At 65.5% G+C, this 57,671-nt stretch carries 55 protein-coding genes and 4 tRNA genes (2 of these 59 only partly in view); 53 read left to right on the plus strand and 6 right to left on the minus strand.

Translation table 11 applies throughout. From position 1 onward, the window contains the following. Positions 1-659 carry the 3' portion of a tellurite resistance/C4-dicarboxylate transporter family protein gene (locus ASC63_RS12730; protein WP_055813962.1) on the plus strand. The gene continues 415 nt to the left of window position 1, outside the view, so the window shows 659 of its 1,074 coding nt (coding positions 416-1,074); the start codon falls outside the window, past its left edge; the stop codon is at positions 657-659. Positions 660-689: 30 nt separating this feature from the next. Then, entirely contained in the window at positions 690-1,202 is a 513-nt protein-coding gene (locus ASC63_RS12735; RefSeq protein WP_082487589.1) for a type II toxin-antitoxin system PemK/MazF family toxin, read from the plus strand. Positions 1,203-1,221: 19 nt separating this feature from the next. On the opposite strand, the gene ASC63_RS12740 is transcribed toward ASC63_RS12735, so the two are convergent. Beyond that, a tRNA-Val gene (locus tag ASC63_RS12740) sits at positions 1,222-1,297 on the minus strand. A 182-nt stretch (positions 1,298-1,479) separates the two neighbouring features. Between ASC63_RS12740 and ASC63_RS12745 the strand changes: the two genes are divergently transcribed. The 3 genes from ASC63_RS12745 (at position 1,480) to ASC63_RS12755 (ending at position 1,779) form a co-directional block, all read left to right on the plus strand. Further along, a tRNA-Gly gene (locus ASC63_RS12745) sits at positions 1,480-1,551 on the plus strand. Positions 1,552-1,608: 57 nt separating this feature from the next. Continuing rightward, positions 1,609-1,682: transfer RNA gene (locus tag ASC63_RS12750), tRNA-Cys, on the plus strand. 25 nt (positions 1,683-1,707) lie between these two features. Beyond that, positions 1,708-1,779: transfer RNA gene (locus tag ASC63_RS12755), tRNA-Val, on the plus strand. 56 nt (positions 1,780-1,835) lie between these two features. Here ASC63_RS12755 and ASC63_RS12760 read toward each other — a convergent pair. After that, positions 1,836-4,223: an ATP-binding cassette domain-containing protein gene (locus tag ASC63_RS12760; RefSeq protein WP_055813965.1), complete on the minus strand. Its 2,388-nt coding sequence runs from the start codon at positions 4,221-4,223 to the stop codon at positions 1,836-1,838. A 78-nt stretch (positions 4,224-4,301) separates the two neighbouring features. On the opposite strand from ASC63_RS12760, the gene ASC63_RS12765 reads away from it, so the two are divergent. From ASC63_RS12765 to ASC63_RS12825, 13 genes are all read left to right on the plus strand, one after another. Next, positions 4,302-4,853 (plus strand): HEAT repeat domain-containing protein, encoded by a 552-nt coding sequence (locus ASC63_RS12765; protein ID WP_055813968.1) that lies wholly within the window; start codon positions 4,302-4,304, stop codon positions 4,851-4,853. 37 nt (positions 4,854-4,890) lie between these two features. Then, on the plus strand, positions 4,891-6,873 hold the full coding sequence (gene thrS, locus ASC63_RS12770; RefSeq protein WP_082487591.1) for a threonine--tRNA ligase: 1,983 nt from the start codon (positions 4,891-4,893) through the stop codon (positions 6,871-6,873). Continuing rightward, the gene (locus ASC63_RS12775) at positions 6,861-7,406 is read left to right on the plus strand and encodes an HIT family protein (protein WP_055813971.1); all 546 of its coding nucleotides are present in this window, start codon (positions 6,861-6,863) and stop codon (positions 7,404-7,406) included. Before thrS ends, ASC63_RS12775 begins: the two co-directional genes overlap by 13 nt. Positions 7,407-7,473: 67 nt before the next feature. After that, a complete protein-coding gene (pdxS, locus tag ASC63_RS12780; protein ID WP_082487593.1) occupies positions 7,474-8,403 on the plus strand; it encodes a pyridoxal 5'-phosphate synthase lyase subunit PdxS in 930 nt (309 codons plus the stop codon). A gap of 34 nt (positions 8,404-8,437) precedes the next feature. Beyond that, positions 8,438-9,043 (plus strand): pyridoxal 5'-phosphate synthase glutaminase subunit PdxT, encoded by a 606-nt coding sequence (pdxT, locus tag ASC63_RS12785; RefSeq protein ID WP_055813974.1) that lies wholly within the window; start codon positions 8,438-8,440, stop codon positions 9,041-9,043. A gap of 68 nt (positions 9,044-9,111) precedes the next feature. Continuing rightward, positions 9,112-9,876, plus strand: a complete 765-nt coding sequence (locus ASC63_RS12790; protein ID WP_055813977.1) for a YebC/PmpR family DNA-binding transcriptional regulator — start codon at positions 9,112-9,114, stop codon at positions 9,874-9,876. An 18-nt stretch (positions 9,877-9,894) separates the two neighbouring features. Next, positions 9,895-10,497, plus strand: coding sequence for a crossover junction endodeoxyribonuclease RuvC (gene ruvC / locus ASC63_RS12795; RefSeq protein ID WP_200936932.1), 603 nt, complete (start codon positions 9,895-9,897; stop codon positions 10,495-10,497). Beyond that, positions 10,494-11,120 (plus strand): Holliday junction branch migration protein RuvA, encoded by a 627-nt coding sequence (ruvA, locus tag ASC63_RS12800; RefSeq protein WP_055813982.1) that lies wholly within the window; start codon positions 10,494-10,496, stop codon positions 11,118-11,120. Before ruvC ends, ruvA begins: the two co-directional genes overlap by 4 nt. 44 nt (positions 11,121-11,164) lie before the next feature. Continuing rightward, positions 11,165-12,187: a Holliday junction branch migration DNA helicase RuvB gene (ruvB, locus tag ASC63_RS12805; protein WP_235492328.1), complete on the plus strand. Its 1,023-nt coding sequence runs from the start codon at positions 11,165-11,167 to the stop codon at positions 12,185-12,187. Between the two features lie 66 nt (positions 12,188-12,253). After that, positions 12,254-12,649, plus strand: coding sequence for a preprotein translocase subunit YajC (gene yajC / locus ASC63_RS12810; RefSeq protein ID WP_055815511.1), 396 nt, complete (start codon positions 12,254-12,256; stop codon positions 12,647-12,649). A gap of 68 nt (positions 12,650-12,717) precedes the next feature. After that, on the plus strand, positions 12,718-14,487 hold the full coding sequence (gene secD, locus ASC63_RS12815) for a protein translocase subunit SecD (RefSeq protein WP_055813987.1): 1,770 nt from the start codon (positions 12,718-12,720) through the stop codon (positions 14,485-14,487). Further along, positions 14,487-15,497 carry a protein translocase subunit SecF gene (gene secF / locus ASC63_RS12820; protein ID WP_055813990.1) on the plus strand — a complete coding sequence of 337 codons (1,011 nt, stop codon included), beginning with the start codon at positions 14,487-14,489 and terminating at the stop codon, positions 15,495-15,497. The genes secD and secF overlap by 1 nt, the downstream gene beginning before the upstream one ends. 52 nt (positions 15,498-15,549) lie before the next feature. Then, positions 15,550-17,808, plus strand: a complete 2,259-nt coding sequence (locus tag ASC63_RS12825) for a RelA/SpoT family protein (protein WP_055813993.1) — start codon at positions 15,550-15,552, stop codon at positions 17,806-17,808. A 9-nt stretch (positions 17,809-17,817) separates the two neighbouring features. Here ASC63_RS12825 and ASC63_RS12830 read toward each other — a convergent pair whose 3' ends face one another. The 3 genes from ASC63_RS12830 to ASC63_RS12840 all read right to left on the minus strand — a co-directional run bounded on the left by ASC63_RS12830 (position 17,818) and on the right by ASC63_RS12840 (position 20,587). Next, complete coding sequence (locus ASC63_RS12830; protein WP_157487673.1) at positions 17,818-18,360, minus strand: hypothetical protein; 543 nt, start codon at positions 18,358-18,360, stop codon at positions 17,818-17,820. Between the two features lie 100 nt (positions 18,361-18,460). After that, complete coding sequence (locus ASC63_RS12835) at positions 18,461-19,690, minus strand: DUF349 domain-containing protein (protein WP_055815514.1); 1,230 nt, start codon at positions 19,688-19,690, stop codon at positions 18,461-18,463. A gap of 87 nt (positions 19,691-19,777) precedes the next feature. Further along, a complete protein-coding gene (locus ASC63_RS12840; RefSeq protein WP_055813999.1) occupies positions 19,778-20,587 on the minus strand; it encodes a peptidylprolyl isomerase in 810 nt (269 codons plus the stop codon). A 165-nt stretch (positions 20,588-20,752) separates the two neighbouring features. Here ASC63_RS12840 and ASC63_RS12845 point away from each other — a divergent pair, with 165 nt between their 5' ends. From ASC63_RS12845 to ASC63_RS13005, 33 genes are all read left to right on the plus strand, one after another. Further along, positions 20,753-22,096, plus strand: coding sequence for a replication-associated recombination protein A (locus tag ASC63_RS12845; protein ID WP_082487597.1), 1,344 nt, complete (start codon positions 20,753-20,755; stop codon positions 22,094-22,096). A gap of 216 nt (positions 22,097-22,312) precedes the next feature. Continuing rightward, positions 22,313-22,942 (plus strand): 30S ribosomal protein S4, encoded by a 630-nt coding sequence (gene rpsD, locus ASC63_RS12850; RefSeq protein WP_055814002.1) that lies wholly within the window; start codon positions 22,313-22,315, stop codon positions 22,940-22,942. Between the two features lie 231 nt (positions 22,943-23,173). Beyond that, a complete protein-coding gene (locus ASC63_RS12855; RefSeq protein WP_327063357.1) occupies positions 23,174-24,025 on the plus strand; it encodes a methylenetetrahydrofolate reductase in 852 nt (283 codons plus the stop codon). Between the two features lie 44 nt (positions 24,026-24,069). After that, a complete protein-coding gene (purU, locus tag ASC63_RS12860; protein ID WP_055815520.1) occupies positions 24,070-24,975 on the plus strand; it encodes a formyltetrahydrofolate deformylase in 906 nt (301 codons plus the stop codon). Between the two features lie 75 nt (positions 24,976-25,050). After that, positions 25,051-26,463, plus strand: a complete 1,413-nt coding sequence (ligM, locus tag ASC63_RS12865; RefSeq protein ID WP_055814008.1) for a vanillate/3-O-methylgallate O-demethylase — start codon at positions 25,051-25,053, stop codon at positions 26,461-26,463. Between the two features lie 136 nt (positions 26,464-26,599). Next, entirely contained in the window at positions 26,600-27,181 is a 582-nt protein-coding gene (locus ASC63_RS12870) for a PadR family transcriptional regulator (RefSeq protein ID WP_055814012.1), read from the plus strand. Positions 27,182-27,195: 14 nt separating this feature from the next. Further along, positions 27,196-27,594: a DUF948 domain-containing protein gene (locus ASC63_RS12875; protein ID WP_055814015.1), complete on the plus strand. Its 399-nt coding sequence runs from the start codon at positions 27,196-27,198 to the stop codon at positions 27,592-27,594. A gap of 58 nt (positions 27,595-27,652) precedes the next feature. Next, positions 27,653-27,871, plus strand: a complete 219-nt coding sequence (locus tag ASC63_RS12880; protein WP_055814018.1) for a YtxH domain-containing protein — start codon at positions 27,653-27,655, stop codon at positions 27,869-27,871. Between the two features lie 75 nt (positions 27,872-27,946). Beyond that, on the plus strand, positions 27,947-30,604 hold the full coding sequence (gene alaS / locus ASC63_RS12885) for an alanine--tRNA ligase (protein WP_055814021.1): 2,658 nt from the start codon (positions 27,947-27,949) through the stop codon (positions 30,602-30,604). 11 nt (positions 30,605-30,615) lie between these two features. Next, complete coding sequence (gene ruvX, locus ASC63_RS12890; protein ID WP_082487599.1) at positions 30,616-31,089, plus strand: Holliday junction resolvase RuvX; 474 nt, start codon at positions 30,616-30,618, stop codon at positions 31,087-31,089. After that, on the plus strand, positions 31,086-32,399 hold the full coding sequence (gene mltG, locus ASC63_RS12895) for an endolytic transglycosylase MltG (protein ID WP_157487674.1): 1,314 nt from the start codon (positions 31,086-31,088) through the stop codon (positions 32,397-32,399). Before ruvX ends, mltG begins: the two co-directional genes overlap by 4 nt. Continuing rightward, a complete protein-coding gene (locus ASC63_RS12900; protein ID WP_055814024.1) occupies positions 32,383-33,273 on the plus strand; it encodes a shikimate dehydrogenase family protein in 891 nt (296 codons plus the stop codon). Before mltG ends, ASC63_RS12900 begins: the two co-directional genes overlap by 17 nt. A 30-nt stretch (positions 33,274-33,303) precedes the next feature. Continuing rightward, positions 33,304-34,533 (plus strand): chorismate synthase, encoded by a 1,230-nt coding sequence (aroC, locus tag ASC63_RS12905; protein ID WP_055814027.1) that lies wholly within the window; start codon positions 33,304-33,306, stop codon positions 34,531-34,533. After that, positions 34,530-35,018: a shikimate kinase gene (locus tag ASC63_RS12910; RefSeq protein ID WP_055814030.1), complete on the plus strand. Its 489-nt coding sequence runs from the start codon at positions 34,530-34,532 to the stop codon at positions 35,016-35,018. The genes aroC and ASC63_RS12910 overlap by 4 nt, the downstream gene beginning before the upstream one ends. After that, positions 35,015-36,088 (plus strand): 3-dehydroquinate synthase, encoded by a 1,074-nt coding sequence (gene aroB / locus ASC63_RS12915; RefSeq protein ID WP_055814034.1) that lies wholly within the window; start codon positions 35,015-35,017, stop codon positions 36,086-36,088. Before ASC63_RS12910 ends, aroB begins: the two co-directional genes overlap by 4 nt. Positions 36,089-36,130: 42 nt before the next feature. Next, positions 36,131-36,694, plus strand: a complete 564-nt coding sequence (efp, locus tag ASC63_RS12920; protein ID WP_055814037.1) for an elongation factor P — start codon at positions 36,131-36,133, stop codon at positions 36,692-36,694. Positions 36,695-36,714: 20 nt separating this feature from the next. Then, complete coding sequence (gene nusB / locus ASC63_RS12925) at positions 36,715-37,134, plus strand: transcription antitermination factor NusB (RefSeq protein WP_055814040.1); 420 nt, start codon at positions 36,715-36,717, stop codon at positions 37,132-37,134. Then, a complete protein-coding gene (locus ASC63_RS12930; RefSeq protein ID WP_055814043.1) occupies positions 37,131-37,826 on the plus strand; it encodes a DsbA family protein in 696 nt (231 codons plus the stop codon). Before nusB ends, ASC63_RS12930 begins: the two co-directional genes overlap by 4 nt. An 80-nt stretch (positions 37,827-37,906) precedes the next feature. After that, positions 37,907-38,473, plus strand: a complete 567-nt coding sequence (gene pyrR, locus ASC63_RS12935; RefSeq protein ID WP_055814046.1) for a bifunctional pyr operon transcriptional regulator/uracil phosphoribosyltransferase PyrR — start codon at positions 37,907-37,909, stop codon at positions 38,471-38,473. Further along, positions 38,470-39,423, plus strand: a complete 954-nt coding sequence (locus tag ASC63_RS12940; RefSeq protein ID WP_055814049.1) for an aspartate carbamoyltransferase catalytic subunit — start codon at positions 38,470-38,472, stop codon at positions 39,421-39,423. The genes pyrR and ASC63_RS12940 overlap by 4 nt, the downstream gene beginning before the upstream one ends. Continuing rightward, complete coding sequence (locus ASC63_RS12945) at positions 39,424-40,770, plus strand: dihydroorotase (protein WP_055814052.1); 1,347 nt, start codon at positions 39,424-39,426, stop codon at positions 40,768-40,770. Beyond that, a complete protein-coding gene (locus ASC63_RS12950) occupies positions 40,763-41,302 on the plus strand; it encodes a PH-like domain-containing protein (RefSeq protein ID WP_055814055.1) in 540 nt (179 codons plus the stop codon). The genes ASC63_RS12945 and ASC63_RS12950 overlap by 8 nt, the downstream gene beginning before the upstream one ends. An 11-nt stretch (positions 41,303-41,313) precedes the next feature. Then, positions 41,314-42,474 carry a glutamine-hydrolyzing carbamoyl-phosphate synthase small subunit gene (gene carA / locus ASC63_RS12955; RefSeq protein WP_055815529.1) on the plus strand — a complete coding sequence of 387 codons (1,161 nt, stop codon included), beginning with the start codon at positions 41,314-41,316 and terminating at the stop codon, positions 42,472-42,474. Continuing rightward, complete coding sequence (gene carB, locus ASC63_RS12960; protein ID WP_055814058.1) at positions 42,474-45,773, plus strand: carbamoyl-phosphate synthase large subunit; 3,300 nt, start codon at positions 42,474-42,476, stop codon at positions 45,771-45,773. Before carA ends, carB begins: the two co-directional genes overlap by 1 nt. Continuing rightward, positions 45,770-46,648: an orotidine-5'-phosphate decarboxylase gene (gene pyrF, locus ASC63_RS12965; RefSeq protein WP_055814061.1), complete on the plus strand. Its 879-nt coding sequence runs from the start codon at positions 45,770-45,772 to the stop codon at positions 46,646-46,648. Before carB ends, pyrF begins: the two co-directional genes overlap by 4 nt. Further along, positions 46,641-47,564: a guanylate kinase gene (gene gmk / locus ASC63_RS12970; protein ID WP_055814064.1), complete on the plus strand. Its 924-nt coding sequence runs from the start codon at positions 46,641-46,643 to the stop codon at positions 47,562-47,564. The genes pyrF and gmk overlap by 8 nt, the downstream gene beginning before the upstream one ends. Before the next feature lie 73 nt (positions 47,565-47,637). Beyond that, positions 47,638-47,895, plus strand: coding sequence for a DNA-directed RNA polymerase subunit omega (gene rpoZ, locus ASC63_RS12975; RefSeq protein WP_055814067.1), 258 nt, complete (start codon positions 47,638-47,640; stop codon positions 47,893-47,895). A 55-nt stretch (positions 47,896-47,950) separates the two neighbouring features. Then, positions 47,951-49,186, plus strand: a complete 1,236-nt coding sequence (gene coaBC, locus ASC63_RS12980; RefSeq protein WP_055815530.1) for a bifunctional phosphopantothenoylcysteine decarboxylase/phosphopantothenate--cysteine ligase CoaBC — start codon at positions 47,951-47,953, stop codon at positions 49,184-49,186. 84 nt (positions 49,187-49,270) lie between these two features. Further along, positions 49,271-50,464, plus strand: coding sequence for a methionine adenosyltransferase (metK, locus tag ASC63_RS12985; RefSeq protein ID WP_055814070.1), 1,194 nt, complete (start codon positions 49,271-49,273; stop codon positions 50,462-50,464). 16 nt (positions 50,465-50,480) lie between these two features. Next, positions 50,481-52,448 carry a hypothetical protein gene (locus ASC63_RS12990; RefSeq protein ID WP_055814073.1) on the plus strand — a complete coding sequence of 656 codons (1,968 nt, stop codon included), beginning with the start codon at positions 50,481-50,483 and terminating at the stop codon, positions 52,446-52,448. A 43-nt stretch (positions 52,449-52,491) separates the two neighbouring features. Next, entirely contained in the window at positions 52,492-53,412 is a 921-nt protein-coding gene (fmt, locus tag ASC63_RS12995; RefSeq protein WP_055814075.1) for a methionyl-tRNA formyltransferase, read from the plus strand. Beyond that, a complete protein-coding gene (locus tag ASC63_RS13000) occupies positions 53,409-54,827 on the plus strand; it encodes an RsmB/NOP family class I SAM-dependent RNA methyltransferase (RefSeq protein WP_055814079.1) in 1,419 nt (472 codons plus the stop codon). The genes fmt and ASC63_RS13000 overlap by 4 nt, the downstream gene beginning before the upstream one ends. 105 nt (positions 54,828-54,932) lie before the next feature. Next, positions 54,933-55,499, plus strand: a complete 567-nt coding sequence (locus ASC63_RS13005; protein ID WP_157487675.1) for a hypothetical protein — start codon at positions 54,933-54,935, stop codon at positions 55,497-55,499. 3 nt (positions 55,500-55,502) lie between these two features. Here ASC63_RS13005 and ASC63_RS13010 read toward each other — a convergent pair whose 3' ends face one another. Then, positions 55,503-56,738 carry an HNH endonuclease signature motif containing protein gene (locus ASC63_RS13010; RefSeq protein ID WP_055814085.1) on the minus strand — a complete coding sequence of 412 codons (1,236 nt, stop codon included), beginning with the start codon at positions 56,736-56,738 and terminating at the stop codon, positions 55,503-55,505. A gap of 155 nt (positions 56,739-56,893) precedes the next feature. On the opposite strand from ASC63_RS13010, the gene ASC63_RS13015 reads away from it, so the two are divergent. Continuing rightward, positions 56,894-57,325: an NUDIX domain-containing protein gene (locus ASC63_RS13015; RefSeq protein WP_162242899.1), complete on the plus strand. Its 432-nt coding sequence runs from the start codon at positions 56,894-56,896 to the stop codon at positions 57,323-57,325. A 9-nt stretch (positions 57,326-57,334) separates the two neighbouring features. Further along, positions 57,335-57,671: the 5' portion of a ribulose-phosphate 3-epimerase gene (gene rpe / locus ASC63_RS13020; RefSeq protein WP_055814091.1), read on the plus strand. It continues 326 nt past the right edge of the window; only the first 337 of its 663 coding nucleotides appear in the window; its start codon is at positions 57,335-57,337; its stop codon lies off the right edge, out of view.

Raw genomic sequence — 57,671 nt, forward strand, 5'->3', positions numbered from 1 at the left:
ACGAGACCCCCGCCATCACCAGCGCGGACGGCAGCTGGTTTCTGTGGGTAGTGGCCACGCAGTCGCTGGCGACGGCCGCCGCGATCATCGCTTCGGGGAACGGCTCCGAGGCCCTGGCCGCGATATCCGTTGCACTGTGGGGAATCGGCGTGATGCTCTACCTGATGCTCGCCACGCTCGTGACCCTGAAGCTGCTGTCTGCCGTCAACAATCCGCGCACCATCAGCCCGTCGTACTGGATCTACACGGGTGCAACGGCCATCACGGTGCTTGCCGGCTCACGCATCCTCGTTTTACCGATCACCCTGCCGATAGTGCACGTGACGACCACAGTTGTGGCCGGCCTCACGTTCGTGTTGTGGGCATTCGGCCTCTGGTGGATACCGCTGCTGCTGATCTTCGGCGTGTGGCGCCACGCGCGCGGGAGAACACCCCTGCGCTACGAGTCGGGGCTGTGGAGCATCGTGTTCCCCCTGGGCATGTTCTCGGTGGCCAGTATGCACTTCGGTCGCGCCGAGCATCTGTCGATCGTGACGGGAATCGGTGAGATCGGCGCGATAGTGGCGTCTCTGGTCTGGCTGGCGACGTTCGCTGCGATGGTCGTGGCCGTGCCGCGCGGGCTGCGGCTCGTGCGTGCACAACAGGCGGCAAGCCGGTGAGCGCAGCTCTGGTCCGCTACGCTGCGATTCATGGCACCGAGACCCACGTTCCTGCAGGCCATTGCGCGACTCTTCGCGCCGACAAAGCGCGCACCCAGCCGCAAACCGCCCCTCGGTGAGTCGCCGGGACGCAGTGGTACGTCGGCGACAACAGAGGTTGATCCGCGTCGGCTCGGACGCGTTGGCATGTCATATTCGCCCGTGACGAACGGAGATGCAGACCCCGGCGAGGTCGTATGGACGTGGGTGCCGTACGAGGAGAACGATGGACGAGGCAAGGATCGGCCCGTGCTCGTGGTGGCCACCGAGCCGACGGGCACCGTTCTTGCCGTGGAGCTGACCAGCAAGGAGCATGCGGGACGCAGAGAGTATCTCGCACTCGGTTCCGGTGCCTGGGACAGTAGGGGCAGACCCAGTTGGGTGAAGATCGACCGAGTCTTCCGGGTGCACCAACAGGGAATGCGCAGGGAGGCTACCGCCCTGGATCGCAGGCGTTTCGAACCGGTGCGCTCGGCGCTGATGGCACGGTATGGCTGGCGATAGCCGCAGACGAATGTTGTTGTGGTGGGCGATACCGGACTCGAACCGATGACCTCTTCCGTGTGAAGGAAGCGCGCTACCAACTGCGCCAATCGCCCATCTGATGCGGCCCAAACGATGTCGACCGCGAGACTCGATACTAGTCGAGGATCGCGGTCGTGCGCACATCGACGCGGCCGGTCAGGCATCCGCAGAGTGATTGTTGAAACACGGCCGTGTCAGTTTGAATATCGATCAAGCTTTCGACTAGAGTCTCAAAGCACGCAGAAATGCGTGTAACGCGGATGTGGCGCAGTGGTAGCGCATCACCTTGCCAAGGTGAGGGTCGCGAGTTCGAATCTCGTCATCCGCTCGAATGGAATCGCACCTTCGGGTGCGGTTCTCTTCATTTGGTGGTGAACCCATGCACGGTGGATTGGCCGAGAGGCGAGGCAGCGGCCTGCAAAGCCGTATACACGGGTTCGAATCCCGTATCCACCTCCAGCCTGTCAGCATCACCGGCAGGATTGGGCGATTGGCGCAGCGGTAGCGCGCTTCCCTGACACGGAAGAGGTCACTGGTTCGATCCCAGTATCGCCCACAGATGGCGCAAAAGAGTCCCTCGCCGGGAATTTTTTTGTGTTTTGAATGCTGGTTTTAGGCTCCCACGTAAGCCGCGAGGTGTTCGCCGGTGAGGGTGGAACGGGCTGCGATCAAATCGGCGGGGGAGCCCTCGAAGACGATCCGGCCACCGTCGTGGCCGGCGCCCGGGCCGAGATCGATGATCCAGTCGGCGTGCGCCATGACCGCTTGGTGGTGCTCGATGACTATCACTGACTTGCCGGAGTCGACGAGCCTGTCGAGCAGCGCCAGCAGTTGCTCGACGTCCGCGAGGTGCAGGCCGGTGGTCGGCTCATCCAGAACGTAGACGTTGCCCTTCTCGGCCATACGTGCGGCGAGCTTGAGCCGCTGGCGCTCACCGCCGGAGAGCGTCGTGAGCGGCTGTCCGAGCGAGATGTAACCGAGCCCGACGTCAGCGAGTCGCTGCAGGATCGCGTGCGCGGCCGGAAGACGCGCCTCGCCGGCGCCGAAGAACTCCTCCGCCTCGGTCACCGACATCGCGAGCACCTCGCTGATGTCGCGGCCCCCGAGGTGATACTCAAGCACCGCGGCCTGGAACCGCTTGCCCTCACACACCTCACACACCGTCGAGACGCCCGCCATCACGGCCAGATCGGTGTAGATGACGCCTGCACCGTTGCAGTTAGGGCAGGCGCCCTCGGAGTTGGCGCTGAATAGGGCGGGCTTCACGCCGTTCGCCTTTGCGAACGCCTTGCGAATCGGCTCGAGCAAGCCGGTGTAGGTCGCGGGGTTGCTTCGTCGTGAGCCGCGGATCGCTCCCTGGTCGATTGAAACGACGCCTTCCCGCGGAGAAACTGAGCTCCGAATCAGCGAACTCTTGCCAGAGCCGGCCACACCGGTGATCACGGTCAGCACGCCGAGTGGGATGTCGACATCCACCCCGCGCAGATTGTTCTCCGTGGCTCCACGCACCTCAAGGGCGCCGGCGGATGCCCGCAATTCCCTCTTGAGAGTCGCTCGATCGTCGAGATGGCGACCCGTGAGAGTGTCGCTGGCCCGCAGATCCTCGACGCTGCCCTCGAAACAGACGGTGCCACCGGCCGTGCCCGCGCCGGGGCCGAGGTCGACGACGTGGTCGGCGATGACGATCGTCTCCGGCTTGTGCTCCACGACGAGCACCGTGTTGCCCTTATCTCGCAGCCGCCGCAACAACTCATTCATGCGCTGGATGTCATGGGGGTGCAGGCCGATGGTCGGCTCATCGAACACATAGGTGACGTCGGTCAGCGCGGAACCGAGGTGGCGAATCAGCTTGGTGCGCTGCGCCTCACCTCCCGACAACGTGCCCGACGAGCGATCGAGCGAGAGGTATCCCAGCCCGATCTCCACAAATGAGTCGAGAATGTGCCGCAGGGTTGCCAGCAACGGCGCCACCGACGGTTCGTCGAGGCCGCGCACCCACGCGGCGAGGTCGCTGATCTGCATCGCGCACGCATCCGCAATGTTGATCGTGCCGATCTTCGACGAGCGAGCGCCCTCATTGAGCCGAGTACCGCCGCATTCGGGGCAACTCGTGAAGATGACAGCGCGGTCCACGAACGCACGCACGTGGGGCTGCATCGCCTCCCTGTCCTTCGACAGGAACGACTTCTGGATCCTGGGGATCAGCCCCTCATAGGTGAGGTTGACGCCCTCGACCTTGATCTTGGTCGGCTCCTTGTAGAGCAGGTCCTGAAGCTCCTTCTTCGTGAAGGCGGCGATCGGCTTGTCCATGTCGAAGCCGAAGCCTGCGAAGATGCGGCCGTACCAGCCATCCATGCTGTAACCGGGGATCGTGAGCGCGCCATCACTGAGTGACTTACTGTCGTCGTAAAGCTGGGACAGGTCGAAGTCGGAAACCTTGCCCATGCCCTCGCAGCGCGGGCACATGCCGCCGGTGATGGCGAAATCACGCCGCTCCTTCACCTTCTCTCCGCCGCGCTCGAAGGTGACGGCACCGGCCCCGCTGATGGATGCCACGTTGAACGAAAACGCCTGAGGCGACCCGATGTGCGGCTGCCCGAGTCGGCTGAACAGGATGCGCAGCATCGCGTATGCGTCGGTGACGGTACCGACCGTTGAACGGGGGTTGGCACCCAGTCGTTCCTGATCGACGATGATCGCCGTCGTCAGCCCCTCCAACAGATGCACCTCGGGGCGCGCGAGCGTCGGCATGAAGCCCTGCACGAAAGCGCTGTATGTCTCGTTGATCATCCGCTGCGACTCCGCGGCGATGGTGCCGAACACCAGCGAGCTCTTGCCGGAGCCGGAAACGCCCGTGAACACCGTCAGGCGGCGCTTCGGGATCTCGACACTGACATCCTTGAGGTTGTTCACGCGCGCACCCTGCACGCGAATCAGATCGTGGCTGTCTGGGCCGTGCGCCGCGGGCGAGTGTGTGTCCGTTTTTTTGGGCGTGCTCATGCCTTTGATTCTCCTTGCTGGCCGCCATGGTGGCAAAGCGTGCGCCGCTCAGGCCCGGGCGGTAGCGTAGGTGCCGTCATGCATACCGAATCCTCGAGTCCATCATCCGTTCCCGTCGACCTGCCCGTCGCGCAGCGGCTCGCCGCGGCCGTCAAACACTACGGCGAGACGGATGTCGTCGACCGCGCCGTCGCGCTGCTCGGCGGCGCCAACGTCGGGGAGGAATTCCTGCTCTACGTCGGCGGCGAACACGCTCAGGGACTGCTCGACGGTGCCCCGGCACTGTATTGGCCCGAGCTCTGGGGCGCCCGGGCGCTGCTTCATGTCTGGCGGCCGAATGCGCAGTCAGCGGTGCAGCACGGGCTCGGCAACCAGGCCTGGCGGGTGCGGGAGATGTGTGCGCGCGTGACGCTCGAGCGCGCGCTCGAGCTGGCCGATGACATCCGGAATCTGCTCATCGACGAGGTGCCGCGTGTGCGCATTGCTGCACTGCGCGCGCTTGCCGAAATCGGTGCGGCCACGGATACCGAAGCGATGGTTGCACGGCTGCAAGATCCCGATCGGGAGGTGCGACGCGCGGCCCAGCAGTCACGCGATGCGCTGGCCGAGCGCCTCGCTGCCGCGCACTAAAGTTGAAGGGTCCGATTCGAACAAGGAGTAGAACCAGGTGGCTGACGGCTTCGAGCTATTTACCGACCGTTCCGTTGTCGCGATGCGCGTCAACGGTGAGCTGAAAGATCTCGCCACCCAGGTCACGACCGACGACACGGTCGAGGCCGTATCCATTGATTCACCCGACGGGCTGAACATCCTCCGCCACTCCGCGGCGCATGTTCTCGCGCAGGCCGTTCAGTCGATCAACCCCGACGCGAAGCTCGGTATCGGCCCGCCCATCACAGACGGTTTCTACTACGACTTCGATGTAGCCGAGACGTTCACCCCTGAAGACCTCAAGGCGCTCGACAAGGCGATGGATCGCATCATCCGGCAGGGCCAGCGCTTCGTACGTCGCGTCGTCACCGACGAGGAGGCCCGCGCCGAACTCGCGAACGAGCCGTACAAGCTCGAGCTCATCGGGCTCAAGGGCGGTGCAACGGACGGCGACAGCGTCGAGGGTGAAGACAACGAGTCGGTCGAGGTCGGCGGTGCCGAGCTGACCATCTACGACAACGTCGACCCGAAGACAGGCGAGACGCTTTGGAAGGATCTCTGTCGCGGTCCGCATCTGCCGAACACCCGCATGATCGGCAACGGGGCGGCGCTCACCCGTGTGGCCGCCGCATACTGGCGCGGATCCGAGAAGAACACACAGCTGCAGCGCATCTATGGCACGGCCTGGCCCACCAAAGACGAGCTGCGCGCTTACCAGACCCGCATGGAGGAGGCCGCCAAGCGCGATCACCGCAAGCTCGGTGCGGAGATGGACCTGTTCTCCTTCCCCGACGAGATCGGTTCGGGTCTGGCCGTCTTCCATCCGCGTGGCGGCATCATCCGCTCGGAGATCGAGAACTACCTGCGCGGCCAGCTTCTCGAGAACGGCTACGAACTCGTCAACACGCCCCACATCACCAAGGGCCACCTGTTCGAGATCAGCCAGCACCTCAACTGGTATCGCGAGGGCATGTTCCCGCCGATGCACCTCGACGAGGTGACGGATGCCGATGGCCACGTCACCAGGCAGGGCGCGGACTACTACCTCAAGCCGATGAATTGCCCTATGCACAACCTCATCTTTCGTGCTCGCGGCCGCAGCTATCGCGAGTTGCCCCTGCGCCTGGCCGAATTCGGCACCGTATACCGCTACGAGAAGAGCGGAACCCTCTCGGGCCTCACCCGCGTGCGCGGCCTCACCCAGGACGACGCTCACGTCTACGTGACGCCTGAGCAGGTGAAGGACGAGGTCGCGAGCCAGCTGCGCTTCGTGCTGGAGACCCTGCGTGGTTATGGCCTCGACGACTTCTATCTCGAACTCTCCACCAAAGACCCCGAGAAGTACGTCGGCAGCGACGAGGTCTGGGAGGAAGCAACCGAGACCCTGCGCCAGGTCGGCCTCGAGTCTGGCCTCGAGCTCGTGCCCGATCCGGGCGGCGCGGCCTTCTACGGCCCCAAGATCTCGGTGCAGGCGCGCGACGCGATTGGTCGCACCTGGCAGCTCTCCACCGTGCAGCTCGACTTCAACCAGCCCGAACTCTTCGAGTTGCGCTACACGGCGGCCGATGGCTCACGCCAGCAGCCGGTCATGATCCACCGTGCACTGCTCGGCTCTGTCGAGCGCTTCTTCGCCATCTTGCTCGAGCACTACGCTGGTGCGTTCCCGGTGTGGCTCGCCCCGATGCAGGTCGTCGGCATCCCTGTCGCCGAGCAGTACGACGACTACCTGCAGGATGTCGTGGCCCGGCTGCGTAAGCGCGGCGTGCGCGCGGAGGTCGACGCATCCGACGATCGCATGCAGAAGAAGATTCGCAACGCCACCAAGGCCAAGGTGCCATTCCAACTCATCGTCGGCGAGGAGGATCGCGCCGCGGGCACGGTCAGCTTCCGTTTTCGCGACGGCACGCAGCTCAATGGAATCGAGGTCGAGGCGGCCATCGAGCGCATCACCGCGTCCATCGCCTCCCACGAGCAGGTACTCACCGCATGGACGGCGTGAGCCTCGACGATCCCGGCCATCTGGCGGGCGTTCCCGACGAATTCCAGCGTCTGTGGACGCCGCACCGCATGGTGTACATCCAGAACGGGCCACAGCCGCACAGGGATAGCTGCCCCTTCTGTGCAGCCCCCGATCTCAGCGATGAGGAGGCGCTCATCGTCGCCCGTGGCGAGCACGCCTACGTTCTGCTCAACCTGTTTCCCTACAACAGCGGCCACCTGCTTGTGTGCCCGTACCGGCACATTGCCCTCTACGACGAGGCGACGGATGCCGAGACGGCCGAGATCGCGAGCCTCACGCAGACGGCGATGCGGGTCATCCGCAGCGTCTCGAAGAATGACGGCTTCAACATCGGCATGAACCAGGGAGAGGTGGCCGGGGCTGGCATCGCCGCACACCTTCACCAGCACATTGTTCCGCGCTGGGCGAATGATGCGAACTTCCTGCCGATCATCGCCAAGACGAAGGCACTGCCGCAGTTGCTGGGTGAGGTGCGAGCCTCGCTTGCCGAGGCCTGGCCCGCATCCGATTGATCACGCCGCAGACGATAGAATTGACGATGCGCCGCGTGTCGATGACGGCGCCCACGAGAGGATCACAGTGACTGACAGCACCGCACCCGCCCCGAACGGCACAGCACAGGCCGACGAGCAGTTCGGCTCGAGCCGTGTTAAGCGCGGACTCGCCGAGATGCTCAAGGGCGGCGTGATCATGGACGTCGTCACGCGCGAGCAGGCGCGCATCGCCGAAGACGCGGGGGCTGTCGCGGTGATGGCTCTTGAGCGCGTTCCGGCCGACATCCGCTCGCAGGGTGGCGTTGCCCGCATGAGCGATCCCGACCTGATCGAAGGCATCATCGACGAGGTCTCCATCCCCGTCATGGCCAAGGCTCGCATCGGCCACTTCGTCGAGGCGCAGGTGCTGCAGGCACTCGACGTCGACTACATCGACGAATCCGAGGTGCTGAGTCCCGCCGACTACGTCAACCACATCGACAAGTGGAAGTTCACCGTGCCGTTCGTGTGCGGAGCCACCAACCTGGGCGAGGCGCTGCGACGCATCAATGAGGGTGCCGCGATGATCCGCTCCAAGGGTGAGGCCGGCACCGGTGACGTCTCGGAGGCCACCAAGCACATCCGCAAGATCCGCTCGGAGATCGCCGCACTCACCGCGATGAGCAAGGATGAGCTCTATGTGGCGGCCAAGGAGCTGCAGGCACCGTATGCGCTCGTCGAGGAGATCGCCTCGACCGGCAAGCTTCCCGTCGTGCTGTTCACCGCGGGCGGGGTCGCCACTCCGGCCGACGCCGCGATGATGATGCAGCTCGGCGCCGACGGCGTGTTCGTCGGCTCGGGCATCTTCAAGTCGGGCGACCCGGCCAAACGCGCCGCGGCAGTTGTGAAGGCCACGACCTTCTTCGACGACCCTTCGGTCATCGCCGAGGTTTCGCGCGGCCTGGGTGAGGCGATGGTGGGTATCAACGTCTCCGACCTGGCCGCACCGCACCGCCTCTCCGAACGTGGCTGGTAGCCCCGGGTCTTCCGGCCCAGCGCCTGCCAGCACAGTGCCTGCCAGCACAGTGCGCGTCGGTGTACTCGCGCTGCAGGGTGACTTTCGTGAGCACATCGCCGTTCTGCGATTCCTGGGGGCGGATGCCGTCGCTGTGCGCCGCCCGCAGGAACTGAACGAGATCGGCGGCCTGGTCATCCCGGGTGGCGAGTCGAGCGTGATGGACAAGCTCGCGCGAACCTTTGGGCTCGCCGAGCCGCTGCGTGCAGCCATTGCCGACGGCCTGCCGGTCTACGGCACCTGCGCCGGCCTGATCATGCTCGCCGACACCGTGCTCGACGGCATAGCCGGCCAGCAGAGCCTCGGCGGACTCGACGTTGCGGTGCGACGCAACGCCTTCGGCTCGCAACTCGACTCCTTCGAAACAGATCTCGATGTGCCGGTGCTGGACGGGCCCCCCATGCACGCCGTGTTCATTCGCGCCCCCATCGTCGAGTCGCTCGGGGCAGCCGCGCATCCGCTCGCCTCGCTCGATGACGGCCGCGTCGTCGCCGTGGAGCAGGGCAACCTGATCGGCACCTCCTTCCACCCCGAGATGACGAACGACTACCGCTTTCACGAATACTTTCTGGGCAAGGTCACCGCCAGGGCCGCTCGCTGAGGGCATTGTTCTAGACTGGCTAGGCACCTCAGCCTGTAACAATACGGCTGTAACGAAACGGGAGATACATGTCCGGGCATTCCAAGTGGGCGACGACCAAGCACAAGAAGGCGGTCATCGACCAGCGACGTGCCAAGTCGTTCGCGAAGCTCATCAAGAACATCGAGGTCGCGGCCAAGATCGGCGGCGCCGACATGTCGGGCAATCCGACCCTCGTCGACGCGGTGCAGAAGGCCAAGAAGACCTCGGTTCCCATCGACAACATCAACCGCGCGGTCAAGCGCGGCGCGGGCCTCACCGGTGAGAGCGTCGACTACACGACGATCATCTACGAGGGATATGCACCCAGCGGTGTCGCGCTGCTCGTCGAGTGCCTCACGGACAACAAGAACCGAGCCGCGGCCGATGTGCGTACCGCCATGACCCGCAACGGCGGCACCATGGGTGACCCCGGCAGCGTTGCATACAACTTTCACCGCAAGGGCGTCATTGTTGTCGCCAAGACCGACGGGCTGAGCGAAGACGACGTTCTCGTGGCCGTACTCGATGCAGGGGCTGAGGAAGTGACAGACCGCGGCGAGAGCTTCGAGGTGGTCACCGACGCATCCGCTCTCGTCAGCACCCGCACGGCGCTCCAGGAGGCGGGGATCGACTACGACTCGGCCGACGTGGAGTTCGTCGCCAGTTTGCAGGTCGAGGGTGACGCCGAGACGGCACGCAAGGTCTTTCGCCTCATCGATGCCCTCGAAGACTCGGACGATGTGCAGAACGTGTACACCAACCTCGATCTCTCGGCCGAGGTTCAGGCCGAGCTCGAGAACGACACGGAATAGGCGAGCTCGATCATGTCGGTGCGGGTATTCGGCATCGACCCCGGCCTGACGCGCTGTGGCGTCGGCATCGTGGATGTAGCGGCAAACCGTACCGCGAAGCTGGTACATGTCAGCGTCATCCGCACCGCGCCAGAGCTGCCGCTCGAGCAGCGCCTGCTCGCCATCGGAACCGGCATCGAGGAGTTGCTCGATGAATACGAGCCTGCCGCCTTCGCCATCGAGCGGGTCTTCGCGCAGCACAATCTGCGCACGGTGATGGGCACCGCCCAGATCAGCGGAGTGGCCATGCACGCGGCGGCCAAACGCCGCCTGGCGGTCGGCCTGCACACCCCCAGCGAGGTCAAGGCCGCGATCACCGGATACGGCGCCGCCGAGAAGAAGCAGGTGCAGGTGATGGTGGCGCGCATCCTGGGCCTCGCCGATCTGCCCAAACCGGCGGATGCGGCAGACGCCCTCGCCATTGCCATCTGCCATGCCTGGCGCACGCCCGTCGGCCCTGAAGGCAGCGGGGGAGAGGCAACGGATGCGCCCTCCTCACGCCTCACTCCCGCCCAGCAGGCGTGGCACGCCGCGGAGCGCTCCACCCGGGCGTCGGTGGCGCCCCGTAGGCTGACGAAGTGATCTCTTCCCTGCGTGGCACCGTTCTCTCTCTCTCGGGCGGCAGCGCCGTCATAGAGGTCGGCGGCGTCGGCTTCGCCGTGCAGCTCACCCCCGATCACGCCCTCTCGCTGCGGCTCGGAGACACCGCGTTCGTGATGACGAGCCTCATCGTGCGCGAAGACGCTCTCTCGCTGTTCGGCTTCGCCGACACGGAACAGCTCGCGGTGTTCGAACTGCTTCTGGGGGTCACCGGGGTCGGTCCCAAATCGGCCATGGGCGTGCTGGCAGCGCTGACACCGGATGCCATCGCTGCGGCGGTTCAGGCAGACGACGACGCGGTCTTCCGCAAGGTCTCAGGCATCGGCCCGAAGACGGCGAAACTCATCGTGGTGTCGCTCGCCGGCAAGCTCGTGGTAACGCATACGCAGAGGTCCGCGTCGAGCACCCGGCCGGGGTCCTCCCTGGGGGACAGCGTGCTCGTCGCTCTCGTGGGCCTTGGTTGGCCGGAACGGGTGGCATCCGAGGTCATAGCCGAGGTCGTGGCGGAACACGCAGAACCAGAGCGCGGGAGTGTTTCGGCACTGCTCAGGCTTGCCCTGGCCCGGCTCGGCCCCGGCCAGACGCCGGTGAGGAGCGGATCGTGAGCGAGGCGAACGAAGATCTCACGCCCGAAGATCTCACGAGCCCGGTGCTGGAGTCCGAGAACGAGCTGGCCTTTGAGGGCGCACTACGCCCTCGCACGCTCGCCGAGTTCGTCGGCCAGAGCAAGGTGCGCGGCCAGCTTCAGCTGCTGCTGACCGCTGCGAGCATGCAGGACCGCACGGCCGATCACATCCTCCTGGCCGGCCCTCCCGGGCTTGGCAAGACCACGCTGGCGATGATCGTCGCGCACGAGAGCGGGCGGCCCCTGCGGCTCTCCAGCGGCCCGGCCATTCAGCACGCCGGCGATCTGGCTGCGCTGCTTTCCTCGCTCACCCCCGGCGAGGTGCTCTTCATCGACGAGATCCACCGCATGGCTCGCTCCGCTGAAGAGATGCTGTACCTGGCGATGGAGGACTTTCGCATCGACATTATGGTCGGCAAGGGCGCGGGGGCGACCTCTATTCCTCTGGACCTCGCGCCGTTCACCCTCGTCGGGGCGACCACGCGTTCGGGGCTGCTGCCCAATCCGCTGCGTGATCGCTTCGGCTTCACGGCGCACCTTGAGTTCTACGATGCCGCAGAACTCGAGCAGGTGCTCGCACGAGCGGCCGTGATGCTCAATGTGCAGATTGATCGCGAGGCGCTTGCCGAAATCGCCGGGCGCTGCCGTGGCACGCCCCGTATCGCGAACAGGCTGCTGCGTCGCGTGCGCGACTACGCACTCGTGCATGGCAGCGATGCGGATGTCGACACCGTGCGTGCCGCGCTCGAACTGTACGATGTCGATCCGCTGGGCCTCGATCGGCTCGACCGCGCGGTCATGCAGGCGATCCTCACCCGCTTCGAAGGCGGCCCCGTCGGGCTGAACACCCTCGCCGTCTCTGTCGGCGAGGAGGCGGAGACCATCGAATCGGTGGTCGAGCCTTTTCTCGTACGCATCGGTCTGATCTCGCGCACCCCGCGTGGCCGTGTCGCCACCGCGGCAGCCTGGCGACACTTCGATGCAACTCCCACCTCGGGCTCGGCGGGTGTGCGCTCCCAGCAAGTGCCCCTCGATGATGACCTATAATTCACACTGGCCTAGACCCACACGATAGTGTTGGTGGCCGACACCCTCGGAAGGTTCCCCCACATCATGGATTTGCTCACAGTTGTCATGCTGGTCGTTCTGGCCGTGCTGATTTTCTTCATGTTCCGCAATAGTCGCAAGCGTCAGCGTGATGCGGCTTCGCTGCAGTCGAAGGTGGTGACCGGCGCGAATGTCATGACCAACTTCGGCGTGTACGGCACCATCCTGTCGATGGACGAAGAGAACAACGAAGTACTTCTCGAGACGACGCCGGGCACCGTGCTGAAGGTGCACCGTCAGGTCATCGCGCGGGTCGTCGAGCCGAAGGTCAATGAAGAAGAGGCGCCCGAAGAGTCGGCGACCACGGAGCTCAACGCGGATCACGCGATTCAGCTCGGCGAGCCCGAGTACGGCGAGCGGCTTGACGGCACAGACAAGCCCAACTCCGAAAACGGCAAGTAGCAACCATCCGCTTCCGTGCCCGTCCTCTCAGTGAGCGCGGGCACGAGCATAGAAAGCTGAGTTCGTAGGTGGCAAAGTCGTCCCCGGTCAAGAAAGCCTGGCGGTCCCTGATTTGGCTCGGTGCGATCATCGTCGTACTCGCCGGCGTTCTGGCCAGTGGTGTGCTGTTCGGGGGAGCCTCCTGGGCGCCGAAGCTCGGCCTCGACCTCGAGGGCGGCACCGAGATCATCCTCGCGCCGCAGCTGGAGAACGGTAAGACCGTCACGTCGGACGAGCTTGCGCAGTCGGTCTCGATCATCAGGAAGCGCGTCGACGCATCCGGTGTTTCAGAGGCCCAGATCAGCACCCAGGGCAACAGCAACGTTGTGGTTTCGATCCCCGGACCGTTGGATGACGCGACCAAGCAGCGCATCGAGTCGAGTTCCAAGCTGGACTTCCGAGCGGTTCTGCTCACCGGTGCGCCGACGAATGCCGTTGTCGGCGCTGATGGCAAGTCCACCCCCGCCCCATCGCCGGCACCGGGGCTGTCCTCCACGCCCACGGCAAAACCCACGAACGGCAGCGACCTCTCGTACGTCACACCGGAGCTCCAGGCGCAATACAACGCGTACGACTGCAAGGCTGAGGCGAACACGATCAAGAGCGCTCCGCCGGAGAACAAACCGCTCATCGCCTGCGACGACGCCAACACCGTCAAGTATCTGCTGGGGCCGGTAGAGGTACACGGCAGCGACATCACGAATGCCACGGCCGGGCTACAGCCGACCCAGAGCGGGGTGACGACGGGCGAGTGGGGTGTGAACATCACCTTCAACGGCACGGGCGGTCCCCAGTTCAACAAGATCTCCAGCCGACTCATCGCGCTTGACCCACCGCGCAACCAGTTCGCCGCAGTGCTCGACGGCGCTGTCATCACCGCGCCCCGCGTGCAGGGAGTCACCGATCAGCCGACGATCACCGGAAACTTCAACCAGGAGTCGGCGACGTCCCTCGCCAATGAGCTCAAGTTCGGTGCGTTGCCGGTGAGCTTCAAGGTGCAGAGTTCGAACACCATCTCGGCGACCCTGGGCTCCTCGCAGTTGCAGAGCGGCCTGATCGCCGGCATTATCGGCCTGCTGCTCGTGATGGTCTACACCCTCTTCCAGTACCGGCTGCTGGGCTTCGTCACCATCGCCTCGCTCGTTGGAGCCTTCCTGCTCACCTATCTGGTCATCGCGATCCTGGCCTGGCGCATCGACTACCGGCTCTCGCTCGCCGGCGTAGCCGGCATCATCGTCTCCATCGGCTTCACCGCGGACTCGTTCATCGTTTACTTCGAGCGAATACGCGACGAACTGCGCGATGGGAGGGGTCTCGAATCCGCAGTCGAGGCGGGCTGGAGACGAGCCAAACGCACGATCTACGCTTCCAAGTCGACTAACCTTCTTGCCGCCGTTGTGCTCTATGTGCTTGCGGTGGGCAGCGTTCAGGGATTTGCATTCACCCTGGGTGTGATGACGATCATCGACGTGCTCATCGTCATTCTCTTCACGCATCCGACCCTGCAGCTGCTCGCACAGACCCGATTCTTCGCCAGCGGACATTCCTGGTCCGGGCTCGACCCCGAAGCCCTGGGAGCGCTCTATCGGGGAGGCGCGCAGTTCCGCGCTCCATCCGCGGGAGTATCCGCCGCCAAGCTGGCCTCCAGCAGCCGTGAGGCTGCCAAACGACAGACCATCGCCGAGCGCAAGGCCGCCGAGCTTGAGGCCGCCAAGCCAGACTCCGGCAGTGCCGATTCGGGTGGTACAAGGCCGAAAGCATCCTCTGGTAGTCGCAAGGGCGAAGGGAAGGATTCCTGATGGCCACCCGTTTCCAGCGATTCGGCAACGATCTCTACACGGGCGCTCGCTCGATCGACTTCGTCGGCAAGCGCAAGATCTGGTACGCGATAGCCGTTCTGGTTCTCATTGCATCCATCGTCATCCCCATCGCCAAGGGCGGCTTCAACTTCGGCATCGACTTCCGCGGCGGCTCGCAGTTCCAGATCACCAACGTGAAGACCACGGATCAATCGCTCGCCGAGAGGGCCGTGGCATCCGTGGCACCGAATTCGGTGGCACAGGTCTCGAGCGTCAACGACAACGGCGTGCGCGTGCAGACCGATCAGTTGACCGCCGAGCAGACCAAGGCCATGGCGGACGCCTTGGCCAAGGCGTATGACGTGCCGGTCAAGGATGTCGCCTCCTCGTTCATCGGCCCCAGCTGGGGCGCGGATGTCAGTCGGCAGGCCATTCAGGGTCTTGTCGTGTTCCTGCTGCTGGCCTTCATAGCCATGGCGCTGTACTTTCGCACGTGGAAGATGTCGGCAGCCGCCATCATCTCGCTACTGCACGACCTGGTGCTGACTGCGGGCATCTATGCCCTGGTCGGCTTCGAGGTCACTCCTGCCACAATGATCGGCTTCCTCACGATCCTCGGCTACTCGCTTTATGACACCGTCGTTGTCTTTGACAAGATTCGGGAGAACACCAGCGAAGAGGCCGATCGAACGAGGCACACCTATGCCGAATCGGTGAACCTTGCCGTCAATCAGACCCTTGTGCGCTCCATCAATACGGCCGTGGTCGCAGCCCTTCCTGTCGGCGCGATTCTGTTCATCGGTGCGTTCATCTTTGGGGCAGATACGCTGCGCGACATCTCGCTGGCGCTCTTCATCGGAATTCTGGTCGGAACATATTCGACGATTTACATCGCCGCGCCGCTCTATTCTGAGTTCCGCGAGCCGGAGGCGGCTATTCGCAAGCACGACAGGAAGGTGCTCGCCGCGCGCGCAAAGGTCGACGCCGCATCCGCGGTGCCCGCCGAGTAGCACGATCGGCGTGGCCGCCGATCCACGCGATAATGGATGAAGGAGGCGGCAGATGGTAGACACAACAACACCACAGCCCGCTTCCCTGCGCCGTCTTGTTCCCCGCATCTTCTCCAGGGCGCAGCCGGCAGGCGCGGTGGATACCCTCATTCGTACGATGCGGATGCATCATCCGAAGGCCGATACCGCCCTCATCGAACGTGCCTATTCGACCGCCGAGCGGGCCCACAGCGGGCAGAAGCGGCAGAGTGGTGAGCCCTACATCACCCACCCCGTGGCCGTTGCGCAGATTCTTGCAGATCTCGGTATCGGCGCGAAGACCATCGCGGCGGCGCTGCTGCACGACACCGTCGAAGACACCGAGTATTCGCTCGACGAGTTGCGGGCGGATTTCGGCGACGAGGTGGCAATGCTCGTCGACGGCGTCACCAAACTCGACAAGGTCAAATACGGCGAGAGCGCGCAGGCCGAGACCGTACGCAAGATGATAGTGGCGATGTCCAAGGACATCCGCGTTCTCGTGATCAAGCTCGCCGACCGCCTGCACAATGCGCGAACCTGGGGCTTCGTTCCCGCCGAGTCCGCCAAGCGCAAGGCCACGGAGACCCTCGAGATCTATGCCCCCCTGGCGCACCGACTCGGCATCCAGGCCATCAAGTGGGAGCTCGAAGACCTCTCCTTCGCCGTTCTTCAGCCGAAGATCTACGCCGAGATCGAGAGCCTGGTGAAACAGCGCTCGCCCGAGCGTGAACACGTCGTGCAGGAGGTCATCAACGTCATCAACGACGACCTCAAGATCGCCAAAATTCGTGGCAAGGTGAGCGGGCGGCCGAAGCAGTACTACTCGATCTACCAGAAGATGGTGGTTCGTGGCCGCGAGTTCGATGAGATCTACGACCTCGTCGGCATCCGGGTGATGGTGAACTCGGTTCGTGACTGTTATGCCGTGCTCGGTCAGATCCACTCGCGATGGACCCCGATGCCCGGGCGGTTCAAGGACTATATCGCCACCCCCAAGTTCAATCTCTACCAATCCCTGCACACCACGGTGGTGGGGCCCGAGGGCCGCGCGGTGGAGATCCAGATTCGCACCGAGGAGATGCACCGACGCGCCGAATTCGGTGTCGCGGCGCACTGGAAGTACAAAGAACAGGTGAACGGCGGCAAGAGCGCGAGTTCGCTGACGCCCGGCAGCGATACCGACATGGCCTGGCTTGCGCACATTTCCGACTGGCAGGCGGAGACGGCAGATCCCGGGGAATTCCTCGACTCGCTGCGCTTCGAGATCGGGGCGAAAGAGGTCTACGTCTTCACCCCGAAGGGCAGGGTGATAGGCCTGCCGGCCGGCGCGACACCCGTTGACTTCGCCTATGCGGTGCACACCGAAGTCGGGCACCGCACCATGGGAGCCAAGGTCAACGGTCGGCTGGTTCCGCTCGAGAGCACACTGACGACGGGCGACGTGGTCGAGGTCTTCACCTCGAAGAACCCCGATTCGGGCCCCAGCCAGGACTGGCTGAACTTCGTGAAGAGCCCGCGTGCCCGCAACAAGATTCGTCAGTGGTTCACCAAGGAACGCCGTGACGAGGCCATCGAGCAGGGCAAGGATGCCATTGCCCGCGCCATGCGCAAACAGAACCTGCCCCTGCAGAAGCTGATGAACCAGGATTCCTTCACCGAGGTGGCCTCCCAACTGCACTACGACGACGTCTCGGCGATGTACGCGGCCGTCGGCGAGGGACATGTCTCGACGCAGTCGGTGATCGAGAAGGTGCTCGCCGCGGTGCAGACGGAGGCAGAGAACGAGAACTCCGATCTGACGATGCCCACAAAGGGCCGTACGCGATCGCTGCGCAACAGCGATTCGGGCGTGCTCGTGCGCGGCGCACCCGATATTCTCGTCAAGCTCGCGAAGTGCTGTACGCCGGTTCCCGGTGACCCCATCGTGGGCTTCGTCACCCGCGGTGCCGGTGTCTCGGTGCACCAGGCCGACTGCCACAACGTGCAGTCACTCATGCAGGAGCCGGAGCGCATGATCGACGTCGAATGGGCGCCGAGTTCCAAGAGCGTCTTCCTCGTGCAGATTCAGGTTGAAGCGCTCGACCGCTCCGGGCTGTTGTCGGATGTCACCAGGGTGCTCTCCGAGTATCACGTGAACATTCTCTCGGCCACGGTGAACACCTCAAGCAACCGCCTGGCGATCAGCCGCTTCGTGTTCGAGATGGGCGACACGACACACCTGGACCGGGTTCTCAACGCCGTACGTCGCATCGACGCCGTCTATGACGTGTATAGGGTCAGCGCAGGCTAGTCACACCCTCTAGGCTGCCTCCAGGCGTTGCCGGGCCGCCCTCGTGCCCGGGGTGGATGGTCGGGCATACAGTCGTGCCATACAGTGCTCGGCGCCGAAACCGCCCAGCGCCATCAGCTCAAGAACGCATCGGCGCTGCTCGGCCCCGTATGGCCCCTCAGCGGTCAGAATGTCCACGGCGGCGCGCAGCGGCGTCACAACGCTCATGCCGCCGATCTGCTGCACATCTGAGGGTGCGAGCACCCGCTCCCGCACGAGCCATCGTGACGAGCGAGACACACGGGCACGGGTCGCCAGTGAGATGCACAGCGTGTGCCTGTTCGGCGGAGCGTCGCGCACACCGAACACCCACAGGGCGCTCGCGCGCTCCGCTGTCACGCGCGAGGGCATTTCCCGCCACAGCGCCGCCGCGCGCAGATGCATCGTGTCGGCCTCATCCACCGGCGCGAAGCAATCGTCTACGGCGTAAAGCTCGCCGTCGAGTCGCGCGGCACACAATTCAGCGAGCGGAAAGTCCGCGGTGTCGAGCAGGGGAGTCAGGATGCGTGCCATGCCCCAAGCGTGCCCGAACCGCGGCGTCGCGGCGGGCATCCGAGGCCGAATTGTGGAGACCTCGCCGGGTTCTCCGCATGTGGATGAACGGAGCGGGGCGCTACTTCAGCGCGTTCAGCCAGAGGCGACGTGCGTCCAGCGCCTCCTGCGCCGCGGCGACCTTTGCCGCGTCGCCGCCCGACTTGGCCGTTTCAAGTTCCTCCTCGAGTTTGGCAATGGCGTCATTGAGTTGGCTTGCCAGCCCCTCAGACCGCGCCTGCTTCTCGGGGTTATTGCGCTGCCAGTGCTCCTCGTCAAGCTTGCGAACGGCCGTCTCCACCTTGCGCAGACGGTCTTCGACGACCTTGACCTGGTCGCGAGGAACCTTGCCGATGGCCTCCCAGCGCCGCTGGATCGACAACAGTGTGTTGCGGGCGCTCTGGCGGTCTGTGGCCTTCAGCAGCGGCTCCGCCTCCGTGAGCAACTCCAGCTTCTGCTCGAGATTGGCGGCGAACTCCACGTTATCCTGGGCGTCAACCTCGGACTTTGCGGCATAGATCGCGTCGCCGGCCGCTTTGAACCGCGCCCACAGTGCGTCATCGTTGCGCTTGCCCGCTCGCCCGGCGAGCTTCCACTCATCAAGGAGGTCGCGATAGGCCGGAACGCCTTCCGCGCCACGCGGTACCAGGGCCTCGGCCCGTTCGATGAGCGCTGTCTTGCGTGAGCGTACGTCGCGGTGCTGCGTGTCGAGCTCGGCGAAGAACGTCTTTCGGTTGTGCTCGATGGTGGTTCGTGCGGCCCTGAAACGCTTCCACAGCTCGGCGGCCTCCGCCTTCGGCAGTCGCGGCCCGTCGTGCTGGTGGCTCTGCCACCGCGCGAAGAGAGCATCGAGCGTGGCGGATGCCTGCTTCCACTGCGTCTTCGCGGGATCCTCGGCTGCCAGCGCCTCCGCCTCGACGACGATGGTCGTGCGCTCGGCGATGGCCGCATCGACGGCAGCACGGGCCTCGGCGCTCTGCTGCTCCGTGAGCTCCTCGACGGCCCCGCCCAGTTTGGAGAGCCGCTCGGTGAGCAGATCGAGGTTGCCGACGGCGTTCGCGGTGGCGATGTGCTCACGCAGCGCGCCGACGGCGCGGGCGATGTCCGCGGCCGGTGCGCCACGCTTCGCGCGCTGTTCCAGCAGTGTCACCTGCCCCGCAAGATCGGTGTACTTGCGCTCGAAGTAGCCCAGCGCCTCCTCGGGAGTGCCATCCGGGTATTGACCGACGACACGTTCGCCGTCGCCCACGCGAACGTAAACGGTGCCCGTCTCGTCAACGCGACCCCACGGTTGCTGATCAGTTGTAGCCACAAATCTCACCTTGCTCATTCGACGACCCTCGCGGCCGCGACACATTGCGTTTCAGCCTATTGCACGCATCCGTGCGCACAGGAGTGCTTACTGAACTGTTATCTGCGTGATGGTCGTCGGCACGACCGGAGAGCCGTCGCTGGCTGACGATCCGGCTTTGACGCCCTTGTCGGTGATCTGCGTCTTCAACTCGTCGAGTCCGCTCGTGACCTTTCCGATCACGGTGTAGCCGCCGGCGGTGTCGCTGGAGATCGTCGTGGTGTCATAGACGATGAAGAACTGGCTGCCCTGGCTCGCCGCGTTGCCGCCCGAGCGCGCCATGGCGAGGGTGCCAGCAGGGTACACGTTGTCGACTGGGGCATTCTCGATGGGCCCGTATGTGTAGCCGGGTCCTCCCGTGCCGTCCCCGTTCGGATCGCCGCACTGCAGCACGAAGAAGCCGCCGTTGGTGAGCCTGTGGCAGCTCAGGCCTGTGTAGAAGCCCTTCTTGATGAGATCGACGGTGGAGGCAACCGCCTGTGGGGCGGCCTTGCCATCGAGCTCGATGCCGAGCTTGACCTTGTTGAGCGTCAGGCTGCCGGTCCAGGTGCGGCACTCGGAGACGGATGCCGCGGGTACGGTGCCCTGATTGGCCGGGTCGGCGGCGGGAGGACACGCGGCGGCCGTCGCGGAGGGAGTCGGCTTCGGCGTGGCCACAGGTTTTCCCGGACCGGCGAAATACAGCAGTTGTGTCGCCACGGCGAGCACGACTATCACGGCCAGCCCGATGCCCGCCATCAGATTGTCGCGAACGCGGCGCTTCGTCTTCTTTTCATGCACGGCCTGTCGCGCCTGGTAGGCACGCAGTCGCTCGCGGGCCTGTCGTGCTTCGCGGTCGTTTGGGCTCTTCGGTGCCACGTGATTCCTCCATGGGCGCGCGCCGTCGGGCGAGCAAGACGAGACAAAAGTCCCGAATGCCAGCGCCGGAACCCTTTTGAACTTTACGCACCTTAGCTATGCACTACCAATTGGACGGCAGTCCGTGCACGCTGCGTGTCGGAGGTGCCAACTACTCTGGGAGGCATGGTGGATGCTCAGCCCGGCCTGCGCGGTGGCGTCACGCCCCTCGCCGTGCGCATGCGTCCGCGCAGTCTGGACGAGGTGGCGGGCCAGCGCCATCTGCTCACGCCCGGTTCTCCGCTCGTCAGCCTCGCCAGCGACAAGACGGGGGAGCGCGGCTCCGTCTCGGTGATTCTCTGGGGGCCGCCCGGCACGGGAAAGACGACGCTCGCCCAGGCCATCGCGCACTCATCCGGCCGCCGGTTCGTCGAGCTCTCCGCGGTGAACGCGGGCGTGCGCGACGTGCGAGCGGTCATGGAAGAGGCGCTCTCCAATCGTGACCTGTATGGCGTCTCGACCGTGCTCTTCCTCGATGAGATCCATCGCTTCTCCAAGGCTCAACAGGATGCCCTGCTTCCCGGTGTGGAGAACGGCTGGGTGATCCTGGTTGCCGCGACGACAGAGAATCCGTCGTTCTCGGTCATCTCTCCCTTGCTTTCGCGCTCCCTGCTGCTCACCCTGGAGACGCTCTCTGACGAGGATCTCGGCATGCTCGTCGATCGGGCCGTGGAGGACGAACGGGGGCTGGCAGGTAGGTTCGAGCTTCAGGACGAGGCACGATCGTCGATCGTGCGCCTCGCCTCGGGGGATGCCCGACGCGCGCTGACGGCACTGGAAGCCGCTGCGGTGTCGGCTGGGTCCGTCGAACAGGCAGGCTCAGCGATCGACAAGCCCGTCATCACCGCCGAAATCGTGGCGCTGGCCGTCGATCGTGCACTGCTGCGCTATGACCGCAACGGTGACGAGCATTACGACGTGATCAGCGCGTTCATCAAGTCGGTGCGCGGTTCGGATGTCGACGCCTCGCTGCACTATCTCGCCCGCATGATCGAGGCGGGGGAGGATCCGCGCTTCATCGCCCGCCGCATCATCATTCTGGCCTCCGAAGACATCGGTCTCGCCGATCCACAGTCGCTCGTCATCGCCGTCGCGGCGGCCGACGCCGTGCAGTTCATCGGCATGCCGGAAGGCCGCATCCCGCTTGCTCAGGCGGTGGTGCACCTGGCCACCGCCCCGAAATCGAATGCCGCGTACATGGCGCTCAACAAGGCCCTGGGCGACGTGCGCGCGGGAAAGATGGGTCGGGTACCCAAGCATTTGCGCGACGCGCATTACCCCGGCGCCAAGAGACTTGGTCACGGCAAGGGCTATAAATACCCGCACGATGACGCGCTCGGCGTGCTGCGGCAGGAGTATCTGCCGGCCGAGCTGAAGGGCACGCGCTACTACGAACCCACCGAGCACGGCAATGAGCGGGATGTCTCTGCCCGACTGGCAAAGATCAGAAAGATCGTGCGCGGCGAGTAGACGCTGCGTTCACCTGACGCTGCGTTTGTGTGTCGCTGGGCGTGTTAGCATTGACGCGCCTAGAAGTGAGTCTCGCGTGCGGCTGCGTCGAGATTCACCTTTCGAAAGGAAATCGCCCTGTAGCCGGGCGCTCCGCGGCATCATCCCTCTAATTTTTGCAGGACGATCCTGTGTGCCTGCTTTGCCATCATTAGAGAGACAACCGAAAGGAAGTTCGTGTCTACCAAGTCACGTACCCGTAGCAAGACCCGCCTGTCGCGGTCACTGGGCATTGCCCTGACCCCGAAGGCAGCCAAGTACCTCGAGAAGCGCCCGTACGGCCCCGGCGAGCACGGTCGCAGCAAGCGCAAGACCGACTCGGACTACGCCGTTCGTCTGCGTGAGAAGCAGCGCCTGCGTGCCCAGTACGGCATTCGCGAGGCGCAGCTGAAGATCGTCTTCCAGGAGGCACGTCGTGCGGCCGGCCTGACCGGTGAGAACCTGGTCGAGCTGCTTGAGATGCGTCTCGACGCCCTCGTGCTGCGTGCCGGCTTCGCCCGCACCACCGCGCAGGCCCGTCAGATGGTCGTGCACCGTCACATCCTCGTCGATGGCCAGCTCGTGGACCGTCCCTCTTTCCGCGTGAAGCCGGGCCAGCTCATCCACGTCAAGGCCAGGAGCGAGGGCACGGAGCCTTTCCAGGTTGCAGCCGCCGGCGGTCACGTCGATGTTCTGCCCAAGGTTCCCGCCTACCTCGACGTCGAACTCGACAAGCTTCACGCTCGTCTCGTTCGTCGCCCGAAGCGTGTTGAGGTCCCCGTGACCTGTGAAGTGCAGCTCGTCGTCGAGTACTACGCGGCTCGCTAGACCCTTCTGAAATCCACACCCACTCGGGTGAATGGGAACGCCGTGCTCAGTGAGCACGGCGTTCTCGTGGTTTAACGGCCCGGGTGTAGACAACTCCCTATCTCTATAGGTAGTGTGTCTTCAAACAACTCACTATCTACGTAGATAGTGAGTTCTGCGCACGAGTTTCCGCCGTTTGCAAGAACCGGCCAATGATGGAGGGTTTGTATTTCTATGACGAATGATGGCTCAGTGAACGGTTCGGGGGTCTCCGGCCTGTTGCACGACTTCTCACTCGAGATGACCGGCAAGGACATTCCGGCGCTGGAAGAGGCGAAGGACTCGATTCCCCAGGGAACGCGCATCAACGTGACGTTCCTCGGCAACGAAGACCTCGGAATGCGCGTCGACGCGTCGCGCGCCGTGCTCGACAACGGGTTCACCCCGGTTCCGCACATCTCGGCTCGCCGCCTGTCCTCCCAACGTGAGCTCGAAGAGTTCCTGGACGCGCTCGCCACCCGCGCCTCGGTCGAGAATGTCTTCGTCGTCGGAGGCGATCCGGCCACGCCGATGGGGCCGTACGAGGATTCGCTCGCCGTCATCCGCACGGGCATCCTGCAGAAGTACGGAGTGCGTCACATCAGCATCAGCGGTTACCCCGAGGGCCACCCCGACATCGACGATGCCACGCTGTGGAGCGCACTGCTCGACAAGTCGGCCGCCCTGCGAGAGCAGGAGCTTGAGGCATCCGTCATCACGCAGTTCGGGTTCGACACGACGCCCGTGCTGAGCTGGTTGAAGGATGTGCGCGGCCGTGGGGTCGATGCCCCGGTTCGCATCGGCGTGCCCGGCCCCGCCGGCATCAAGCGCCTGCTGAGCTACGCGAAGCGTTTCGGCGTCTCCTCATCGGCCGGAATCGTGCAGAAATACGGATTCTCCCTGACGAACCTGCTCGGCACGGCCGGGCCCGACAAGTTCGTTCGCGACCTCGCGGCCGGGTGCGAAAGCGAGCACATCGATTCCGTGTTGCTGCACTTTTACACCTTCGGCGGCATGAAGGCTACGGCCGAGTGGATCCGCGACTTCGCGGAGCGCCAGGCCTGATCGATCCCGCATCAGATTCGTTCCCATTCAACACAGGAGTTGTTATGAGTACCACCTCGCGCGTTCTCTCGTCCGCAGAGTTGGAGGTCACGCTGGATCGTGATGAGGCCTGCCTCGTCATCCAGGGCCGCGATCAGGCCGGGATCGTGGCCGCCGTGACCTCCCTGCTCGCGAGAAACGGCGCGAACATCATCTCGCTGGACCAGTATTCGGATGACCCGTCGGGAGGCAACTTCTTTCAGCGCACCGTCTTCCACCTCGCCGACCTGGCGAGCGTGAAGCCGCAACTGGAGGCCGAACTCGACGCCGAGCTCTCCGCGAATTTTCAGCTCGACTGGCATTTGACGGATCTGTCCGTGCCCAAGCGTGTCGCCATCTTCGTCTCGAAGTCGGACCACTGCCTGCTCGACCTGCTCTGGCGGCAACGGCGCGGCGAGCTGCCGGTCGTCATCTCCATGGTCATCTCAAACCACAGCGATACCGCCGAGGATGTGCGCAGCTTCGGCGTGCCGTTCTTTCACGTGCCGTCGGCCGGGCCCGACAAGTCGGCCGCCGAGGCGGAACACCTCAAGCTCGTGCAGGGCAACGTCGACCTGGTGGTCCTGGCGCGGTACATGCAGATCCTGTCCGCGGATTTCCTGAACTCCGTCGGCGTTCCCGTGATCAATATCCACCACTCCTTCCTCCCCGCGTTCATCGGCGCCGCGCCGTATCGCAAGGCGAAGGAGCGCGGTGTGAAGCTCATCGGCGCCACCGCACACTACGTCACGAAGGACCTCGATGAGGGTCCGATCATCGAACAGTCCGTCGTACGCGTCTCGCACCGGGACACCCTTGCGGAATTGACCCGCAAGGGCGCTGATGTCGAGCGGGAGGTCCTGTCCCGTGCGGTGCTCTGGCACTGCGAGGAACGCGTCATCCGTCACGAGCGTCAAACCGTCGTCTTCTAGAGCGCCGCCGCGCGCCGGTCGCACGGCACATCATCCATTCGTACCGCACGTAACCCAAGAAGAAAGAAGCACACAATGGCACCAAACAACCTTCAGGAAGTCCTTGACGGGGCAGGCAACACTGTCGAGCTCTTGCGCAATTCGCAGCTCGGAGCGTACATCTATCCGGTCGTCGCCCCCGAGTTCACCAACTGGCGCAGCGAGCAGCAGGCCTGGCGCGAGACCGCCGTGCTCTTCGACCAGTCGCACCACATGGACAATCTGTTCATCAAGGGGCCGGATGCGCTCAAGCTGATCTCCGACACCGCCATCAACAGCGTCGCGAATTTCGCCGTCAACAAGGCGAAGCAGTACGTTCCGACCACCCCGGCGGGCCACGTCATCGGCGACGGCATCCTGTTCCGCGAGGCCGAAGACGATTACGTGTACGTCGGCCGCGCCCCGGCGGCGAACTGGCTGCTCTTCCACGGCGAGACCGGTGGCTATGACGTTGAGGTCACCGCCGACCGTCGCTCGCCGTCGCGCCCCATGGGCCAGCCGGTCAGCCGCAACTACTGGCGCTTCCAGATTCAGGGACCGAACGCCTGGAAGATCATCGAGAAGCTCAACGGTGGAACCGTCGAGCAGCTCAAGTTCTTCAACATGGACTACATGACCATCGCCGGCGAGCGGGTTCGCACGCTGCGCCACGGCATGGCCGGCGCACCCGGACTGGAGATCTGGGGACCGTACGCGTCGTACGACAAGATCCGCGAGGCCATCATCGAGGCCGGTGCCGAATTCGGCATGCTCACGGTGGGGTCGCGTGCCTACCCGTCGAACACTCTCGAATCCGGGTGGATCCCGTCGCCCCTGCCCGCGATCTACACGGGCGAGGAGATGCGCGGCTACCGCGAGTGGCTCGGCGCCACCAGCTACGAAGCCACCAACGCCGTCGCCGGCAGCTTCGTCTCGGACAACATCGAGGACTACTACCTCACACCCTGGGAGCTCGGCTACGGCCCGTTCGTGAAGTTCGACCACGACTTCATCGGTCGCGAGGCCCTCGAGAAGATCGATCCGACGACGCAACGCAAGAAGGTCACGCTCGCGTGGAACCCCGAGGACATGGCGAAGATCTTCGCGTCGATGTTCGACACCGAGGGCCCGGGCTACAAGTACTTCGATCTTCCGCTGGCAAACTACGGTTCGTCAAACTATGACCGCGTCATCGATGCCGACGGTGAGACCGTCGGCCTGTCGATGTTCACCGGATACAGCGCGAACGAGCGCCGCGCACTCTCGCTGGCTACCGTCGCACCGAACGTTCCCGAGGGCACCGAGCTGAAGGTCGTCTGGGGCGAGCCCGATGGCGGCAGCCGCAAGACTACTGTGGAACGGCACAAGCAGCTCGAGGTACGCGCTGTCGTCAGCCCCGTTCCCTATGCCGCCACGGTGCGTAAGAGCTACCACGGTGGATGGCGGAACGCGTACACGGCAGTCGAGTAAGGCGTCTCACACCAATGATGGGGTCGGAACCGTGCACAACGCGGTTCCGACCCCTGCCGGTTTTGGACAGCGGTCAGTTCGATGCCGGTCATTTCGGTGCCGGTCATTTCGGCCATCGTCACGAGGGAGGGGACACGTGAGTCTCAGATATGCGCTGTTGGCTCTGCTCAGCGTCGAGCCGATGACGGGATACGACCTGTACAAACAGTTCGAATCAACGGTGGGCCACGTCTGGTACGCGCCCGACTCCCAGATCTATCCCGAACTGCGCAAAATGGATCAGGACGGCCTCGTCGAGGGCGAGATGGTTCCGTGGGGTCCTCGCGGCACAAAGCGGCGTTACCACATCACGGATGCCGGCGTCGTTGCGTTCCGCACGTGGATGAACGACGACCTCGAGTACTCGAGGGCACGCGACCGGCCACACCTCAAGGCGGCGTATCTGGAGTGGGCCACACCGACATCCGCCATCCGCCAGCTGAATTCCCACATCGCGCATCACACGGCGGAGTTGCACCAGTGGGAAGAAAACATTCGCGAGATCGACAGCGGAGAAAGTGTGCTGCTGAATCGCCGGCTGGAGCAGACTCCCGAGGCAGACCGCAAGCGAACAACCCTGTTCAAGCGATTTGCCTACGAGGGGCTCATCACCCAGGCCCGGCAGGAGATCGAATGGGCGCAGCGCGGCCTGCGGCTCATCGAGGAACTCGATTCGTGACATAGGCTAAAACGGTGACCATCGGAGACATTGCAGGGCTGATCGCCGCCGTCGTTTTCGCCGTTCTTGTCGGGCTGCTTGCGATTCCCCTCGTGAAGCTCGGCAGGGTGCTCGACGAGACCCGCAACGCGATCCGCGAGGCCAGCGACGGCATCACTCCGATTCTTCAGGAGACGACGGTCACCATCCAGGAGGCGAACAAGCAGCTCGCCCGCGTCGACACCATCACGGGCAATGTGGCGGATGTCACGGGAAACGTCTCCGCACTCGTCGCGCTTTTCGCCGCCACCGTCGGCGGCCCACTCATCAAGCTCGCGGGCTTCTCGGCGGGTGTGCGCGCCGCGTTCCGCGCGGCCGCTCCCGGCTCAGGGCGAGAAGGCCGCTCCCGCCGACGCACCGGCGACAAGCACTAAACTTGAGTCACACGCCTCACACAGGCCCGATACGACAACACACCCCAGGAGTTCAGCAATGAAGAGTTTCCTCTGGCTCGTCATCGGCGTGGCCGTCGGTTTCGTCGTCGCGCACAAGGTGAACGAGACGCCACAGGGCAAGCAGTTGTTCAGCGACATCGACAAGAGAGCCCGTGATTTCGGTTCCGCCGTCTCCGATGGCTATCGCCGGCGTGAAGCCGAACTCCGTAGCGCCATCGACGACGCGGCAGACACCATCTCCGACCTCTCCTCGTAGCGTTCCGCCGCGCAACCCTCGCGCACGATCCGCGCGACACGCGCATCGTCTCTCACCCTCGACCCATCGGATCCCATGCAGACTGCCGAAATCCACAGGCGCTGGCTCACGTTCTTCGCCGACCGCGGCCACACCGTCGTTCCCTCCGCCTCCCTGGTCAGTGACGATCCGTCCCTGTTGTTCACCGTGGCAGGCATGGTGCCGTTCGTGCCGTATCTCACCGGGCTTGTGCCTGCTCCGTATCCCCGCGCCACCAGCGTGCAGAAGTGCATCCGCACCCTCGATATCGAGGAGGTCGGCAAGACCCCACGGCACGGCACGTTCTTTCAGATGTGCGGCAATTTCTCCTTCGGCGATTACTTCAAGGAACAGGCGATCACCTACGCCTGGCAGTTCCTGACGACCTCGGAAGACGACGGCGGCCTCGGCTTCGACCCTCATGATCTCTGGGTGACCGTCTACGAAGACGACACAGAGGCCCGGGAGATCTGGAAGCGCACGAGCGGCCTGCCGGACGAACGCATCCAGGGCCTCGGCAAGGAATCCAACTACTGGTCGATGGGCACCCCGGGTCCGGCCGGTCCCGACTCCGAGATCTTCTTTGATCGCGGCCCCGCCTACGGGCAGGACGGCGGCCCCGCCACCGACGACGATCGCTACGTCGAGATCTGGAATCTCGTGTTCATGCAGTGGCTGCGTGGCGAGTCGATCGGAAAGCATGACTTCGAGATTCTCGGGGAGTTGCCCACCAAGAACATCGACACGGGCATGGGCCTGGAACGCGTCGCCTTCCTCAAGCAGGGCGTCGAGAACATGTACGAGATCGATCAGGTGCGCCCCGTGCTCGACCGGGCCGCGATTCTCGCGGCCAAGAGCTACGGCGCCGACCACGATGACGACGTGCGCCTGCGAGTCGTCGCCGATCACGTGCGCAGCGCCCTCATGCTCATGACCGACGGCGTCACCCCGTCCAATGAAGGGCGCGGCTACATTCTTCGCCGGCTGCTTCGTCGTTCGGTGCGCAGCATGCGCCTGCTCGGCGTGGAGGGCGTCACTTTTCCCGAGCTGTTCACGGCCTCGAGAGACGCCATGAAGGCCGCCTACCCGGATGTCGCGACCGACTTCGACCGCATCTCCGCCCTCGCGTATGCCGAGGAGGAGACGTTCCTGCGCACGCTCACCAGCGGCACGGGCATTCTGGACACCGCGGTGGAGAAGACGAAGAAGTCCGGGGCGGCCCAGCTGGCCGGCGACACGGCCTTCCTGCTGCACGACACCTACGGCTTTCCCATCGACCTGACGCTGGAAATGGCCGAAGAGGCGGGACTGAGCGTCGATCGGGGAGCATTCGACGCGCTCATGGCCGACCAGCGGGCGAGAGCCAAGGCAGACGCCAAGGCCAAGAAGACTGCTCTGGCCGACCTCTCCGTCTACAGCGCGTTCCGCTCGCTTGGCGAGACCGTGTTCACGGGCTATACCGAACTCACGACGGAGTCGAGCGTGCTCGGCCTCATCGTGGGCGGCCAGTCCGTTCGTTCGGCGGCGACCGGCGACATCGCCGAGGTGATCCTGGCCGAGACGGCGCTGTATGCCGAATCCGGTGGGCAGGATGCCGATGCCGGCACCATTGTGGGCCCCGGCTACGAGCTTGAGGTGCTCGACGTGCAGAAACCCATCAAGGGGCTCATCAGCCACAAGGTTCAGGTCACGAACGGCGAGGTTTCCGTTGGCGCACCCGCCACCAGCCTCGTCGACGCGGACTACCGCAGGGGTGCTCGCCAGGCACACTCGGGAACCCACCTGATCCACGCGGCGCTGCGCCAGGTGCTCGGTCCCAACGCACATCAGTCGGGCTCATACAACAAGGCCGGTTACCTTCGCCTCGATTTCTCGTGGAACCAGGCGCTGTCGCCGGCGACGCGCAGCGAGATCGAGGAGATCTCCAACAACGCCATCCGCAGCAATCTCGAGGTCGTCACTCGGGAGATGCCGATCGCCGAGGCCAAGGCCATGGGCGCCATGGCGCTCTTCGGCGAGAAGTACGGCGACACGGTGCGCATGGTCGACATCGGAGGACCCTGGTCGCGTGAGCTCTGTGCGGGTACCCACGTTGCCACGAGCGCCGAGGTCGGCATCATCAACCTCGTCAGTGAATCCTCGGTGGGCTCCACGAACCGCCGCGTCGAGTCGCTCGTGGGCATCGAGGCGTTCCGCGAGTTCGCCGCGGAGCGAGCCCTCGTCTCCCAACTCACGAGCAGCCTGAAGGCGCCGCGCGAGCTGCTGCCCGAGCGCGTGGCCGAACTCGCGGCCAACCTCAAGGCCGCCGAGAAGAAGATCGCCGCCTTCGAGGCGCGCGCCGTGCTTGATCGGGTGCCGGCGCTTGTGGCGCAGGCCACGACATCCGGCGCATTCACGGTTGTGGCGGAGAATCTCGGTACCGTCGCGTCCACCGATGATGTGCGCTTACTCGTGACGACGGTGCGAGAACGCCTGGGCGGTGGCCCGAGCGTGGTGGCGCTGGCCGCCATTGTGGGGGAGCGCCCCGTGATCATCGTGGCAACCAGCCAGGCGGCTCGTGATGCCGGTTCGAAGGCAGGCCAGCTGGTGAAACTCGCCTCCGGTGTGCTCGGCGGAGGCGGAGGCGGCAAGGACGACCTGGCCCAGGGAGGCGGCTCGGACGCCGCAGCCATCCCGCAGGCCCTGTCGGCCATTACCGGCGCGATCGCCGGATAGCGCGCGAGCTCGTGCGGCCAGGTATTCGCCTCGGCGTCGATGTCGGAACGGTTCGCATCGGCGTGAGTCGCAGCGACCTGCACGGCATGCTGGCCAGCCCTGTCGAGACGGTGGCACGCGCATCCGATGGCACCGACGTGCGGCGTCTGCTGCAGATCGCCAGCGATGTCGAGGCTCTGGAGATCATTGTCGGGCTTCCGCTCGCCCTCTCGGGCCGGCAGACGGCGTCGACGGATGACGCGCTGGCCTTCGCCGACACGCTGGCCTCGCACACGCAGCTACCCGTTCGACTCGTTGATGAGAGACTGTCCACCGTGTCGGCACATGCTGCCCTGCGCTCCTCTGGCAAACGCACGAAACAGAGCCGTCCAGTGGTTGATCAGGTGGCAGCCACCATAATCTTGCAACATGCCCTCGACGTCGAGAGAACGTCGCAAAAGCCCCCGGGAACGCTTGTGACCCCGAACATTGGAACCGCACCGTGACGCAGACTCCCCCCGACGACACGTCAGGGCAGCCCCGTTCCCGCCGCGAGGCACGCGAAGCCGAACGAGCGGGTGCCGCCGCGCGAGCGACCGAACCGGCTACGCCGAGCAACGAAGAACATCCGTTCGCGCGTCTGGGCGAGACGGGTGGCACGGGAGAAACGGGCGGCACGGGCGAGAGCCCGACGCTGGCCTGGCGCCAGCAGCAGTATCCCTCACGCCAGAAGCCCCCGAAGCGGCGCCGCAGTCTCAAGGGGCTGTGGGTGACGCTGATCATCGTGGCCATTCTGGGCGGACTCGGTGCCACGGCCTATTCGATATTCCAGCCACAGATCGCGAAGCTGGTGGCTGCCGCCGAGCCAAACGACTACACCGGGAACGGCAGCGGTCAGGTGGTGGTCACCATCAAGAGCGGCGATATCGGCTCGGATGTCGCCACCACCCTGAACAAGGCTGGGGTCACGAAGACCTACGAGGCGTTCTACAAGCTGTTGCTGTCCACGAAACCCTCTCCGGTATTCCAGCCCGGCTCATACAAGCTTGCGAAAAAGATGAGCGCGGCTTCGGCATTGGCCGCGCTCGAGGATCCGAAGAACAAGGTTCAGTTGACCGCTGCCATTCCCGAGGGAACGGCCGAGAAGGATGTTCTCAGCATTCTCGCCGCCGCGACGAAACTGCCGCTGGCCGACCTGACAGCGGCGGCCAAGAACGTGTCGGCGTACGGTGTGCCGCCCGAGGCCAAGACGCTCGAGGGCTTCCTGTTTCCCGCGACATACACCTTCACTCCCGGTGTCACGGCAAGCGAGGTGATCAAGACGCTCGTCGACCGCAGCCTGCAGGCGCTCGACGATGCCGGAGTGCCCGCAGCGGCCCGCTGGAAGACGGTGGTTCTCGCGTCGATAGTGCAGAAGGAGGCAGGCCCCGAGGCCTCGGACTTCGGCAAGATCGCCCGGGTCTTCCTGAATCGCATTGCTCAGGGGATGCCCCTGCAGTCGGATGCCACCGTCTCCTATGGGGCGGGGAGCACCGGCAAGGTGCAAACGACCCCGGCCCAGCGCGCGGACGCATCCAACCTCTACAACACCTACGCGCATACAGGTCTGCCCGTCGGCCCCATCAGCAACCCGGGCGACGTGGCGATCAAGGCCGCCCTGAGCCCCACGCCCGGTTCGTGGCTGTACTTCGTTGCCGTCAACCTTCAGACCGGAAAGACGGTCTTCTCGACAACATTCGCCGATCACGAGGCCGCCGTGCAGCAGCTCGACGACTGGTGCAAGGCGTCCCCGGAGAACAATGCCCTCTGCCAATAAAGAACGCCGTCTGGCCGTGCTCGGCTCGCCGATCGGTCACTCGCAGTCGCCCGCGCTGCACCGCGCCGCCTACGAGGCGCTCTCGCTGCCGTGGTTGTACGAGAGTGCGGAGGTGAGAAGCGAGAACCTCACCGCCTTCATCGAGCAATGCGGTGCCGAATGGCGGGGTCTGTCGCTGACGATGCCGCTCAAGCAGGTCGTGATGCCGCTTCTCGACTCGACCGACCGCGTCGCCACCATGGCGGGAACGGCCAACACCCTGCTGTTCGAGGATGCCGATCCCGACGGGGCTGCTGGCGGGCGGCGCGTGCAGCGCGGCTTCAACACGGATGTCGCGGGCATCGTGCGCGCGCTTGCCGCTGTCGGCTTCACCGGGGCGAACTATGTGCACATTCTGGGCGGGGGAGCGACCGCGGCATCGGCGATGGTTGCGGCCGCTGAACTCGGCGCCGAGCGCGTGCTTCTCTCGGTGCGCTCGCTCGAGCGTTCCGCGTGGCTGGAACCGCTGGCCCACACGCTGGGGATGCGCATCGCGATGCGCCCCCTCGGCATCGCGGATCGTTCCCTGGTCATTCCCGAACTCGTCGTGAGCACGCTGCCCGGGGGGAGCGAGACGGGAACGCTGTTCACCGCATCGACCCGGCGCAGTGCGCTGCTCTTCGATGTGGCGTACGACCCGTGGCCGAGCGATCTCGCCCGGGCCTGGGATGAGGTGGGCGGGCGCGTGCTGTCCGGTCTGTCGATGCTCGTGCACCAGGCACTATTGCAGGTGCGCGTCTTCGTGTCGGGCGACCCGCTCGAGCCGCTCCCGGATGAGCCGAGCGTTCTCGCGGCCATGCTCGAAGCCGTAGGGCTGGAGAGTCCCCAGGTCTGACGTTCTCCCGGGCTATGCCAGAATCGAAGCATGCTTCGTTGGCTGACCGCCGGAGAGTCTCACGGCCCGGAACTCATCGCAATCCTCGAGGGCCTGCCCGCTGGCGTGCCCGTCTCGCTCGACGGCATCCGTGCCGACCTGGAGCGTCGCAAGCTCGGGTACGGGCGAGGCGCCCGCATGAAGTTTGAGCAGGACGAACTGAACCTCTCCGGTGGTGTGCGCCACGGCCTCAGCCTCGGCAGCCCGGTGGCACTGCGTATCGGCAATACCGAATGGCCCAAGTGGCGCGACGTCATGAGCGCGGAGCCGGTGGAGCCGGAGAAACTCACGGGTGCGCGCGGTGCCGCGCTGACCCGGCCGCGGCCCGGTCACGCCGATCTGGTCGGCATGCAGAAATACGGATTCGACGAGGCCCGCCCCGTGCTCGAACGCGCAAGCGCGCGCGAGACGGCCGCCCGCGTCGCTCTCGGCGCCGTCGCCCGGGCGTTCCTCGCGGAACTCGGTATCGAGCTCGTCAGCCACACGCTCTCCATCGGCCCCGTACGCGTGCCCGAGGGGCGCCCGCTTCCCGAACCGGATGATGTCCAGGCGCTCGATGAGGATCCGCTGCGGTGTTTCGACCCCGGGACATCCGCCGCCATGGTGGCCGAGGTCGATGCCGCTCGTAAAGACGGCGACACCCTCGGCGGAGTCGTCGAGGTGCTCGCTTACGGCCTGCCGCCGGGGCTCGGCTCGCATGTGCACTGGGACCGCCGCCTCGACTCACAGCTCGCGGCGGCGCTCATGGGCATCCAGGCCATCAAGGGCGTCGAGGTGGGCGACGGTTTTCTCACGACGAGACGGCGCGGATCCGAGGCCCACGACGAACTTTTCGCCACCGACGGTGAGATCACACGCTCCAGCGACAGGGCCGGTGGCACCGAGGGCGGAATGTCAACGGGCATGGTGCTGCGGGTACGTGCCGGCATGAAGCCCATCGCCACCATCCCGCACGCGCTGCGCACGGTCGATGTCGCGACCACGGAGGCGGCCGTCGCACACCACCAGCGTTCGGATGTCTGCGCCGTACCCGCCGCCGGCGTCGTCGCCGAGGCGATGGTTGCGCTCGTGCTCGCCAACTCGGTGCTCGAGAAGTTCGGCGGCGACTCAGTTGCCGAGACGCTGCGCAACCTCACGAGCTACGTGGCGTCCATCCCGCCGGGGCTGAAGACCGGAAGTACCATGACGCCGCACCCGGCCGAAGGACCTGATATCGCGTGAGCGTCGTACTCATCGGGGCGCCCGCAGCGGGCAAGACGCGCCTCGGCAAAAGGCTTGCGCCGCGCCTCGGACTCGAACTCATCGATACCGACCGGCTGATCGTCGCCGAACACGGCCCGATCGTCGAGATCTTCCAGCGCCACGGGGAGCCGCACTTTCGTGCCATCGAACGCGCCACCGTCGCCGAGGCACTCACCCGCGACGCGGTCGTCTCGCTGGGCGGCGGCGCCGTTCTCGACGCAGATACACAGCGTGACCTGGCCGGGGCATCCGTCATTCTGCTGACGGTGACGGCCGAGGCCGTCAAGGCGCGCATCGGCAACGGCAAGCGTCCGCTCGTGACGAGCATGGAGGTATGGCAGAGCCTGGTCGACAAGCGCACGCCGCTCTACACTTCGCTCGCCGACTTCACCATCGACACCTCGACGCGTCCACTCGACGACATCGCCGACGACATCGCCCGCTGGGTTAAGGAGAACTCGTGAGTATCACGACCATCACCGTTGCCGGGCAGAATCCCTACCCGGTTCTGATAGGCAACGGCCTGCGCAACTCCATCGCCGAGTCGCTGCCCGACGGTGTGCGCAAGGTGCTCGTGGTGCACCCGCCCACTCTCGCGGTGGCCGCCGCCGAGTTGCGGGAAGGGCTCTCAGGTTCCGTGGAGGTGCTCCTGGCGGAGATTCCTGATGCCGAGGCCGGCAAGCGCGTCGAGGTCGCCGCATTCTGCTGGCAGGTCATGGGCCAGGCCGACTTCACCCGCACGGATGCCGTGATCGGTTTCGGCGGCGGCGCAACCACCGATGTGGCCGGCTTCGTCGCTGCCACCTGGCTGCGCGGCGTGCGCCTCATCCAGGTTCCGACGACCCTGCTCGGCATGGTGGATGCCTCGGTGGGCGGCAAGACCGGCATCAACACCAACGAGGGCAAGAACCTCGTGGGATCCTTCTACGCCCCCCATGCCGTCATCGCCGATCTGGACACCCTGAGCGCGCTGCCGCGCAACGAGATTCTCGCCGGCTTCGCCGAGGTGGTGAAGTGCGGCTTCATTGCCGAGCCGGAGATCCTGCAGACCATCGAGGCCGATCTCGACGCGGCGACGAACCCCGAGTCGCCCCAGTTCCGGCGCATGGTCGAGCTCTCGATAGGTATCAAGGCCCGGGTGGTCGGCGAGGACTTCACCGAGCAGGGCCTGCGCGAGATTCTCAACTACGGCCACACCCTTGGCCACGCCATCGAACACACCGAGCGCTACCAGTGGCGTCACGGTGCTGCTGTCTCCATCGGCATGGTCTACGCGGCCGAGCTGGCCAGGCTCAACGGGCGGCTGTCGGATGCCGTGGTCGAGCGGCACCGCAGCATCCTTGAATCGCTGTCGCTGCCGGTCAGCTATCCCGTGGGCCGCTGGCAGACGCTGCTGTCGATCATGCAGCGCGACAAGAAGACGCGCGGTGGCATGCTGCGCTTCATCGTTCTCGACGACATCGCCCGCCCCACCATTCTGCAGGCGCCCGAGCCATCGCTCATGTTCGCCGCGTACCAGGAGATCGGCTCGTAGCGACTGTACTGAGCGGCGCCAAGCTTTCGTTAGACTGAAGCAATGGCATCTACCGCTGATATCCGCAACGGCGTCGTTCTCAACATGGACGGCCAGCTCTGGACCGTGATCGAGTTCCAACACGTCAAGCCCGGCAAGGGTGGCGCATTCGTGCGCACCAAGCTCAAGAACGTGACGAGCGGCAAGACCGTCGACCGCACCTTCAACGCCGGAGCGAAGATCGAGACCGCGAACGTGGATCGTCGCGACTTCAGCTACCTCTACCAGGACGGCGAAAGCTACGTGTTCATGGACACGAGCGACTACGACCAGCTCACGGTTTCCTCCGTTGTGGTCGGCGACGCAGCCAACTTCATGCTCGAGAACCAGGCCGTGACGGTGGCCCTGCACGACGGTGAGCCGCTCTACGTCGAGCTGCCGGCATCCGTCGTTCTTGAGATCACCTACACGGAGCCCGGTCTGCAGGGCGACCGTTCCACGGGGGGTACCAAGCCGGCCACGGTGGAGACCGGCCACCAGATTCAGGTTCCGCTGTTCCTCGAGACCGGCACCAAGGTCAAGGTCGACACCCGCACGGGCGACTACCTCAGCCGCGTCAACGACTAGCACGGAGATCTCCCGCACACATGAGTGCCCGCAGCAAGGCCCGCAAGAGGGCCATCGACATTCTGTATGCCGCAGACGTTCGCCAGATTTCCATTCGCGATGCGCTCGCCCAGGAGGCGGAGCGCGCCGCCGGTGAGCCGCAGCGCGAAGGCTCCTGGCTGTACGCCCGCGAGATCATCGACGGCGTGATGGATCACGGCGACGAGATCGACGAACTGATCGAAACATATGCCCAGGGCTGGGCGCTGTCCCGCATGCCCGCCGTCGACCGCGCGATTCTGCGCATCGGCGTCTGGGAGACTCTGTTCAACGACGAGGTGCCCGAGGGGGTGGCCATCTCGGAGGCCGTCGAGTCGGCGACGACCCTGTCGACGGATGACTCGGCCGGCTTCGTGAACGGGCTGCTGGCCAAGATCGCACAGACCAGGCCTTCGAAATGAGAATCGGCGCGCGCCTGGCCGCCATACTGCTCGCGGGCGTCGTCGTCAGCTCTCTTGCGGCCTGCGCGCCACAGGGCGACTCCGCGTCGAACCCGAAGTCGCCCGCTCCGGTTGCCACCGGGACCGTGGGTGCCGCCCACCTCGACGACGGCTACCTTGTTGCGGGCACCGGCGCAAAAGCGGTCGACATGTACTTCGACGCGATGTGCCCCGTGTGCAACGTTTTCGAGCAGACCAACGGGCAGAAGATCGCGGACGCGGTGAATGCCGGTGACGTCACGCTGCGACTGCACCCCATGACGTTCCTCGATCGCGGATCGCAGGGCACTGAGTACTCCACTCGCGCCGCGGCCGCCCTCACCTGCGTTGCGGCACAGGAGCCGCGGTCCATCCTGGCGTACCTGCAGGAACTCTATGCGAACCAGCCGCAGGAGAATTCGAAAGGGCTCGACGACAGCGAGCTGATTTCACTGGCGAGCAAGGCGAACGCGCCCGACATCACGTCGTGCGTGAACGCCGGAACGTACCGCAGCTGGGCTCAGAGCGTGAACGAGAAGGCCCTGGCCGGCCCGGTGAAGGGCACGCCGAACAACAAGATCGAGGGAACCCCGACCGTGCTCGTCAACGGGCACATGTTCGACGGACATGTCGACGACGCGCCCGCCTTCAACACTTTTTTTGCCGCGAACTGAGCTCCACCGCCGGCGCGGTATGCTGGGCACAGATAGACATCCTTTAAGAGCCGTCCTGTGAGACGGGGAAGGAGGTCGGTTTGACGGTACGCACTGTACTGCAGCAGGCTGACATCACCCGCGCGTTGACTCGCATCTCCCACGAGATCCTGGAGTCCAATCGGGGATCTGCCGGCCTCGTTCTTCTGGGAATTCCCACCCGGGGCGTCTTTCTCGCGCGGCGCATCGCCGAGAATCTTGAGCGCATCGATCCGAGCATCAGCGCGGATGCGCTCAGCGGCTCGCTCGACGTGACGATGTACCGCGACGATCTGTCGCACAACCGCACCCGCACCCCGCAGCCCACGCAGGTGCCGACGGCAATCGACGGCAAGACCGTCGTTCTCGTCGACGACGTGCTGTTCTCGGGGCGTACCATTCGCGCGGCGCTCGATGCCCTGAACGACCTCGGGCGGCCGCGGGCCGTGCGGCTGGCCGTGCTCGTTGACCGCGGGCATCGCGAGCTGCCGATCCGCGCCGACTTCGTGGGCAAGAACCTGCCAAGTGCGACACATGAGCGCATCAATGTGCACCTCACGGAATTCGACGGCGATGAGTTCGTGACGATCGAGTCCGCCACGTCCGATGAAGGAGAGGACGAGCGATGAGGCACCTGCTCTCCACCACCGATCTCGCGCGCGACGACGCGATCCACATTCTCGATGTCGCCGAGGACATGGCCGCCGTCGCCGACCGCGAGGTCAAGAAGCTGCCGGCTCTGCGGGGCAAGACCGTGGTCAACCTCTTCTTCGAGGATTCCACCCGCACCCGCATCTCCTTCGAGGCCGCCGCCAAGCGGCTCTCCGCCGACGTGATCAACTTCAGCGCCAAGGGCTCCAGCGTCTCCAAAGGCGAGAGCCTGAAAGACACGGCACAGACGCTCGCGGCGATGGGGGCGGATGCCGTCGTCATTCGGCATCACGCATCCGGTGCACCGCAGACCCTCGCCACGAGCGGCTGGATCGACGCGGGAATCGTCAATGCGGGCGACGGCACCCACCAGCATCCCACCCAGGCTCTGCTCGACGCCTTCACGATTCGGCGTCGGTTGCACGGCGCCGCCTCACGCGGCAAGGCACTCGACGGTGTCACGGTGAGTATCGTGGGCGACATCCTGCACTCGCGCGTCGCGCGCTCGAACGTCTGGCTGCTGCACACGCTCGGTGCCACCGTCACCCTCGTGGCTCCTCCCACGCTGCTGCCCGTTGACACGCACGCCTGGCCGGCCACCGTCAGTTATGACCTCGATGCCGTCATTGATACACAGAAGCCCGATGTCGTGATGATGCTGCGCATTCAGGCCGAGCGCATGCACGCCTCATTCTTTCCCAACAGCCGGGAGTACTCCAGGCGCTGGGGGCTCGACGACGACAGGCTCGCCCGTCTCCGCGCGAGTAGCATGGTGATGCACCCCGGCCCGATGAATCGTGGCCTGGAAATCTCTGCAGCGGCAGCCGACTCCGCGCAGTCGACGGTGCGTGAGCAAGTAGCCAATGGGGTGTCCGTGCGCATGGCCGCCCTGTACCTCTTGCTGTCCGGTGATCGAGAGGATTCCTGAATGTCTGGCTCGAATTTCCTGATAGCTGGCGCCACGCTGGCCGATGGAACACGCACCGATCTGCTCGTCGAAAACGGCCGCATCACCGAGACGGGCTCCGGCCTCTCGAAGGCCGGCGCGAGCGTGGTCGACGCCGACGGCCTCATCGCCCTTCCCGGCCTTGTCGACCTGCACACGCATCTGCGCGAGCCGGGCTTCGAGCAGAGTGAAACCGTGCTCACCGGCACGCGAGCAGCCGCAGCCGGGGGCTTCACCGCCGTCTTCGCCATGGCTAACACCTCACCCGTCGCAGACACGGCCGGGGTGGTCGAGCAGGTGCTCTCGCTCGGCGAGCGTGCCGGTTATGCCACGGTGCGCCCGATCGGTGCCGTCACGGTGGGTCTTGCGGGGGAGAGGCTCGCCGAACTCGGCGCGATGGCCGCCTCTCGTGCGGCCGTTCGCGTCTTCTCCGACGACGGCAAATGTGTCTCCGACCCGCTGCTCATGCGTCGTGCGCTCGAATACGTCAAGGCCTTCAACGGCGTCATAGCCCAGCACGCGCAGGAACCACGCCTCACCGAGGATGCGCAGATGAACGAGGGCGCACTCTCGGGCGAACTCGGCCTTGCCGGCTGGCCTGCCGTGGCCGAGGAGTCGATCATCGCGCGTGATGTGTTGCTCGCCGAGCACGTCGGCTCACGCCTGCACGTCTGCCATGTCTCCACCGCCGGTTCGGTCGACGTGATCCGCTGGGCGAAAGCCCGCGGCATCGCCGTGACCGCCGAGGTCACCCCGCACCACCTGCTGCTCACGGAACAGCTCGCCAGGAGCTACGACGCCCGGTACAAGGTGAATCCGCCGCTGCGCCGTAGCGAAGACGTCGAGGCCCTTCGTGCGGGTCTCGCCGACGGCACCATCGACATCGTCGCGACCGACCACGCGCCGCACCCCATCGAGGCGAAGGACTGCGAGTGGGATGCGGCGGCGTTCGGCATGGTCGGCTTGGAGTCCGCGCTCTCGGTTGTGCACGCATCCGTTGTCGCCACTGACATGCTCGACTGGGCGGATGTGGCGCGCGTGCTCTCGACGACACCGGCGGCCATCGGGGGCCTTGGCGGTCACGGCGCAGAGCTGGCAGCCGGCGGTGCCGCCGATTTCACGCTGTACGACCCCGCCGCCACACGCAGCTTCGCGGTCGAAGACCTCGCCGGCAAGGGCGTCAATTCACCGTATCTGGGTGCGCAGCTGCCCGGCCGCGTGCTCTTCACCTTCCGCGATGGTTACCCAACCGTCGCGAACGGCGTTCTTGCCGACGTCGCAGAAACCGCGGCTCACGCTGCGAGCCGGCTGGAGGCCGTTCATGGATAAGGCTCTTCCCACCATCGTGATAGCCGCGATCTTCGTGCTCGTGATTGTGCTCATGGTGCTCAGCTGGCGACGACGGACCAGGCGCGACGCGGCCCACGCGCCCCGGCCCGTGGCTGCGGATGCCCGTGGCACCGAGCTCGCCTCGGCCAACGTGCTGTATGTGGCCACAACGGCTCACGGCGAGCCGCTTCAGCGCCTCGCCGTCACCGGGCTCGGCTTTCGCGGAAAGGCACGACTGGTGGTCTTCGACGGTGGCGTCTCGCTGACCGTCGTCGGCGCAGACGAGGTCTTCATCGCGGCATCTGAGCTGCTGCAGATCGCGCAGGCCACCTGGACCATCGACCGCGTTGTGGAGAAAGACGGCCTCGTTCTCGTGGCCTGGCGCGGCGGGGAGGGTGTGGCCATCGACAGCTATGTGCGCGTCGTCGATGCCGACGATCGCATGCGCCTGATGGCCGCGATGCGCACGATTTGCCCCGCAGCAACACCATCGACAACGTCCGGAACGACAGGAACAGGGAGCACGAAATAGTGGCAGAGAGCATGGCGAAATACGAGCCGGCGGTACTCGTTCTTGAGGACGGCAACCGATACGTCGGGCGTGCATACGGCGCACGTGGGCGCACACTCGGCGAGGCAGTGTTCGCGACAGGCATGACCGGCTATCAGGAGACCCTGACCGATCCGTCATACGCGGGGCAGATCGTTCTGATGACGGCGCCGCACATCGGCAACACCGGCACCAACGACGAGGACATGGAGTCTCGCCGCATCTGGGTCGCCGGTTTCGTCGTGCGCGAGCCCTCGCGCATAGTCTCGAACTTTCGGGCCACCCGAAGCCTCGACGATGACCTGGTGGCCGGGGCCGTTGTGGGCATCAGCGGCATCGATACGCGTGCGGTGACCCGTCACATCCGCTCGGCAGGGGCGATGCGTGCCGGCGTTTTCTCGGGCGAAGACTTCTCCCTCTCCGACGGCGAGCAGCTCTCGCTGGTGCGCGACGCCGCTTCGATGGCCGGCCGGAATCTTTCCGCCGAGGTCTCCACACCCGAACCGTTCACTCTTGAGGCCACGAGCGAGCGCATCGGGTCGGTGGCCGTGCTCGATCTCGGTGTCAAGAAGTCCACCCTCGACTATCTGGCCGCCCGCGGCTTCGACGTACACGTGCTGCCCCAGTCTGTGACGGCATCCGATGTACTGGCTCTCGACGTCGATGCCCTGTTCTACTCCAACGGTCCGGGAGACCCGGCGGCATCCGACGCGCATGTCGAGCTGCTGCGCGAGACACTGAAGGCGAAGTTGCCGTACTTCGGCATTTGCTTCGGCAACCAGCTGCTGGGTCGCGCGCTCGGCTTCGGCACGTACAAACTGCCGTTCGGGCACCGTGGCATCAACCAGCCCGTGCTCGACAAGAAGACCGGGCGCGTGGAGATCACCTCGCAGAATCACGGATTCGCGGTCGACGCGCCCCTCGAGGGAATCATCGACTCGCCGGCCGGACTCGGACGCGTCGAGGTGAGCCACTTCAGCCTCAACGACAACGTGGTTGAGGGCTTGAACTGCCTCGACCTCAATGCCTTCAGCGTGCAGTATCACCCCGAGGCAGCCGCCGGTCCGCACGACGCCAATTACCTCTTCGACCGGTTCAGGGACATGGTCCTTGCAGGTACATCGAGCCAGAACACCGCAAAGGACTCCAAGTAATGCCCAAGCGTGACGACATCAACTCCGTTCTCGTCATCGGTTCCGGCCCCATCGTCATCGGGCAGGCCTGTGAATTCGACTATTCCGGCACCCAGGCCTGCCGCGTGCTTCGGGAGGAGGGCGTGCGCGTCATTCTCGTCAACTCGAACCCGGCCACGATTATGACCGATCCCGACTTCGCCGATGCCACCTACGTTGAGCCCATCACGTGGGAGGTCATCGAAACGATCATCGCCAAGGAGAAGCCGGATGCGATCCTGCCGACCCTGGGCGGCCAGACCGCGCTGAACGCGGCCATCCAGCTTCACGAGCACGGCATTCTCGAGAAGTACGACGTCGAACTCATCGGCGCGAACTTCGAGGCTATCAACAAGGGCGAAGACCGCCAGATTTTCAAGGAACTCGTGATCGAGTGCGGCGCGGAGGTCGCGCGCTCGCACATCGCGCACACCGTCGACGAGGCCCTCGCCTTCGCCGAGGACCTCGGCTACCCCCTCGTGATCCGCCCCTCGTTCACCATGGGCGGTCTCGGCTCGGGCTTTGCGTACACTCCCGAGGAACTCATCCGCATGGTGGGGGACGGACTGCACCAGAGCCCCACCACCGAGGTGCTGCTCGAGGAGTCGATCCTGGGCTGGAAGGAGTATGAGCTGGAGCTCATGCGTGACTCGGCCGACAACACGGTTGTGGTCTGCTCCATCGAGAACGTCGACCCCGTCGGCGTGCACACGGGGGACTCGATCACGGTCGCGCCCGCCCTCACGCTCACCGACCGCGAATACCAGAAGCTGCGCGACATCGGCATCGACATCATCCGCGCCGTCGGCGTCGACACGGGCGGCTGCAACATCCAGTTCGCCATCGACCCGGCGAACGGGCGCATCATCGTCATCGAGATGAACCCACGCGTCTCCCGCTCCTCGGCCCTGGCCTCGAAAGCCACGGGCTTTCCTATCGCCAAGATCGCCGCCAAGCTGGCCATCGGCTACCGCCTCGACGAGATTCCGAACGACATCACCAAGGTGACCCCGGCATCCTTCGAGCCGACCCTCGACTACGTCGTGGTCAAGGTGCCTCGCTTCGCGTTCGAGAAGTTCCCTGCGGCGGATGCGACCCTCACGACAACCATGAAGTCTGTCGGCGAGGCGATGGCCATCGGCCGCAACTACGCCAGCGCGCTGCAGAAGGCGCTGCGCTCGCTCGAGAAGCGCGGCTCCTCGTTCCACTGGGGCGCCGAGGAACGCAGCGTGTTCGAGCTGCTGGAGATCATCAAGACCCCGACCGACGGTCGCATCGTCACGGTGCAGCAGGCGCTGCGCAAGGGCGCCTCGATCGAGCAGGTCTTCGAGGCCACGAAGATCGACCCGTGGTTCATCGACCAGATCGTGCTCATCAACGAGATAGCCGAGCAGATCACGGCGGCAGAGACCCTCGACACCGACACCCTGCGCCACGCCAAGGACCACGGTTTCTCGGATGCGCAGATCGGCCAGCTGCGCGGCTTCGGCGAGCACGATGTGCGCGAGATTCGGCACATCCTCGGTGTGCGCCCGGTCTACAAGACCGTCGACACCTGCGCCGGAGAGTTCCCGGCCCTGACGCCGTACCACTACTCGAGCTACGATCTCGAGACCGAGGTGGCCCCAAGCGACAAACGCAAGGTGGTCATCCTGGGCTCGGGCCCGAACCGCATCGGCCAGGGAGTCGAGTTCGACTACTCCTGTGTGCACGCCTCATTCGCCCTGCATGACGCGGGATACGAGACGATCATGATCAACTGCAACCCCGAGACGGTCTCCACCGACTACGACACGAGCGACAGGCTCTATTTCGAACCGCTGACGCTCGAGGACGTGCTCGAAATCATCCACGCAGAGAGCCAGAGCGGCGAACTCGTGGGCGTTGTCGTGCAGCTCGGCGGGCAGACCGCGCTGGGCCTGGCGAAGGGCCTCAAGGCCGCGGGCGTCACGATTCTCGGAACCAGCCCCGAGGCCATCGACCTGGCGGAGGAGCGCGGGCTCTTCTCCGAGATTCTCGACGCTGCAGGCCTGATAGCACCGCGCAACGGCACGGCAATCGACTACGCGGGAGCCGTCACGGTTGCTGAAGACATCGGTTACCCGGTACTCGTGCGTCCCTCGTATGTGCTGGGGGGTCGGGGCATGGAGATCGTCTACGACAGCCCGTCGCTGGCCGACTACTTCGAGAGGATGCAGGGGCAGGGCATCATCGGCCCGTCGCATCCGCTGCTCGTCGACCGTTTTCTCGACGACGCCATCGAGATCGACGTCGATGCACTCTACGACGGCAACGAGCTCTACATCGGCGGCGTGATGGAGCACATCGAGGAGGCGGGCATTCACTCGGGTGACTCGAGTTGCACGCTGCCTCCCGTCACCCTGGGCCGAGCCCAGATCGACAAGGTACGCGAGGCCACCGGCAAGATCGCCGAGGGCGTTGGCGTGCGCGGCCTGCTCAACGTGCAGTTCGCGATAGGCGCCGGCGTGCTCTACGTGCTGGAAGCCAATCCACGAGCCTCGCGCACGGTTCCGTTCGTCTCCAAGGCGCTCGGCATCCCGCTGGCGAAGGCCGCCTCTCGCATCATGGTGGGCGAGTCGATCGCCGCGCTCAAGGCCGAGGGTCTGCTGCCCGAGCAGGATGGCTCTGTCGTACCGATGGATTCGCCGGTCTCGGTGAAGGAGGCCGTGCTGCCGTTCAAGCGGTTCCGCACCAAGGACGGCAAGATCGTCGACTCCGTGCTTGGCCCGGAGATGCGCTCCACCGGCGAGGTCATGGGCATCGACAAGAACTTCCCCCGGGCATTCGCGAAGAGCCAGGCGGCCGCATACGGCGGAATGCCGCTGGAGGGCACGGTCTTCGTGTCGGTCAGCGACCGGGACAAGCGCTCGATCGTGCTGCCCGTTCTGCGGCTGCAGCAGCTCGGCTTCACGATTCTCGCCACCGAGGGCACCGCCGAGGTGCTCAACCGCAACGGCATCCCGGCCTCGGTGGTTCGCAAGGTCAGCGATGCCGTCGACGAGGGCAGCTCGCACGAGGCGCACACCATCGTCGACCTCATCAACCGCAACGAGGTGGATGTCGTGATCAACACGCCCAGCGGACGCTCGGCACGCGCTGACGGGTACGACATCCGGGCAGCGGCGGTGGCCGGCGACAAGCCGCTGTTCACGACCATCGCGGAGCTCAGCGCGGCTGTCGCGTCGATCGACAGCATCCGCGAGGGGTTCTCGGTGCGTTCCCTTCAGGAGTACGCCATCGACCGGGCGGAGCGCGTATGAGTCAGGGCGCATCGTTCGGCGCCCGTCTGAATGATGCCATCCTCGAACGCGGCGCGCTGTGCGTGGGAGTCGACCCACATGCGTATCTGCTGAGCGAGTGGGGCCTGCCCGATTCCGCGTCGGGCGTCGAGCAATTCGGCCTGCGTGTCGTGGATGCCACGGCCGGCCGAATCGGCATCGTCAAGCCTCAGGTCGCCTTCTTCGAGCGACACGGTTCCGCCGGTTACGCCGCTCTCGAGCGAGTCATCCGCGCCGCGCGGGAGGCCGGTTTGCTGGTCATCGCCGACGTCAAGCGCGGCGATCTCGGCAGCAGCGTCGAGGCATATGGACAGGCCTGGCTGCAGCCCGGCTCCCCACTGGAAGTCGACGCCATGACGGTGTCGGCCTTCCAGGGCCTCGGTTCACTCGACGCGCCGTTGCGCCTCGCGGCCGAACACGGCAAGGGCCTCTTCGTGCTCGCGGCCACCTCCAATCCCGAGGCCGCGGCCATTCAGCAGGCCGTGCTGGCCTCCTCCCGGCATTCGGCGGCGCGCACGATGACGGTGGCACGTGCGATCATCGAAGACGTGACGGCGTTCAATCAGACCCAGCCGACGGCATCCTTCGCCTCAGTCGGCGTTGTGCTCGGGGCGACTCTTGATCTTGCCGAGTTCGGTATCGACACGAGCACGCCGGCAGCATCGAACATCCTTCCCGTTCTCGCACCGGGCTTCGGTCATCAGGGCGCACAGCTGGCCGACGCGGCACGAATCTACGGTGCGCTGGTCGCAGGCCTGATCGTCAGCGAATCGCGTGCGGTGCTCTCCGCAGGCCCCGATGGCCTGGCCGACGCCATAGGGAAACGGGCCGCAGAGGTGAGGTCAACCCTTGGTTGAGCACAGCGGGCGCCCGACGCCGCCCCAGGTCGACCGCGCCGCAGCCTCACGCGCGGCCATCGCCGCCCGACGCGCCCGCGCCGCCGTCAAGGCCGAGGTCGCATCGGGAAGGCGCAGCGCACTGAGCGTGCTCCAGACCGCGACCGAGCAACCCGAGGGTGTCGAGGGGCGCATGCGCGTCACGGACTTTCTGCTGAGCGTGCCGGCCATCGGCTCCACGAAGATGCACCGAGCGCTCGATGCCCTCGATATCTCACCGGCCAAGCGACTCGGCGGTCTCGGTCGGCACCAGCGCGTCAGGCTGCATGAATATCTTGAAAGCCGTGCCGCCGCACGCGGCCAGCACCCCACCCGACTCGTCGTGCTCGCTGGCCCGACCGCCGTGGGCAAGGGCACCGTCTCCACCTACATTCGTGAGCATTACCCCGAGGTGCTGCTCTCGGTATCGGCGACCACGCGCGCACCGCGACCGGGTGAGATCGACGGCGTCAACTACTACTTCGTCGACGACGCCGAATTCGACAGGATGGTGGCGGCCGGGGAACTGCTCGAATCGGCTACCGTGCACAACGCGTATCGCTACGGCACCCCGCGCGCGCCCATCGATGCCGCGCTCGCATCCGGCCGCAGCGTTCTGCTCGAGATCGACCTGCAGGGCGCGCGCAGCGTTCGCTCGGTCATGCCGGAGGCGCGGCTGATCTTTCTGCTTCCTCCCAGCTGGGAGGAATTGGTGCGCAGGCTCGTGGGCCGAGACACCGAAGATTCGGCCGAACAGCAGCGTCGTCTGGCCACTGCAAAGGTGGAATTGGCCGCACAGGACGAGTTCGATTTTCGCGTCGTGAACGCCAGCGTGGCCGACGCGGCACGCGAGGTCGTAGACTTGATGGATATTCGCACGGCGCCCTCGCGCCCGTAGCAGTGTTTTGCGTCGCCGCCCGACGCCAGAAACCTCGAACGAACACGACCCCTCTACAAGGAGCAGAACAGCCATGGCAACACACCTCAAGGGCATCATCGACCCGCCCATCGACGATCTTCTCTCCAAGGTGGAGTCAAAGTACGCGCTCGTGATTTTCGCGTCCAAGCGCGCCCGCCAGATCAACGACTACTACGCCGACCTGCACGAAGGCAGCCTCTTCGACAACGTCGGCCCGCTCGTCGACTCCACCATCGACGACAAGCCGCTCTCCGTCGCGATGCACGAGATCAACGAGGACAAGCTCGTCATCAAGCCGATCGTCGAATAGGCTCTGCCGTAGTCTGAAGTCATTCAACGCGAGGGATGCCGCCGTGAGCACACCATTGACCATTGTCGTCGGTGTGACCGGCGGCATCGCTGCGTACAAGGCCGTCGGCGTCATTCGCGGTTTCGTGCTGCAGGGGCACGACGTGCACGTGATTGCCACGGAAGCCGCGCTGCGTTTCGTTGGCAGACCCACCTTCGAGGCCATCAGCCGCAACCCGATCAACACCGATCTCTACGAGGGCGTCGCGCAGGTGCGCCATGTCGCCATCGGCCAGTCGGCCGATCTCATCGTGATAGCCCCGGCCACGGCGAACACCATCGCCAAACTGGCGCTGGGCCTGGCCGACGACCTGCTCACCAACACGGTTCTGGTCAGCACGGCGCCGATAGTGATTGCGCCGGCGATGCACACCGAGATGTGGCAGAACGCCGCAACGGTCGCCAACATCGCCATACTGCGTGAACGGCGTTTCACCATCGTGGGGCCGGCATCCGGTCAGTTGACGGGCACGGATTCCGGCGTCGGCCGCATGGAAGAGCCAGAGGCTATTACCGCCGCCGCCCTGTCAGTTCTTGAGAAATCGGCGGTCCCTGAGCGTGCCGAAGGACCCACCCGCACCGCCGAAGCGCCCGGTGACCTCTCTGGCAAGCACGTCGTCGTCACGGCCGGCGGAACCCGCGAGCCGCTCGACCCCGTGCGCTTTCTCGGCAACCGCTCCAGCGGTCGCCAGGGCGTCGCCATCGCCCAGGCCGCGCTCAACCGTGGGGCCACGGTCACCCTCATCGCCGCACACATCGAGGTGCACCCGCCCGCCGGGGCCACACTCGTCGAGGTGGCAACCGCCCTCGAACTGCAGCGCGCGGTGACGGATGCCGCGGCATCCGCCGACATCATTGTGATGGCCGCTGCGGTGGCCGACTATCGGCCGGCCAGTGTGCAGCAAGCGAAGATCAAGAAGACCGAGACGCATGCGCCATTGAATATCGAACTGGTGGAGAACCCCGACATTCTGGCCGAGTTGTCGGCCGCCGAACGCCACGGCCGCGTCATTGTGGGCTTTGCCGCGGAGACGGAGCCTGACACGGATGCGTTGCTCACTCTTGGCCAGCAGAAGCTGGCCCGCAAGGGGTGCGACTACCTTGTCATCAACAGGGTGGGCTGGTCGACCGGTTTCGTCAGTGAGAGCAACGAGATCATCATGTTGGATTCCTCCGGCGATATAGTGATGAAGGCATCCGGGGACAAGTTGTCGGTGGCCGATCGTATCCTCGATGTCATCGCCTCGCGCTGAATATCGCGGGCCGAACGTACGCCGTCAGGCAACTCTCGAACACGGGAAGCTGCGAACGAGGGAACCTCCGAACAAAGGAACACAGTGGCTGAACTGCGCCTCTTCACCTCCGAATCCGTTACCGAAGGGCATCCCGACAAGATCTGTGACCAGGTCTCGGACAGCATCCTCGACGCACTTCTGACGGTCGACCCGCACAGCCGGGTAGCGGTGGAGACACTCGTCACCACCGGCCTCGTGCATGTCGCGGGTGAGGTGGCCACGAGTGCATATGTCGAGATCCCCGCCATCGTTCGAGAACTCATCACCTCGATCGGCTATACCTCCTCCGATGTCTGGTTCGACGGCCGTTCCTGCGGCGTCTCGATCTCCATCGGCGGGCAGTCGCCCGACATCGCGCAGGGCGTCAATGATGCCTACGAGACGCGCGAGGGTTCCAGCGTCGACGACGACGACCGCCAGGGCGCCGGCGACCAGGGCATCATGTTCGGCTATGCCACCACCGAGACGCCGCAGCTCATGCCCGTGCCGATCTGGCTCGCCCACCGCATGGCCGAGCGCCTCGCCGAGGTGCGCAAGAGCGAGGTCGTGGACTACCTGCGACCTGACGGCAAGACCCAGGTGACCGTCGGCTACGACGGCATAGTGCCCCGCACCATCGAGACCGTCGTGCTCTCCACTCAGCACTCGCCCAAGGTTTCCACCGAGCAACTGCGCGCCGAGCTCGCCGAGCTCGTCATCGAGCCCGTGCTGAACGCGGTCGAGCTCGAGCATGCGGGGGTACGCACTCTCATTAACCCGACGGGGCGATTCGAGATCGGCGGCCCGCAGGGCGACGCCGGCCTCACCGGCCGCAAGATCATCGTCGACACGTATGGGGGAGCGAGCCGGCACGGTGGCGGCGCCTTCAGCGGCAAGGACCCGTCGAAGGTCGACCGTTCCGCCGCATATGCCATGCGCTGGGTGGCGAAGAATGCCGTGGCCGCGGGCTTCGCCGACCGTCTCGAGGTGCAGGTGGCCTACGCGATAGGCAAGGCCTCACCCGTCGGCCTGTACGTGGAGACGTTCGGCACCGCCAAGGTGCCCGAAGACCGCATCATCTCCGCCATCCGTGAGGTGTTCGACCTGCGGCCTTCCGCGATCATTCGCGACCTCGACCTGCTGCGCCCCATTTACGCGAAGACCGCAACGTATGGTCACTTCGGCCGTGAGCTGCCGGAATTCACCTGGGAGCGCACCGACCGCGTCGAGGATCTGCGCTCCGCAGCCCGCCTCTAGCCGAGAGGCCTCAACTATGGCGGCGGCGCAGGCGGTGGCCCGTGTTCTTCTTGACTCGGCCCTTCCCCAGCTCGACCATCTGTTCGACTACCGGGTGCCCGAGTCGCTTCGCGAGACGGCCCTGCCCGGCGTTCGAGTGAAGGTGCCGCTGCGAACCGCGGGCCGGATAGCCGATGGTTACCTCGTTGAGCTGGTGCACGATGGTGACTTCTCCGGAAAGCTGAGCGATCTCGACGCCGTCGTCTCTCCGGCGCGCGTGCTCAGCGACGAGGTGTGGAACCTCGCGCGTCGGGTGGCCGACCGTGGCGCCGGGGGAGCGTCCGATGTCATCCGGCTCGCCGTGCCCTCACGCCAGGTGCGCGTCGAAAAGGCCTGGCTGGCTGCGCCCCGGAACACTTCGGTCGCAGGGCCTTCCGAAGCGCCCGTAATTTCCGGCTACCCCGACGGCCGCCTCGAAGCCGCGCTCGAGAACAACGAGCGCCTCGCTGTCTCGGCAATACCGCACCTGGCAGAACTGCCCGACGGCGCTTGGGTGGGCCGCTGGGCCATCACCCTTGCCGAGGCCGCCACACGGTGTGTACTCGGCGGTCGCAGCGCCATTCTGGTCGTGCCCGACTACCGCGACCAGGAACAGCTGGCGGCGGCTCTTGCCACCATCGCTCCCGACGGCGTGGTTGCCGCCCTGGATGCCCGTCAATCCAATCCCGACCGCTACCGTGCCTTCCTGAGCTGTCTCGACGGCCCCCGCATCATCATCGGCAATCGCTCGGCGGTCTACGCGCCGGCCGACAAGCTCGGTCTTCTCGCCATCTTCAGCGACGGAGATCCGTTGCATGCCGAGCCGCTCAGCCCGTACGTGCATGCGCGCGACGCCGCGCTCGTGCGGCAGGAACAGCAGGGTTGTGCGCTCTGGCTCGTCGGCCATTCCCGCACCGTTGAGACGCAGCGCCTCGTCGAACTCGGCTGGCTGCACGAGGTGGTGCCGGCACGCACCGCGGCGCCGAAGATCGTGCCCACCGCCCAGCAGGCCGCATCCGACCCGCAGGCGCAGGCCGCCCGCATCCCGTCGACGGCCTGGCGCGAGGCGCGAGCCGCGCTCGAGCGCGGACCCGTGCTCGTGCAGGTGGCGCGCCCCGGCTATGCGCCTTCTCTCGCGTGCGACAACTGCCACCAGACGGCCCGGTGCACCCGCTGCGAGGGGCCCCTGAGCCAGTCCACCGCGCGCTCGGTGCCCTCCTGCGGCTGGTGCGGCGCCCTCGCCACCGACTGGGTCTGCGACAACTGCGAGCACACGAAGCTGCGTCGTGTCGGCGCGGGCAGCGCCCGCACGGTCGAAGATCTCGGCCGCGCGTTTCCCGGGGTGCGCGTCGTGATTGCCGATGGCGAGCATCCGGTTCGCTCAGTCGACGCGAAGCCCGCGCTCGTGGTCGCCACCCGTGGCGCCGAACCGATTGCCGCGGGCGGCTATCAAGCGATCTTGCTGCTCGACGGCGAACGGATGCTGGCCCGCGAGTCCCTGCGCATCGGCGAGGACTGCCTGCGCTGGTGGATGAATGCCGCCGCGCTGGCCGCGCCCGGCGCCACCACCATGCTCGTCGGCGTTGCGGGACCGCTCGCCCAGGCCATGGCGACGTGGCGCACGGATGGCTACGCGTCGCGCGAGCTGGCGGACCGCCGGGAGCTGCGGTTTCCCCCCGCGGTGCGCGTCGCATCCATCACCGGAGCCAGCCAGGCCGTCGAGGCCGCAATCGCCCAGCTTGACGCCGAGACGGTGCTCGACACGCTTGGGCCGGTGCCCCTCGACGCTGGGCTCGTGCGCAGCATCGTGCGTTTCGAATACGGCCATGGCGCCGATGTTGCCGCCACGCTGCGCGCGGCCGTGATTCGCAATGCGACCAGCCGCCGCAAAGCCCCGGCCGGCAAGGGCGGCTTTCGGCCAGCGCCTACACTCAGAGTACGTTTCGATGACCCGGAGATTCTGTGATCCACGCCTTTACCCCTGATTCCTTGAGCACACCGACCGCCGCATGAGGCTCGTGTTCGCCGGAACCCCGAACGTTGCCGTTGCCGCGCTTCAGGTGCTGGCCGACGGCCCCCACGATGTCGTCGCCGTCATCTCTCGCAGCGACGCGCCGCTCGGACGCAAACGAGTGCTCACGCCCTCGGCCGTCGCCGCGCACGCCGCCCAACTCGGCATCCCGACGATCAAGGCGAACCGGCTCGATGAGGCCACAACCGCCGAGATCACCGCCCTCTCGCCGGATCTCGGCGTGATAGTCGCCTACGGCGGCCTGGTGCGCGAGCCCCTTTTGAGCGCGCCACGGCTCGGCTGGATCAACCTGCACTTCTCGCTGCTGCCGCGCTGGCGTGGTGCAGCCCCCGTTCAGGGGGCCATCCTCGCCGGCGACACCGCGACCGGCGCCGCCGTGTTCCAGCTCGTGGCGGGCCTGGATGCTGGTGATGTTTACGCGAGCCTCAGCCGCGCCATCGGGCCGGATGAAACATCCGGCGAACTGCTCGACGCACTGTCGCACACCGGAGCCGAACTGTTAGCGACAGTCGTCGACGATCTCGCCGCCGGGCGCGCGACAGCGTCACCGCAGCGGGGCGAGCCGACCGCCGCCGCAAAGATCACTCTGCAGGATGCCCGCATCGACTGGACCGTCGGCGCAACGGAGGCGTACAACCGCATTCGTGCCGTCACACCGGAACCCGGCGCTTTCACGGAAATCGACGGCCAGCGGCTGAAGATCGGCGCAGCGCGACTCGCGCCCGATGCCTCCGGGCTTGCCCCTGGCGCACTCGAGGCGGATGCGGCCGGGGTGCTCGTGGGCACCGCAAGCCACCCGATTCGACTTCTCGAGGTTCAGCCCGCGGGCAAGCGCCCCATGTGTGCGCTCGACTGGTGGCGCGGCCTCGCGAATCGCGAGAAGGCGGTGGCGCGATGAACCCCAAGCCATCCGGCGGGCGACCGAACAGAGTCGGCTCGTACGCGCAGCCGGCCCGTCGCGTGGCGCTGGAGGTCATCACGGCCGTGCGCGAGTCGGATGCCTATGCCAACCTGCTGCTGCCTACCCGCATTGCCCGGGCGGGCCTGTCACAGGCGGATGCCGGCCTGGCCACCGAACTCACGTACGGCACGCTGCGCATGCTCGGCTACTACGACCGCGTCATTGCGCTGGCCGCGCGCCGCGATGTCGACAAAATCGACGCGCCGATTCTGGACGTGCTGCGTCTCGGCGCGCACCAGCTTCTCTCGATGCGCGTCGCGAAGCACGCCGCCGTCAATGAGTCCGTCGCGCTCGCCCACACCGTCGGGTCACAGTCGGCGACGGGCTTCTGCAACGGCGTGCTGCGCGAGATCACCCGGCACACGCCCGATGAATGGCGGGAGCGCGTGCGGGCCGCGGCGAACGGCGCTGATGACGCGCTGGGCGCGTTGGCGTCGCATCCGGCCTGGATCATTCGCGCGTTTCGGCAGGCGCTGGAGGCTGAGGGGCGCGCGAGTGAACTCGAGGCCCTGCTCGAGGCGGACAACGCGCCGCCGCGCGTGAACCTCGTGGCACTGCCCGGTGTTGCCGAGATTCCGGCGGATGCCGAGCGCAATCGTTTCGCGCCCACCGGCTTCGTGCTGGCCGGGGGAGACCCCCAGGCCATCGTGACCGGCAATGCGGGTGCCGTGCGGGTTCAGGACGAGGGCTCGCAGCTCGCGGCGCTCGCGCTTACCCGGGCACGCCCGGTTGTTGCGGGAGAGCGCTGGCTCGACCTGTGTGCCGGGCCTGGCGGCAAGGCGGCGTTGCTGGCCGCCGAGGCACGCCTCGGCGGCGCGACCCTGATCGCCAACGAGCTGGTACCCGCACGCGCCGAACTGGTGCGCAATGCGTTAGCGCCCGTTCCGGGCGAGACGCCGGTCTGGGAACGCGACGGCATCTCGATAGGCGAGAGCGACCCCGAAGGTTTCGACCGCATTCTGCTGGATGCCCCATGCACCGGCCTCGGCGCACTGCGTCGGCGCCCCGAGGCCCGCTGGCGCAAGTCGCCCCGAGACGTGGCAGAACTGGGGCGTCTGCAGGCCGAACTGCTCGACGCCGCGGTGCGCGCACTGAAGCCGGGGGGCATTCTCGCCTACGTGACCTGCTCGCCGCATGTGGCAGAGACGCGCATTGCCGTCGACGATGCGGTCAAACGCTGGCACGGCGAGATCGAGCCGCTGCCGACCCGCCAGCTGGTCTCGGCCGTCACGCTCACCGAACCAGATCTCGCGGGCCGCGACGACCAGGTGCAGTTGTGGCCGCACCGGCACGGCACTGACGCGATGTTCATCGCCCTGCTGACGAAGCAGCCCTCGACGGAACGCACGTAGCGGCGCCGCTCTCGGGTGTCGGCGCTTGCCGGGTGGTCTCCATTCGCGCAAAGATCGACCATGCGCGCAGATCGGCCGTTGCCCGGCAACCCGTGGCCTCACGACATGGTGATCGCCATCGAAGATGGTCCGTTCCCGCTCGATCAGATGCTTTACGTCCGCGCTGCGTGGTCGCTGAGCATTCCCTCAGTCCCGCCGCTGGATCCTGCGTTCGAGGTCGTCGCCTCGGCACCACCTGATGGCTGGAATCCGGCGGATGTGGAACGGCTGTGGTTGCGCGATTGGGATCGTGCCTGGTCACGATTCGATGCGCCGACGGTCAGTAACGTTCCCGACGAAGGCACCTTGCGAGCAATCGCCGAAACTCCGGACGAGGACCTTGATCACCGGTTCTGGGGGCCCTCCGAGATCTGGCAAGAAGGCATCGACCTTGGCGCGGTGAACCGCTGGCGATCCTTGATCAGAGGCGAGCACGCGCTGAGGCTGGAAGACACGCCCGAACGGCAAGCGCTGCCGGCACTCATCACTGCCTGGGAGCACGGCCTGCACACCGTCGTGCAGCTGCCCTACGAAGGACACTACGCGAGCTGGCTCAACCGTCGGTGCCTGGTGGTCTCGCGTCACACTCGCCTGCACCGCGAGCTCTACAGTCAGGCGCTCCTGGCCTTCTGAGTATCAGAAGGGCGGCGGATCGCTGGTGCGCGTAAAGCCCGTGGGCGTGGTCCAGGCATAGCGACCGCCTTCGGCGCGACTCAGCGTGATTTTCGTCTTGTGTTTGAGGCTGTGGTGCCCGCGGCTGAGCGGGGCGAGGTTGTCGTCGTTGGTGGTGCCGTCGAACTGCCAATCGGTCGTGTGGTCCAGGTCACACTCACGCGACGCTCTGGAGCAGTGCGGAACAACACAGCTGCGGAACTTGCGTCGCAGCCACTCACGCTGTGCCGCGGTGGGGCGGTAGCTTCGCCGGTCCATGTTCAGGTCGACACCGCTGATCGGATCCGTGAAGATTCGCCGGAACGACGGGGCATCCGCCACCAGCAACCGTGCGGTCGCCTCATCAATGGGTCCGTAACCGTCAAGGACGGCCGGAGCCAGCTGTGCCTGTGTGAGCAACGTGGGCTGATTCAGCAGCGTCGTCACCGGCACCGAGATCTGCACGTGGGTCACAACCTCGTTCGGAGTTCCTCTACCGGTGAGCAGGTCGGCCGCGGCATCCGCACGCAACTGAGCCAGGGTGCGGCTCTCATCGGACTGCGCTCGTTGCCGTGACGCCGCCGCGGTCAGGCGCGCGTCGATCTTCATGATGGCGGGCGCATCCGAGTAGAGATGCATCCACGCCATGCCGTCATCGGCCGGTTCGATCTCGACTCGCCGATCAACGGCCGCCGCCTGATGACGCTCAACCGGGTCCGCCGGATGCAGCCGCTCACGGATCACACGCGCTGCCGTACGGAATTTCGACGGAGTCAGTCGTGCAGCCCTGTCGACGAGCAGCGCATCGAGTTCATCGAAGACCGGTGAATCGTCGGGGAGGCTTCGCGCCAGTTCGGCAGCAGTGCGCACATTACTGTGGGGCACTCGGCCGCCTCGAAACTCCGCCCACACCTTCGGCAGCCGCGCGATCAGTGTCTCCGTGTCGTGAAGCAGCGACCAGATCACGTTCTCCGATTTCGACAGGCGCAAAGCCAGGTCGAAGACGACCGAGCGCTCGGCGAGCCGGATGCCCTCCGCACGCGTCTGCGCCGCACCCGGCAGCACGTATAACTCCGGATGCCGCCGGGCCAGCAACACGGCCTCGTAGATCGCGTTCATCTGCAGGCATTGCACGGCCGCAAGCGATGCGTTCAACAACGCGGCAGCGGACAGGCGCGTCTTCAGTTCACGCGTCTCGTCGCTTTCCTCGTTTTCGACCATGACTCAACTATCGAACACACCACCGACATTGTGAGAGGACAGTTCGACAAGCTATCGAATATTTATCTCACATTTTCGAGCGAGGGACTTGCCGATGGATTGAGGGCGGTCAGGTTGCAATCTCGCTCAGGTTCCGAACCCCATAGGCTGCATTGGTGGCACACTACGGCGTCTACGGGGCATGGCGTCAGAACGGCCGCGTCGTGGCGATCCGAAAGGCGCGAGGCCCGTACACAGGCATGCTCGACCTTCCGGGAGGGTCGCCCGAAGGCGACGAGACATCCGAGGAGACGCTTCTTCGGGAGCTACACGAGGAATGCGGGGTAGCCGACGTTCACGTCGTGTCGTGGCATCCATTCGATTTCTTCATCACAGAGTCGAGTACCGGCGAGCCGGTCAACTCGAACCATCGCGGGTCGATTGCCATCGTGCGCGTGCTTGACACCGTGAAGCCCATCGAGAACGTCGAGGATGTGCGCGGCGTCGAGCTGATCGATCCCCGCGAGCATCCCGAGTCTGAGTTCACGCCGCCGTTTGCGTATGCGCTCACTCTCCTGCACGACCCCGGCCTCACCCCACGCCGCTAGGCTGGCACCATGCCCGTCAGAATCAATCCGAGCATTCTCGCCGCCGACTTCGTGAACCTCGAGCGCGATCTGGGCCGCATCTCCAGCGCCGATCTCGTGCACGTGGACGTCATGGACAACCATTTCGTGCCAAACCTCACCTTCGGGCCCCAAATGGTCGGTCGTGTGCAGGATGTGGCGACGATTCCGCTCGACGTGCACCTCATGATCGAAAACCCCGAGCGCTGGGCGCCTGGATACGCCGAGCTCGGCGCGTTCTCTGTCACCTTCCACGCCGAGGCGACGAGCGATCCGGTTGCGTTGGCACGCCAGTTGCGGCAGATGGGCGCGCGCGCCGGCGTCGCGC

This window comes from Leifsonia sp. Root112D2, from assembly GCF_001424905.1.
Lineage (GTDB): Bacteria > Actinomycetota > Actinomycetes > Actinomycetales > Microbacteriaceae > Root112D2.

Bases quoted from the DNA above. Each gene is read 5' to 3' on its own strand.
- fmt (WP_055814075.1), top strand. From the start codon at position 52,492: ATGAGGCTCGTGTTCGCCGGAACCCCGAACGTTGCCGTTGCCGCGCTT.
- pyrF (WP_055814061.1), top strand. From the start codon at position 45,770: ATGAGTCAGGGCGCATCGTTCGGCGCCCGTCTGAATGATGCCATCCTC.
- rpoZ (WP_055814067.1), top strand. From the start codon at position 47,638: ATGGCAACACACCTCAAGGGCATCATCGACCCGCCCATCGACGATCTT.
- ligM (WP_055814008.1), top strand. From the start codon at position 25,051: ATGGCACCAAACAACCTTCAGGAAGTCCTTGACGGGGCAGGCAACACT.
- carB (WP_055814058.1), top strand. From the start codon at position 42,474: ATGCCCAAGCGTGACGACATCAACTCCGTTCTCGTCATCGGTTCCGGC.
- ASC63_RS12775 (WP_055813971.1), top strand. From the start codon at position 6,861: ATGGACGGCGTGAGCCTCGACGATCCCGGCCATCTGGCGGGCGTTCCC.
- ASC63_RS12990 (WP_055814073.1), top strand. From the start codon at position 50,481: ATGGCGGCGGCGCAGGCGGTGGCCCGTGTTCTTCTTGACTCGGCCCTT.
- ASC63_RS12845 (WP_082487597.1), top strand. From the start codon at position 20,753: ATGGTGGATGCTCAGCCCGGCCTGCGCGGTGGCGTCACGCCCCTCGCC.
- ASC63_RS12735 (WP_082487589.1), top strand. From the start codon at position 690: ATGGCACCGAGACCCACGTTCCTGCAGGCCATTGCGCGACTCTTCGCG.
- carA (WP_055815529.1), top strand. From the start codon at position 41,314: ATGGCGAAATACGAGCCGGCGGTACTCGTTCTTGAGGACGGCAACCGA.
- efp (WP_055814037.1), top strand. From the start codon at position 36,131: ATGGCATCTACCGCTGATATCCGCAACGGCGTCGTTCTCAACATGGAC.
- ASC63_RS12790 (WP_055813977.1), top strand. From the start codon at position 9,112: ATGTCCGGGCATTCCAAGTGGGCGACGACCAAGCACAAGAAGGCGGTC.
- ASC63_RS12930 (WP_055814043.1), top strand. From the start codon at position 37,131: ATGAGAATCGGCGCGCGCCTGGCCGCCATACTGCTCGCGGGCGTCGTC.
- ASC63_RS12950 (WP_055814055.1), top strand. From the start codon at position 40,763: ATGGATAAGGCTCTTCCCACCATCGTGATAGCCGCGATCTTCGTGCTC.
- aroC (WP_055814027.1), top strand. From the start codon at position 33,304: ATGCTTCGTTGGCTGACCGCCGGAGAGTCTCACGGCCCGGAACTCATC.
- ASC63_RS12830 (WP_157487673.1), bottom strand. From the start codon at position 18,360: ATGGCACGCATCCTGACTCCCCTGCTCGACACCGCGGACTTTCCGCTC.
- ASC63_RS12900 (WP_055814024.1), top strand. From the start codon at position 32,383: ATGCCCTCTGCCAATAAAGAACGCCGTCTGGCCGTGCTCGGCTCGCCG.
- nusB (WP_055814040.1), top strand. From the start codon at position 36,715: ATGAGTGCCCGCAGCAAGGCCCGCAAGAGGGCCATCGACATTCTGTAT.
- purU (WP_055815520.1), top strand. From the start codon at position 24,070: ATGAGTACCACCTCGCGCGTTCTCTCGTCCGCAGAGTTGGAGGTCACG.
- ASC63_RS12880 (WP_055814018.1), top strand. From the start codon at position 27,653: ATGAAGAGTTTCCTCTGGCTCGTCATCGGCGTGGCCGTCGGTTTCGTC.
- ASC63_RS12760 (WP_055813965.1), bottom strand. From the start codon at position 4,223: ATGAGCACGCCCAAAAAAACGGACACACACTCGCCCGCGGCGCACGGC.
- yajC (WP_055815511.1), top strand. From the start codon at position 12,254: ATGGATTTGCTCACAGTTGTCATGCTGGTCGTTCTGGCCGTGCTGATT.
- secF (WP_055813990.1), top strand. From the start codon at position 14,487: ATGGCCACCCGTTTCCAGCGATTCGGCAACGATCTCTACACGGGCGCT.
- ASC63_RS13005 (WP_157487675.1), top strand. From the start codon at position 54,933: ATGGTGATCGCCATCGAAGATGGTCCGTTCCCGCTCGATCAGATGCTT.
- ASC63_RS12825 (WP_055813993.1), top strand. From the start codon at position 15,550: ATGGTAGACACAACAACACCACAGCCCGCTTCCCTGCGCCGTCTTGTT.
- ASC63_RS13010 (WP_055814085.1), bottom strand. From the start codon at position 56,738: ATGGTCGAAAACGAGGAAAGCGACGAGACGCGTGAACTGAAGACGCGC.
- alaS (WP_055814021.1), top strand. From the start codon at position 27,947: ATGCAGACTGCCGAAATCCACAGGCGCTGGCTCACGTTCTTCGCCGAC.
- ASC63_RS12945 (WP_055814052.1), top strand. From the start codon at position 39,424: ATGTCTGGCTCGAATTTCCTGATAGCTGGCGCCACGCTGGCCGATGGA.
- ASC63_RS12940 (WP_055814049.1), top strand. From the start codon at position 38,470: ATGAGGCACCTGCTCTCCACCACCGATCTCGCGCGCGACGACGCGATC.
- ASC63_RS12765 (WP_055813968.1), top strand. From the start codon at position 4,302: ATGCATACCGAATCCTCGAGTCCATCATCCGTTCCCGTCGACCTGCCC.
- ASC63_RS13000 (WP_055814079.1), top strand. From the start codon at position 53,409: ATGAACCCCAAGCCATCCGGCGGGCGACCGAACAGAGTCGGCTCGTAC.